At 32.1% G+C, this 40,494-nt stretch carries 45 protein-coding genes and 1 tRNA gene (1 of these 46 cut by a window edge); 22 read left to right on the forward strand and 24 right to left on the reverse strand.

Features of this window, described 5'->3' with window-relative positions:
• Positions 1-47: the beginning of a cyclase family protein gene (locus C5F47_RS09390; protein WP_179361841.1), read on the reverse strand. It extends 595 nt beyond the left edge of the window; 47 of the gene's 642 nt are visible here — the first part of the coding sequence; the start codon lies at positions 45-47; the stop codon falls past the left edge of the window.
• Positions 48-123: 76 nt separating this feature from the next.
• Between C5F47_RS09390 and C5F47_RS09395 the strand changes: the two genes are divergently transcribed.
• Positions 124-381, forward strand: a complete 258-nt coding sequence (locus tag C5F47_RS09395) for an Lrp/AsnC ligand binding domain-containing protein (RefSeq protein ID WP_179360805.1) — start codon at positions 124-126, stop codon at positions 379-381.
• Here the strand turns inward: C5F47_RS09395 and C5F47_RS09400 are convergent.
• Positions 376-1,527: an aminotransferase class V-fold PLP-dependent enzyme gene (locus C5F47_RS09400; protein ID WP_179360806.1), complete on the reverse strand. Its 1,152-nt coding sequence runs from the start codon at positions 1,525-1,527 to the stop codon at positions 376-378. The genes C5F47_RS09395 and C5F47_RS09400 overlap by 6 nt on opposite strands.
• Before the next feature lie 26 nt (positions 1,528-1,553).
• Between C5F47_RS09400 and C5F47_RS09405 the strand changes: the two genes are divergently transcribed.
• Entirely contained in the window at positions 1,554-2,147 is a 594-nt protein-coding gene (locus tag C5F47_RS09405) for a hypothetical protein (protein ID WP_179360807.1), read from the forward strand.
• A 130-nt stretch (positions 2,148-2,277) separates the two neighbouring features.
• Positions 2,278-2,577, forward strand: a complete 300-nt coding sequence (locus C5F47_RS09410; RefSeq protein ID WP_007402606.1) for an ATP-binding protein — start codon at positions 2,278-2,280, stop codon at positions 2,575-2,577.
• Positions 2,578-2,612: 35 nt separating this feature from the next.
• Here the strand turns inward: C5F47_RS09410 and C5F47_RS09415 are convergent, their stop codons facing one another.
• Positions 2,613-3,605 (reverse strand): cupredoxin domain-containing protein, encoded by a 993-nt coding sequence (locus C5F47_RS09415; protein WP_179360808.1) that lies wholly within the window; start codon positions 3,603-3,605, stop codon positions 2,613-2,615.
• Between the two features lie 139 nt (positions 3,606-3,744).
• Here C5F47_RS09415 and C5F47_RS09420 point away from each other — a divergent pair, with 139 nt between their 5' ends.
• A complete protein-coding gene (locus C5F47_RS09420) occupies positions 3,745-5,487 on the forward strand; it encodes a HAMP domain-containing protein (protein ID WP_179360809.1) in 1,743 nt (580 codons plus the stop codon).
• Between the two features lie 44 nt (positions 5,488-5,531).
• Here C5F47_RS09420 and C5F47_RS09425 read toward each other — a convergent pair whose 3' ends face one another.
• Both C5F47_RS09425 and C5F47_RS09430 read right to left on the reverse strand, forming a co-directional pair.
• On the reverse strand, positions 5,532-5,897 hold the full coding sequence (locus C5F47_RS09425; protein ID WP_179361842.1) for a DUF6659 family protein: 366 nt from the start codon (positions 5,895-5,897) through the stop codon (positions 5,532-5,534).
• A complete protein-coding gene (locus C5F47_RS09430) occupies positions 5,894-7,222 on the reverse strand; it encodes an ammonium transporter (protein WP_179360810.1) in 1,329 nt (442 codons plus the stop codon). The genes C5F47_RS09425 and C5F47_RS09430 overlap by 4 nt, the downstream gene beginning before the upstream one ends.
• 115 nt (positions 7,223-7,337) lie before the next feature.
• Between C5F47_RS09430 and C5F47_RS09435 the strand changes: the two genes are divergently transcribed.
• Positions 7,338-7,667, forward strand: a complete 330-nt coding sequence (locus C5F47_RS09435) for a P-II family nitrogen regulator (RefSeq protein WP_179360811.1) — start codon at positions 7,338-7,340, stop codon at positions 7,665-7,667.
• A gap of 227 nt (positions 7,668-7,894) precedes the next feature.
• Here C5F47_RS09435 and C5F47_RS09440 read toward each other — a convergent pair whose 3' ends face one another.
• From C5F47_RS09440 to C5F47_RS09450, 3 genes are all read right to left on the reverse strand, one after another.
• A complete protein-coding gene (locus C5F47_RS09440; RefSeq protein ID WP_179360812.1) occupies positions 7,895-8,476 on the reverse strand; it encodes a P-II family nitrogen regulator in 582 nt (193 codons plus the stop codon).
• 73 nt (positions 8,477-8,549) lie between these two features.
• Positions 8,550-9,701: a J domain-containing protein gene (locus C5F47_RS09445; protein ID WP_179360813.1), complete on the reverse strand. Its 1,152-nt coding sequence runs from the start codon at positions 9,699-9,701 to the stop codon at positions 8,550-8,552.
• 100 nt (positions 9,702-9,801) lie between these two features.
• On the reverse strand, positions 9,802-10,224 hold the full coding sequence (locus C5F47_RS09450; protein WP_179360814.1) for a universal stress protein: 423 nt from the start codon (positions 10,222-10,224) through the stop codon (positions 9,802-9,804).
• 101 nt (positions 10,225-10,325) lie between these two features.
• Here C5F47_RS09450 and C5F47_RS09455 point away from each other — a divergent pair, with 101 nt between their 5' ends.
• Together C5F47_RS09455 and C5F47_RS09460 are read left to right on the forward strand one after the other, a co-directional pair.
• Positions 10,326-11,009: a VIT1/CCC1 transporter family protein gene (locus tag C5F47_RS09455; protein WP_179360815.1), complete on the forward strand. Its 684-nt coding sequence runs from the start codon at positions 10,326-10,328 to the stop codon at positions 11,007-11,009.
• Positions 11,010-11,021: 12 nt separating this feature from the next.
• Positions 11,022-12,317: an APC family permease gene (locus C5F47_RS09460; protein ID WP_179360816.1), complete on the forward strand. Its 1,296-nt coding sequence runs from the start codon at positions 11,022-11,024 to the stop codon at positions 12,315-12,317.
• Here C5F47_RS09460 and C5F47_RS09465 read toward each other — a convergent pair.
• The 3 genes from C5F47_RS09465 to C5F47_RS09475 all read right to left on the reverse strand — a co-directional run bounded on the left by C5F47_RS09465 (position 12,314) and on the right by C5F47_RS09475 (position 15,923).
• Positions 12,314-12,970, reverse strand: a complete 657-nt coding sequence (locus C5F47_RS09465) for a hypothetical protein (RefSeq protein WP_179360817.1) — start codon at positions 12,968-12,970, stop codon at positions 12,314-12,316. The two genes, C5F47_RS09460 and C5F47_RS09465, sit on opposite strands and share 4 nt — an antisense overlap.
• 70 nt (positions 12,971-13,040) lie before the next feature.
• On the reverse strand, positions 13,041-14,486 hold the full coding sequence (gene glnA / locus C5F47_RS09470) for a type I glutamate--ammonia ligase (protein WP_179360818.1): 1,446 nt from the start codon (positions 14,484-14,486) through the stop codon (positions 13,041-13,043).
• Positions 14,487-14,558: 72 nt separating this feature from the next.
• Positions 14,559-15,923: a KamA family radical SAM protein gene (locus C5F47_RS09475; protein WP_179361843.1), complete on the reverse strand. Its 1,365-nt coding sequence runs from the start codon at positions 15,921-15,923 to the stop codon at positions 14,559-14,561.
• 158 nt (positions 15,924-16,081) lie between these two features.
• Here C5F47_RS09475 and C5F47_RS09480 point away from each other — a divergent pair, with 158 nt between their 5' ends.
• The 5 genes from C5F47_RS09480 to C5F47_RS09500 are packed head-to-tail and all read left to right on the forward strand — an operon-like array spanning position 16,082 to position 21,315.
• A complete protein-coding gene (locus C5F47_RS09480) occupies positions 16,082-17,824 on the forward strand; it encodes a mechanosensitive ion channel family protein (protein ID WP_179360819.1) in 1,743 nt (580 codons plus the stop codon).
• Positions 17,825-17,866: 42 nt separating this feature from the next.
• On the forward strand, positions 17,867-18,745 hold the full coding sequence (locus C5F47_RS09485) for a ribose-phosphate diphosphokinase (RefSeq protein ID WP_179360820.1): 879 nt from the start codon (positions 17,867-17,869) through the stop codon (positions 18,743-18,745).
• Positions 18,745-19,692, forward strand: a complete 948-nt coding sequence (locus C5F47_RS09490; RefSeq protein ID WP_179360821.1) for a DNA methyltransferase — start codon at positions 18,745-18,747, stop codon at positions 19,690-19,692. Before C5F47_RS09485 ends, C5F47_RS09490 begins: the two co-directional genes overlap by 1 nt.
• Complete coding sequence (gene rnz / locus C5F47_RS09495; RefSeq protein ID WP_179360822.1) at positions 19,689-20,588, forward strand: ribonuclease Z; 900 nt, start codon at positions 19,689-19,691, stop codon at positions 20,586-20,588. Before C5F47_RS09490 ends, rnz begins: the two co-directional genes overlap by 4 nt.
• 1 nt (position 20,589) lies before the next feature.
• Complete coding sequence (locus tag C5F47_RS09500) at positions 20,590-21,315, forward strand: SIR2 family NAD-dependent protein deacylase (protein WP_179360823.1); 726 nt, start codon at positions 20,590-20,592, stop codon at positions 21,313-21,315.
• On the opposite strand, the gene C5F47_RS09505 is transcribed toward C5F47_RS09500, so the two are convergent.
• The 3 genes from C5F47_RS09505 to C5F47_RS09515 all read right to left on the reverse strand — a co-directional run bounded on the left by C5F47_RS09505 (position 21,310) and on the right by C5F47_RS09515 (position 23,077).
• Entirely contained in the window at positions 21,310-22,047 is a 738-nt protein-coding gene (locus tag C5F47_RS09505; protein ID WP_179360824.1) for a hypothetical protein, read from the reverse strand. The genes C5F47_RS09500 and C5F47_RS09505 overlap by 6 nt on opposite strands.
• Positions 22,048-22,130: 83 nt before the next feature.
• A complete protein-coding gene (locus C5F47_RS09510) occupies positions 22,131-22,529 on the reverse strand; it encodes an RNA-binding domain-containing protein (protein WP_179360825.1) in 399 nt (132 codons plus the stop codon).
• On the reverse strand, positions 22,526-23,077 hold the full coding sequence (locus C5F47_RS09515) for an AAA family ATPase (protein ID WP_179360826.1): 552 nt from the start codon (positions 23,075-23,077) through the stop codon (positions 22,526-22,528). Before C5F47_RS09515 ends, C5F47_RS09510 begins: the two co-directional genes overlap by 4 nt.
• A gap of 69 nt (positions 23,078-23,146) precedes the next feature.
• Between C5F47_RS09515 and thpR the strand changes: the two genes are divergently transcribed.
• The 3 genes from thpR to C5F47_RS09530 are packed head-to-tail and all read left to right on the forward strand — an operon-like array spanning position 23,147 to position 25,753.
• Positions 23,147-23,689 carry an RNA 2',3'-cyclic phosphodiesterase gene (gene thpR, locus C5F47_RS09520; RefSeq protein ID WP_179360827.1) on the forward strand — a complete coding sequence of 181 codons (543 nt, stop codon included), beginning with the start codon at positions 23,147-23,149 and terminating at the stop codon, positions 23,687-23,689.
• Positions 23,686-25,017 (forward strand): CCA tRNA nucleotidyltransferase, encoded by a 1,332-nt coding sequence (gene cca, locus C5F47_RS09525; protein WP_179360828.1) that lies wholly within the window; start codon positions 23,686-23,688, stop codon positions 25,015-25,017. Before thpR ends, cca begins: the two co-directional genes overlap by 4 nt.
• The gene (locus C5F47_RS09530) at positions 24,992-25,753 is read left to right on the forward strand and encodes an RIO1 family regulatory kinase/ATPase domain-containing protein (protein WP_179360829.1); all 762 of its coding nucleotides are present in this window, start codon (positions 24,992-24,994) and stop codon (positions 25,751-25,753) included. The genes cca and C5F47_RS09530 overlap by 26 nt, the downstream gene beginning before the upstream one ends.
• On the opposite strand, the gene C5F47_RS09535 is transcribed toward C5F47_RS09530, so the two are convergent.
• A tRNA-Pro gene (locus C5F47_RS09535) sits at positions 25,754-25,827 on the reverse strand.
• 56 nt (positions 25,828-25,883) lie between these two features.
• On the opposite strand from C5F47_RS09535, the gene C5F47_RS09540 reads away from it, so the two are divergent.
• Complete coding sequence (locus tag C5F47_RS09540; protein ID WP_179360830.1) at positions 25,884-26,093, forward strand: hypothetical protein; 210 nt, start codon at positions 25,884-25,886, stop codon at positions 26,091-26,093.
• A gap of 1 nt (position 26,094) precedes the next feature.
• On the opposite strand, the gene C5F47_RS09545 is transcribed toward C5F47_RS09540, so the two are convergent.
• Both C5F47_RS09545 and C5F47_RS09550 read right to left on the reverse strand, forming a co-directional pair.
• Positions 26,095-27,243, reverse strand: a complete 1,149-nt coding sequence (locus tag C5F47_RS09545) for an NAD(P)/FAD-dependent oxidoreductase (RefSeq protein ID WP_179360831.1) — start codon at positions 27,241-27,243, stop codon at positions 26,095-26,097.
• Between the two features lies 1 nt (position 27,244).
• Positions 27,245-27,985, reverse strand: a complete 741-nt coding sequence (locus C5F47_RS09550; RefSeq protein ID WP_179360832.1) for an SDR family oxidoreductase — start codon at positions 27,983-27,985, stop codon at positions 27,245-27,247.
• Positions 27,986-28,096: 111 nt separating this feature from the next.
• On the opposite strand from C5F47_RS09550, the gene C5F47_RS09555 reads away from it, so the two are divergent.
• Positions 28,097-28,318: an AN1-type zinc finger domain-containing protein gene (locus tag C5F47_RS09555; protein ID WP_179360833.1), complete on the forward strand. Its 222-nt coding sequence runs from the start codon at positions 28,097-28,099 to the stop codon at positions 28,316-28,318.
• A 3-nt stretch (positions 28,319-28,321) separates the two neighbouring features.
• Here C5F47_RS09555 and C5F47_RS09560 read toward each other — a convergent pair whose 3' ends face one another.
• Together C5F47_RS09560 and C5F47_RS09565 are read right to left on the reverse strand one after the other, a co-directional pair.
• Positions 28,322-28,606 (reverse strand): hypothetical protein, encoded by a 285-nt coding sequence (locus C5F47_RS09560; RefSeq protein WP_179360834.1) that lies wholly within the window; start codon positions 28,604-28,606, stop codon positions 28,322-28,324.
• Between the two features lie 31 nt (positions 28,607-28,637).
• Positions 28,638-29,195 (reverse strand): DNA replication complex GINS family protein, encoded by a 558-nt coding sequence (locus C5F47_RS09565; protein ID WP_179360835.1) that lies wholly within the window; start codon positions 29,193-29,195, stop codon positions 28,638-28,640.
• Between the two features lie 53 nt (positions 29,196-29,248).
• Between C5F47_RS09565 and glnA (C5F47_RS09570) the strand changes: the two genes are divergently transcribed.
• Complete coding sequence (glnA, locus tag C5F47_RS09570; protein WP_179360836.1) at positions 29,249-30,709, forward strand: type I glutamate--ammonia ligase; 1,461 nt, start codon at positions 29,249-29,251, stop codon at positions 30,707-30,709.
• On the opposite strand, the gene C5F47_RS09575 is transcribed toward glnA (C5F47_RS09570), so the two are convergent.
• The gene (locus C5F47_RS09575) at positions 30,706-30,984 is read right to left on the reverse strand and encodes a hypothetical protein (RefSeq protein WP_179360837.1); all 279 of its coding nucleotides are present in this window, start codon (positions 30,982-30,984) and stop codon (positions 30,706-30,708) included. The two genes, glnA (C5F47_RS09570) and C5F47_RS09575, sit on opposite strands and share 4 nt — an antisense overlap.
• A gap of 54 nt (positions 30,985-31,038) precedes the next feature.
• On the reverse strand, positions 31,039-32,745 hold the full coding sequence (thsB, locus tag C5F47_RS09580) for a thermosome subunit beta (RefSeq protein WP_179360838.1): 1,707 nt from the start codon (positions 32,743-32,745) through the stop codon (positions 31,039-31,041).
• Positions 32,746-32,848: 103 nt separating this feature from the next.
• Between thsB and C5F47_RS09585 the strand changes: the two genes are divergently transcribed.
• Complete coding sequence (locus tag C5F47_RS09585) at positions 32,849-34,171, forward strand: serine hydroxymethyltransferase (RefSeq protein ID WP_179360839.1); 1,323 nt, start codon at positions 32,849-32,851, stop codon at positions 34,169-34,171.
• 2 nt (positions 34,172-34,173) lie between these two features.
• On the opposite strand, the gene C5F47_RS09590 is transcribed toward C5F47_RS09585, so the two are convergent.
• Positions 34,174-37,551, reverse strand: a complete 3,378-nt coding sequence (locus tag C5F47_RS09590) for a DNA polymerase II large subunit (protein WP_179360840.1) — start codon at positions 37,549-37,551, stop codon at positions 34,174-34,176.
• A gap of 13 nt (positions 37,552-37,564) precedes the next feature.
• Positions 37,565-38,317, reverse strand: a complete 753-nt coding sequence (locus C5F47_RS09595; RefSeq protein ID WP_179360841.1) for a phosphoglycerol geranylgeranyltransferase — start codon at positions 38,315-38,317, stop codon at positions 37,565-37,567.
• A gap of 64 nt (positions 38,318-38,381) precedes the next feature.
• On the opposite strand from C5F47_RS09595, the gene C5F47_RS09600 reads away from it, so the two are divergent.
• From C5F47_RS09600 to C5F47_RS09610, 3 genes are all read left to right on the forward strand, one after another.
• Complete coding sequence (locus C5F47_RS09600) at positions 38,382-38,744, forward strand: hypothetical protein (protein ID WP_179360842.1); 363 nt, start codon at positions 38,382-38,384, stop codon at positions 38,742-38,744.
• A 127-nt stretch (positions 38,745-38,871) separates the two neighbouring features.
• A complete protein-coding gene (locus tag C5F47_RS09605) occupies positions 38,872-39,474 on the forward strand; it encodes a winged helix DNA-binding protein (RefSeq protein WP_179361844.1) in 603 nt (200 codons plus the stop codon).
• Between the two features lie 122 nt (positions 39,475-39,596).
• Positions 39,597-39,758: an AbrB/MazE/SpoVT family DNA-binding domain-containing protein gene (locus C5F47_RS09610; RefSeq protein ID WP_179360843.1), complete on the forward strand. Its 162-nt coding sequence runs from the start codon at positions 39,597-39,599 to the stop codon at positions 39,756-39,758.
• 4 nt (positions 39,759-39,762) lie between these two features.
• On the opposite strand, the gene C5F47_RS09615 is transcribed toward C5F47_RS09610, so the two are convergent.
• Complete coding sequence (locus tag C5F47_RS09615; RefSeq protein WP_179360844.1) at positions 39,763-40,149, reverse strand: hypothetical protein; 387 nt, start codon at positions 40,147-40,149, stop codon at positions 39,763-39,765.
• Between the last annotated feature and the right edge of the window lie 345 nt (positions 40,150-40,494).

Here is a 40,494-nt window from a genome sequence, read left to right on the forward strand (position 1 = left end):
CTTGGTATGGATTCAGATATTGTAAGTGACAAATCTATTGGTTTCACATCAACAGAACGCATTAGTGATTAATCAGTTTTTGAACAATGAAAGGTTAAATACTGTCTGATGAAAAAAACCCTTGTGCCTACAGCATATGTTCTATTGAATTCTGATTTAGGATCAGATGAATCAATTATCAACGAAGTAAAGCAAATTCTTGCTGAAGAAGATATCAAATTTGAGGTTCAAGGTGTATACGGTGTATACGATATTGTCTTGAAATTAACCTCTAATGATGCCGAAAAGCTACGTGCAATCATTACTAACAAAGTTAGAAAAATCAGCAAAGTTCAATCAACACTAACTATGATGGTAATAGAAGAACAAGATAACTTATAGTTTCTTTATTGCATCAATAACTTCAAGCATTTGAGGTTCAGTATTAAAAAAGTGAGGAGATGCTCGTATAATTTTTTTATCCATAATTTCTCTTACAGCCAAAATGATATTTTGTTTTTCTAGTCTGTCTACAGCTTCTTGGGAATCAAATCCTTTAATGTTAAATGAAACAATACTAGTTCTAAGATTTTGATCATCAGGTCCATACAACATAATATTTGGAATTTTTGATAATTCTTCTCTAAACAAAGTAGAAAGATACTGAATTTTTTCACGGATATTATTCATTCCCAAATTTAACATATAGTTTGCAGATGATGCTAGTCCTACTATTCCAACATAATTTCTAAAACCAGTTTGAAATTTATCTGGCAATTCTTTGAATGCAAGTTTAGAGTCATCATAAATAATTGCCGACTCTCCACCAATTGTTTTTGGTTCTAACAGTTCACTTGATTTTCTGTTGCAGTAGAATAATCCTGTACCCATTGGGCCACAAAGCCATTTAGATCCATTAAAGGACATAAAATCACACTTTATTTTTGATACATCAATATCTCCAATACATCCTATTGTTTGTGCACTATCAAGAAAAAATGGAACTTTGCCATCAAGTATTTTTCCTATTTCTTCTACAGGCAAAATTGAGCCTGTATTATACAAAGCATGACTAAGTGCAACTAATTTTGTATTTTGATTTACAAATAATTCCAAGTCATCTAGTTGAAAAAATCCATTTTCATCAATAGGTAAATTTTGTATTGAAATTTTTTCCTTTAGTTTGATCCAAGGATAAAAATTAGAATGATGTTCATGGGTCATTCCACGAATAATTATGTTTGAATTATCATCAAAGGTTAATCCATTTGCTACAAAATTTATTCCATCAGTTGTACTTTGTGTAAGAATTATTTCATCAGGTTGGCAAGAAATTATTTTTGCTATAGTTTTTCGTACACTTTGTAGTTTTTCAGTAACAAAAGGTTCAGAATCTTTAGAATCAGGACCAATTGAATTGTAAGTAATGAGAAATTCTTTCATGGCCTCAATACTTTGAGTAGGCATTAAAGAAACAGATGCGTTATTTAGATAGATTTTATCTGATACTGGAAAATCACCTGAAATATCTTTTGATATTAAATTCATTATTATATCTGTAAAATCCTAAACTGGTGTTGGATAAAAATCCTGAGCAGATTATAGAAAATGATTTAACAGAAATTCAAATTAAATTTGAACAGAATAATCCCAATATCATATTATGTTCAAAACCATTTCACAAAATTGAATTTCTTAATAGATTAATCAATTCAACTGAGGATCCAGTAATTATTGTGGATATGGATTTGTTATTTACTGGATATATTCAATCTGGAATGATTCCAAAAAAAGAAAATGTGACTATCTTTTCTCCTGATAAAAGAAATTGGGAGAAAAAACTATCTGAAATAATTTCCCAAGTCTCAACAGAGAGATGTTTGGTGATAATTGATTCATTTAACGGAGTATACAATGAGTTTGATGATTTAGAATCAGCCATCTTCATAAATTCATGTGTGATGTTGTTATCTTCAATAGGAAATCATACAAAATCATCTATTTTGATAACAGGAATGGCTAGACAAAAAGAAAACAAGGGATGGGTATTATCTCCAGGTGGAAAACACATCATCAAGTCAGAAAAAACAGGTGTTTATTTTCTTAGAAAAAGTGAAAATCACTTGAAAATTAGATCGTTAGATATTACAGAAGGCAACTTGAAATAAATCAAAGAGGATTTTTGCTAGATATTTCAAGCGATCAGAAATTAAACGCCGTTATAAAATATCAAACGCCGTTATAGAGTGATATTTTTAGGCAAATTATATTAAGAACAAATCAAGAATTAATTTCGTTATGCCAGTAGGAATTATTCCAGACATCAGCGAACAAATGTGTATCGGATGCGCACTATGTGTAGAAATCTGTACCACACTTGGACCAGATGTCCTTAGAGTAAAACCAGTTGAAGGCTGGAAGAGAGGTAAAGCATTTGTCTTCTACCCAGAAAGATGTATTTCTGATGGTGCATGCATTGGTGTATGCCCAACAAAAGCAATCTTTTGGATGCGACCAATGGACTTTACTGTTGGACAACCAGTTCCACTCTACAAGAACTCAGTCTTCGTCAAAGGTTGGACTGAATTAATCGATTAGATTAGTTCATCAATTTTTAATTTCTTTTTATTATTTTAGATTTTAACAGCGCCTGGTGTGTCATCTTTAATTTTTGGTTTTTTCTTTAACCAAAACATTGCAATCAAAAACATAACACCTGGGATTAGAATTATGAATAACATTAATTCGTAATAGGTTGTTAGTCTTTGAGCAGGTTTTGTATGATAAGTTTCGTGAGATGATTTTTCAGGATTATCATAAACAGCCGTGGTAAAATCAACAGAACGTTGTTCTTTACTTTCAACTTCTCCAAAAACAGTAACACTTTCCTCAGCAAAAATTGAGGGAGATTGAATTCCTTCAACTCTTACTATAATAGAACCAGATTCGCTAAAAACAAAATTTCTATAATCTCCCCCAATCTGACTTAATCCTTCATCTCTAAGAATTTCTTTGCCATTTTGAAATATTATAAAATTATATTTCATTTCTGCAAGATTAGAGTTTGTTTGTGGATCATAAAATTGATAAACAAATTGGATTTTTTCATGAGTTTTGATTACAGGAGGATCCCATGTTAGATTAACTTCAATTTTTCTATCTGGAGTATACTGTAATAATGGAAACTCTAGTTTTTTCCCTGTTGCATCATGTGGATAATCAGGAATTTGTTCTTCAACAATTAAAATTCCTTCCATCCATGGATGAATAGTACAATAATAAGAGAAAGTTCCAGACTCTTCAAATTTGTATGACCAAGATTCTCCTGGCATAAATCTACCACTATCAAAAACACCGTCAGGTTTTCCAAAGTTATCACTCATCCAACCAAATCTTCCAGAGCCTTCTCCACTTGTAACAGTATGACCTTCTTTATCATCATTATACCAAGTAACTGTATCACCAGCAGTTACAAACAGTTGAGGAGGATCATACCATACTTCAGCTACTGTATTTAGTTCAGGATTGTATGCTCCTATTGGAATATCAATAATGTATTCATCAGAATAGGCAAAAGAGGGTATGGCTACCAATAGAAAAATAATTGAAAATAGTAAAAATTTCATATTTTAGAGGCACAATTTAGTTAATTAAACACTTGATGTCATTTTCAATATTGCAAGTAATTATCAATTCAAAGAATTACTACAGGCATAATATACCTAAGAAGAGTTGATATTCCTATAGAATAAACATAGAACAAAAATGTCAATTTCATTTAATCTTGGTAAAAAACTCATTTTCTTAGTACTCATTGTATCTATTGTTACTTTATCCATTACAGCATTTCTTAGTTTCAATTATGCTGATCAAATCCTAAAAGAAAGGGCAGGAGATCAATTACTGGGAGAATCCATAGTTAGAGGAGACACACTAAGATTACTTTTTGAATCAAGAATTGAACAAAATAATATTCTTGCAAATGATCCTATGATTCAGTTACTAGTTTCTGAAATGAATCAGATTCCAGAAGATGAACTAAAAGAATTCAAAGAAAGTAATCGAAGAGACTTTCTAATTCAAGTTCAAGCATTTCAAGAATTAATTGGATTCTCTATTGGTTTTGAGGATACAAAAATAATTGGCAGTAATGGAAAAGTATTCTTTTCTCTAAGTGGAATTTCTGATGAAAATTTTATTGGAGATAAATTTTTTCAGAGAGGGTTAAAAGAATCGTTTATAGAATTTGAATCAGCTGAAGTAGGTAAAAAAATGATTGTGGTATCACCTATTTTTGCGGATGATAGTAAAATTGGAGATGAACCAATTGGCGTAATCATTTCAAGAATGAGAACAGCTTCAATCGATAATGTTCTAATCAACAGAAGTGGATTAGGGGAATCTGGTGAAGTTTACATTGTAAATAATCAATTTTTAATGTTATCTGAATCTAGATTTTTAGAAAATGTTGTTTTCCAACAAAAAGTTGATACTTTTGCTGTCCAACAATGTTTCAATAACGGGGAAGAATTTTTAGGATTTTATGAAGATTATAGAAATGTTCCAATTTATGGATCATCATATTGTGCAGATGATTTAGGCATAGTATTACTAGTTGAAATTGATAAAGCTGAAGTTGAAAAACCAATTGATATTCTTCAAGATAGAATATTTCAAACTGGAATAGTCATCACCATAGGAATGGGAATTGCTGCTTTTGGAATATCAAAATCACTTTCTAGACCACTTCTCAAACTGAAAAGTGCTGCCAACAAAATTGCTAGTGGAGATTTTGAAGTAAGGACCAACATTACAACGGGTGATGAAATTGGTGAATTATCTCATGCATTTGATTCAATGGCACAAAAATTACAAGAATCATTAATCGAAATTAAAGAAAAAGAAGATGTGATTAAACAGCAGGAAGACATATTGTTGAAATTTTCTCAACATGAACAAAATGATTGTGTAGGCGTTATTGATATGACAGACTCTACTAGAATATCATCAAAATTATCTGATGATGATGTTAGTAAAATGTACGAAATTTTTCTCAACTTCATGGCAAAAATTGTTAGAAAACATAATGGAGAAGTAGTAAAAAATATTGGAGATGCTCTGATGTTTAGATTTGCAAATGTTGATTCAAAAGATACTGCTGCAATGAAAAATATTTTAGAATGTTGTTTGAGTATGATTGAAGCTCATGATGAACTGAAAAAAGAACTTAATGCTGAAAATATTGATGCTTTAGATTACAAAATTAGTGCAACATATGGTGCTGTTAAAGTAGCAGAGAGCACCACTTCAAAAATTTCAGATATTTTTGGTCCAACAGTAAACAGATGTTTTAAAATAAATTCACTTTGTCCTAAAAACAGCATAGTAGTTGGCATCAATCTATATGAAATATTGAAAGACTTTGATGAATACGAATTTACACAGTTTTGTTCCATTGAAATGAAGAAGAAATATGGTTACAGTATTTTTGAAGTTAGAAGAAAATAATATTTTTAATTTGAAAACGGATTTTTTGAGGCTAGATTTAGCTATTATTCAGAATTTTTTAGCGTAGCATGAATAAAATCAATTATTTTCAAATAGTCTGCTCTGGGTTCAGTACTTATCATAAATATTTCACTTGAGTTAATTGGAATACTAATCATTGTAACTTTTTCATATTCTGTAATTGATGATTTTTCAGAACCAATTTTGTATGCCAAGTTAGTGTAAAGATCTCTTTTTTGTAAAGCATAATGAATTGACATGTTTACCTCATCGCCAACCAACATCTTTTCAACATTTTCTTTATGTCCACCTGCAATCATCTCACCCTTACTATTTGCGACACCTGCAAATCGTATTTGAGAATCTAGATCAAGTACCTGTTTTGATAAATCATCAAAGTTTACTGTCAGTTTTTATCACTCTTAGATTTCTTTTTGAATAGTATTTCATCCTTTTCTTGTAACTCATCTGTATAATCATCCATATCTAACAAGAATTCTTCCTCATCAGAATACGCAGATTCAGCATGTTCACTAATGTCTAGACCAATATCTTCAACTTCAGCTGAAACTCTAATGCCTATAGTACGTTTCAACACTTGAAGAATCACCCAAGTTCCACCAAATCCCATTACAGCTGCTACAGCAACACCAACGGCTTGAATCCAAAGTTGATCTGGATTTCCAAAGAGTAATCCATCCACTCCTCCAGGATTAATTGCAGTACTTGCAAAAATTCCTATAGCTAACGCACCAACAATACCTGCAACACCGTGAACAGAGCTGACATCTAGTGCATCATCAATGTGTAACTTTTCTTTGAAAAGTACTACACCAGAGTATGAGATTACACCTATTGCAATTCCTATAATGAAAGCATGTTCGGCACTAACAAATCCTGATGCAGGAGTAATTCCAGCCAAACCTGCAATTGCACCGTTAATTGTAGCTACAACTGATGGTTTTCCAGTTCTAATCCATGAAAGTCCTGCCCAAATTAATGCAGATACCGATGATGCCATGTGAGTAACAATTACTGTATTACCAGCAACTCCACCTGATGCAGAAAGTGCACTACCTGCGTTAAAACCAAACCATCCTAACCACAATAATGAAGAACCTAGAACAGCAAGTGGAATACTATGAGGAATCATGATTGCAGGACCATAGTTTCTTCTTTTACCAAGTACTAGTGCGGCAGCAAGAGCTGCCATACCAACACTTGTGTGAATTACAATACCACCAGCAAAGTCAACTACACCAAGATCTGCTAACCATCCACCACCCCAAACCCAATGGACTAGAGGATAATAGATTAGCATAGACCATGCAGCAATGAATATAATAAATGAACTAAACTTCATTCTTTCAGCAATAGTTCCTGTAAGTAACAGTGGAGTAATTGCTGCAAACATTAATTGGAATTTAACAAACAATACTCCAGGAATTGTTGGTGCATATTGTTCCAATGGGGCATCAGATGGAACTCCTTTAAGAAATACCCAATCAAAATTTCCAATTAATCCTTCAGTTGAATCACCAAAGGAAATACTAAATCCAAAAATAAACCACATGACACTCAAAAGTGCTAAACCAAAAAAGATCTGCATGAAAATTGATGCTGCATTCTTCTTTCTCAAAAGTCCAGATTCAAAGAGACCTAATGCGGGGATCATTAAAAGCACAAGACTGCCTGCGACAAGCATCCATGCTGTATCTCCAGAATCCAGAACCATGATAAAAATCCGAATTTTAAATTAATAACAATGACTAAATTTGATTATCATTTGATTATCATTTGATTATCAAAATCAGAAATTATATTTGTGTAAATTACAGTACAATAACTAAATGCTCAAAATAGAAGTCATACTTGGAGAAAACGATGTCATGGCAATTAGTGAAGGATTAAAAAAAATCGGCATTGGTGGCCTTACAGTATCTAAAGTAAGAGGAAGAGGAAAGAAACCAGGACCTGAGATTCACGCCTCAAAAGGAAGTGAAATTTTTGTACCTCAATTTAGTGAAAAATACAGATTAGAAGCCATAATTTCAGATGCAGAAGAAGATGAAGTGATTAGCATTATCAAAAAACATGGCAGAGTAGGTAAAATCTTTGTTTCTCAAATTTTACGTGCAGTGGATATTGCTACAGAGGAAGAAGGAGAAAGCACAATCTAAAGATATGAACATTAATTCGATTCGTAAAAGCAAATTATTTCACAGAGAAGAGTTGAAACCTTTAGAATCAAAAGATATCCTGAAAGTTATTGCAATTGCAGGAATTATTGTTATACCACTACTTGTTGGTTTAGTTATATGAGACCGTCCAAAATTTTTATTGCTAAATTAGTACTTGCAGCAGTTGGAATGACGTTAGTTGGATTAGCTTTGTTTAACGGTTATTATTAAAAATCACCAAAATTATTTTCATAAATAATTGTAGGGTTTTTTAGTTGTTTTTCTATTGTTGGTAATGATTTCATTATACAATAATTTACAAAATCACTAAAGGATTTAATTCTATAATCATCTCGAAGTGTTTCTTTATTTTCTTCATAAGTCATTTGTAGTTTGTTTAAAGTGAATTTTTGCAGTGGAACAAATCTACTTCGTTTAGGTAATTGTTTTGTTTCAATTTTTTCTTGTGAAGGAATTTCAAGATCTTGTTGTCCATCAAGTGTTTCCATATCAACTACTTCTTCCATTTCAGAGACGAAAATTTTTCCTCCATGATTAGATGATAGCCCAGAATTTTTTGAAATCATTTCAACTACTTTTCTTGCATCTTTGTCAGAAACTACCATTTCGATTTTTGCTAATGGAACAGATTTTAATCCAGTAGAGCCAGCACGAGAACCCAATGATTCATCGTAGATATTACTATCATCTAAATTTCGTTTATCAATAATGTATGTCCCTACAGCAGCTAAATTGGTTTTAATTGTAGGAAAATTTTTTCTTTTAATTACAGCCTCTATCTTTTTCACAAATAATTTTCAAAATTGGGTATATTTATCAGGAATGGTCATTATCACGCCTAAAAATTGATTTTGAACCTAATTATTTTTTAGAAAAACCAAATTTTGATGCCCAACTCTTTTTTTGTTTTTTGGCAGGTTTGAGTGAAAGATTATCCAACATTGCATATGTGATGGTAAATCCATGTCCTACCATAGTAGCATCTTTGTTGTAATTCTCTTTGTTTGATACAAATTCATCAGCCAAATCTTTAATTTTCTTGGTTTTCAGATCAAACAATCTAATCTTTTTACCGTTTTCTAATTTGATTATTGCATCACCACTCAAACCTTGAATAGAAAAATTCTCAAAAAATCGTATCATTCCTCCTTCTTTTAGAATAATTTCAGAATCATATGTTAATTTTCCACCATAAAATAAAATTTCTCTTGCAGATATTATAACATCATCTTCTACATTCAAAACAATAACAGAGTCTGCTTCAAGAGATACTGTATTTGCAAGATTTTCAGCAATTATTTTTCCATTGGGAGCTGATAAATGAGTTCTGTGTTCTTGAATTTGGAAAACACCTACACGAACAGGATCTTCAACTTTAAATTTTCTTCCATAAACATTTCCAACTACTATATTTCCATTATCAACAGTAATTTTTGCACCATTGTCAATTTTATATTTATTATCTAATGGATTAATGAATTTAAAATCTCCTTTAGTAAGATGAATATTTGTTTGAAATTCTTGTGTCCATGATGGACTAGTAATACTTCCTTGCATAATTATTGGACCATCATATGAAAATGTTCCAGCCATAAAATTTCCCTTTATTGACAAAGCACCATTAGCTTTTCGTTCTAATTCTATTTCTCCAAGAGTTTTTGAACCAAACAATCTAGATGCAGTAGTGTTTGAATTATTCAATGCAAAAGCCCATTCTTCAGCAGTTTTCATTTCTTTGAATAGTTCTTGACCTAAAATCTGATTTTTTCTTCTCACATCAGCTTCAGAATCACCTGAATAAACTTTGGAATTTTTTAATTTTTCATAATCTGTTTCTGGAAATTTTTTACCAATTTTTAGATCATCATATGCTTGTTTAATTTTTATAAATTGTTCATTTTCACCTCCACGATCTGAGTGATATTGAAGAGCTAATCGTCTAAATGCATCACGAATTTCTTTTTCTGTTGAACCCTCAATAATTCCTAAAATATCATAATTACTTTCTACCAAAATCTACACCAAAGTTATTTTTTCAAAATCCTATACTTGTAGGTTATTACGTATAGAATATCAAGTATATGGAAAAAATGGAAAAAAAGTTCAGATTGAACTATTTGACTACTAATACTGGGACATTAGTTTTATGCATTACATAATTTGATGTGCTTCCAAGAAATGCCTCTTTTGCGCCACCTAATCCTCTTGCACCAATTACAATCATGTCAAATTTTCCGTTTTTAGCAAACTTGACAATTTCAGAACCAGTATTTCCACCACCAGTTTTGTATTTGAAAGTGGCACCAGCTTTTTGAGTTTTATTCATAGCGGGACCAATAGCTTTAACAGCTTTCTTTTGTGCCTCATCTTTCATTTTCTTTGTATATTTTATTCCAGCAGCTATAGGTAAATGAAATACATAAAATCCTGTAATTTCTGCATCTCCACCTTTTGCAATTTCAATTGCTCTATCTAATCCTCTCATAGAATTTGATGAACCATCAAGGGGAACTAGAATTTTTTTGAACTTTGCCATAAGTTACAACAAAATTTATTCAATATAAGAAACATTGATGATTTTCAATATTGGAATTGTTCATATTTATTAATCAAATATCAAAGTTGAGCTAATTTTAAATGAAAATACATTTTGATGATTTTATTTATGGTTCTATAGACGGAGCAGTTACAACTTTTGCAATAGTTGCAGGAGTTATGGGTGCCTCATTACCCTCTGCAATAATATTAATTCTAGGATTTGCAAATTTGTTTGCTGATGGAGTCGCTATGGCTGCAGCAAATTATCAAGCATCAAAAGCAAGGAATGAATTCATACAAATGAAAAGAAAACAAGAAGAATGGGAAATTGATAATCTAGGAGAACAAGAAAGAGAAGAAATCAGAAATATTTACAGAGAAAAAGGTTTCAAAGATGAATTGTTAGAAGATGTTGTAAGAATAATTACATCAAAGAGAAAGGTGTGGATAGATACTATGATGAAAGAAGAATTAGGATTAATTGAAGATGAAAAAGATCCTATGCATAGTTCCGTAAGCACTTTTGTTGGTTTCAATCTTGTTGGATTAATTCCATTGATTCCGTTTATGGTTTTCATGATAATAGGAATAGAATTGAATGGAGAAGCTTTTGTATATTCTATTGCAGGTGTTTGTGCTGCATTCTTTCTTGTTGGAATGATAAAAGGAATAATTGTAAAAAAATCAATTATTCGTTCAGGAATTTACACATTGATTATAGGTAGTGTTGCAGCTATTGTTGCGTATATTGTTGGATATGGATTAAATTCGTTAATTCATTAGGATTGAAGATACATGTCTGAATTAACACGCCATATGGGATTATTTCATCTTACCATGTACGGTGTTGGATTAATTCTTGGAGCTGGCATCTATGTCTTAATAGGTGAAGCAGCAGGTTTTGCTGGAAATTCCATGTGGATTTCTTTTTTGTTGGGTGCAGTTGTAGCAATTTTTGCTGGATTAAGCTATGCTGAACTTTCAGCTTTATTTCCAAAAGCTGCTGCAGAATACACTTTTGTAAAAAATGCATTCAAGAATCATTTCTTTGGTTTCATAATTGGCTGGTTAACAGCAATAACATCAATCATAGTTGCTGCAACTGTAGCTTTAGGATTTGGGGGATATCTAACTCAGTTTATTGATTTACCGATTACAATTGGTGCCATTCTCTTGATTGGAGTTTTGTCAATTGTGAATTTTATTGGAATTAAAGAATCTGCATGGGCCAATACCATATTTGCATTAATTACTGCAGCTGGACTAGTATTGATAATATTTCTGGGATTTACCATTGAGCCTGTAGAATCTATAGATTATTTTGAGGCACCAAATGGAATTACAGGCATTATTCTTGCATTTGTGTTGATTTTCTTTGCCTTTATTGGATTTGAAGATATGGCAAATGTTGCAGAGGAGGTCAAGAGACCTAAGAAAACAATTCCAAGAGCTATCATTTTATCAGTGGTGATTACTGGAATAATCTACATTCTAGTTTCATTATCAGCTATTCGAATTTTAAATTGGGAAGAATTAGCTGCGTCCTCTGCCCCACTGGCAGATGTAGCTCATAGTGCTTTAGGTATCAATGGAAGTGTCACTCTATCATTAATTGCACTTTTTGCCACTGCTAGTACTGTTTTGATAACATTGGTAGCTGGTGCACGAATTTTGTATGGAATGGCAAAAAGTAATTCATTGCCACAATTTTTTGCAAGAATTCACCCTAAAACAAAGACTCCATGGATTGCAGTAATTGGAATTTTGGTAACTTCTATAGGATTTGCATTTGTTGGAGATATTGTAATTATAGCAAACATTGTTGTTTTTGCTGTAGTTATTACATTTGCAGCAATAAATTTGGCTGTGATAGTTCTCAGATATACAGAACCAGTTTTAGAAAGACCATTTAGAGTTCCAATTAATGTTGGAAAGTTTCCTATCTTGCCACTGTTTGGATTTGGAACTACAATTTACATGGCATTGCAATTCGAAATTGAAGTTGTACTAGTCGGGATAGCCATTATTGGAATTGGTGCAGTTTTGTATGTAATATTAAGAAAACGAAATAACTTTACAAATTCAATCTAATTCTTTTTTGATTTTATTATTGCAACTATTGCTATAGCAATTCCAATAAAACCAACACCTATTCCAATATATCCAATATTGTTTGATTTGGATTCTTCAAGAGTTGACACTGAATCTTTTAGTTCACTAAGATCTTCAATTAATGCAGTATGGCCATCGATCATTTGTTGTACTGTAATATCTGCAGGTTCAGGAAATTCAATGTAAGCACGTTCATCAACTTTGGGCGGATGCATTGATAGACTGATTGGAGTTTCTATTATTGTTCCTAGAATATTTGCTTGGTAAAATCCTGATACTGTTGGATTCACAAATGCATAATATTTTCCTGGAATGTTATGATCTGGTGATAGAGGAAGTGTAATGCTTTCATCTTTGTAAATTAATTTCATTTTAATGGTTTTTCTCAAATCTGAAATCCCATTTTGAAATTCTTGAGATTCAGCACATTTTAATGGTTCAGGGATATCCGAACATGGGATTAGTGGACTAACATAGAATTCAATTGCATTTGTTTCTCCAGATACAACAGGTTCATTCATCCAACCAATTTCAACACGATATTCACCTACAGCATCAACAGTATGACCATATGCAATACCAGATAGACCAGGTATGATTAACAAAAATAGCATAAATAATTTTAATTGCATACTAAAAAAACTGAATCTGATTTTAAAAACGTTCTACTATTTTTCGTTAAATAATTGATATTTGTACCAATTAAGCATCAGCATACATCGAAACTTCCCAAGCTGTAGGAGTTTGTGCAAATGCAGTATATTCTTTGTATTTTAGTTCAGAATATGCATCAAGGAAATCTTTTGTGAAAACTTTTTCCAAGAAATCTGAATCACTAGATAAAGAATCCAATGCACCTTTCAAAGATACAGGTAAAGTTCCAATATTGTATTCCCGTTTCTTTTCTGTAGAGAGTTTATAGACATTTTCTTTAACTGGATCACCAGGATCTATTTTGTTTTTGATTCCATCTAGTCCTGCAAGTAATAATGCAGCTTCTAAAAGATAGATATTTGCAGTAGGATCAGGTACACGATATTCAATTCTCTTACTTTTTTCTTGATTTCGATTATACATTGGAACTCTAATTGCAGTAGAACGATTTGCTAATCCCCAACATACATTGACTGGTGCTTCAAATCCAGGAACAAGACGTTTGTAGGAATTAGTTGTAGGATTTGATATTGCACATAATGCTGAAGCATGACTTAGAATTCCTCCAACATAATATCTACCAGTTTGACTCATTTGTGCTACATCATCATCTTGATCATACATTGCATTGGAATTTTTATTCCATAAACTCTGATGTGTATGCATGGCAGATGCATTATCGCCAAAAATTGGTTTTGGCATAAAGGTTGCAACTTTATTTTTTCTTTTAGCTTTAACTTTTACCAAATTTTTAACTGCGATTACATTATCTGCCATAGTAATCATTTCATCATAAACTAAATTGATTTCACACTGACCAGAAGTTGCAACTTCATGATGTTCAGCCTCAATTTTTATTCCAAAATAATTGTATAAATCTTCACAAACATCTTTTCTAAAACCATTAAGAGTATCTTTTGGTTGTGATGGATAGTATCCTTCTTTGATATCTATTGCAGTACTTACATTTCCTTTTGCCCAAGGGGATTCTTTAGATTCTATTGAATATCCAGAACCACCACCAGAATGAGTTGCTGCATAAGGTGATGGGTATACATTGATAGCATCAAAAATGAAAAATTCTATTTCAGGACCCCAATTAGTATGAGTTAATCCAAATTCTTGTAGTTTCTCTGATGCTTTGAAAGCTATACCTCTAGAATCTCTAGTGTATCTTGATTCTTTATCTGTACTGCCATCATAAAGATCACAAAATATTCTTGCATTTTTTCTATTTCCAGGATCATAATCATTTGGAAGAATTTTAAATGAATTAGGATCCGGCATTAAAATCATATCAGAGTTGTTTACAGATTTGAATCCAACAATAGAACTTGCATCTAATTTTTCAAGTCCGTTTACAAAACTATTTTCATCAATTGCATAACTTGGCATTCCAACATTGTGAAGTTCACCAAAAATATCTACAAACCAAAAATCGATGAAAGATATGTTTTCATCTTTAATCGTTTGTAGGATCTGACTTGCGTTCAATTGATATTTTTTGTAAATTAATTTACTAATGTGGTCTTGTAAGTTAGAATTGTCAAGTTGGTCAGGTTAATTCTAAGATTCAGGATAATCTTCAGTTGGATGTGTTGCTTTGAAATTTTTCATTTCTTCATCAAAAAAGAATTTGTCAGTAAGAGCAGGTTTCAAATCGTCTAACCAGATTGCATTTTCATCATATTTTGCAAAGAATGGTACTTGCACCCAATCAGGATTTCTACCCTGTAAAAATCTCAAAACAATTACTTTTTGATCATTAAGTTGAGCAGTTCCAATGACGTGTACTTTTCCTGGGGTTGCGGACATACTTGGTCCACGAACGGTTCTAGCTAATCCACTAACTGAAGAATATGCTTTTCGGAAAATATCATAAGCCTTGACTAGAGGAATTCCAAAATAATGTTGAGCACCAGTATCTCGTACTACAAACATATAGTATGGAATACATCCAAGTTGAACTTGTTTAGTCCACATTTTTGCCCACATTTCTGAATCATCATTGATATGTGCCAATATTGGGGATTGAGTTCTAATTTGTGCACCCGTTTTTCTAACTTCTTTAATTGCATTTTTTACTGCATCTGTAGATAATTCATTCAAATGATTAAAGTGAGCCATAAATGCTAGATGTAATCCACTATCAGTAATTTTTTTGAAAACATCTAACATTTCTTGAGAATCTGAATCGGTTAAAAATTTGTAAGGCCAATATGCTAGAGCCTTTGTTCCAATTCTAATTGTTTTAAGATTTGGTAGTTTAGCATCAATTAAAGTATCAACATATTTTGAGAAAATTTTTGCTTTCATAATCATTGGATCACCACCAGTGAAAAGCACATCAGAAATTTCTGGATGTTCTGAAACATATTGAACTAATTGTTCTCCTTCTTGCATTGCAAATTTCATTTCATCCATGCCAACAAATTGTGGCCATCTAAAACAAAAACTACAATATGCATGACATGTTTGACTTTGACTAGGAAAGAAAAGACATGTTTCTTTGTATTTATGTTGCATCCCATAAAGTTTGGTTCCATCTTTTAATGTTGGAACATTCAATTCCATTTGACCTGCAGGATGAGGATTTAATTGTAAACGAATTTCATTTGCAATTTTTGTAATCTCTTTTTTATCTAAATTATTTTTTAAAGCAGTTTCCATTTTTTGATAATGTTCTGGTTTTAGCATTCCTTTTTGAGGAAATGTTAACACAAAGATTGGATCATTTGGGACATTATTCCAATCAATTAATTGTTCAACAACATAATTATTTGCTTTAAATGGCAAAACATTTCCTACAACTTCCATCTCAAATTGGATTTCCTCACCAAGATTTTGAATTTGTGGCAAAGTACGAAAATTTGATAATGTGTAAGATTTTAGAGATGGTGAATCATCCCATGTTGATTCCTGATAGGTCATTTTGTAAATAGTACTTTTACCCTTGATAAAAGTTACATAGTGTGTAGGCATGAAAATTTTTAACTAGAAATAAATCATTCAGCGTTTGAAAAAATAATGATAATATGGGTTAACCTTTGTATTCTAGGACATGGATTTGATTAGAATGGTGATTATTCATGGCTGAGGAAGACTTGACACAAATTTCTGCAGGAGAGTTCGAAACAGTTGGACATCTTTTGGCATCATCTGAATCACTTCAAATTGCATTTTTTATCATGATTGCAGGTATGATTGGAATTGTTCTTGGATATAGAAAATTTTCGTCATGGGTAGGTTCACAGAAATTTTATTATCAAAAACCACATTTTGCAAGATTTCTTAGAAGAGCAGTTCTGCCAGTTTTTGCAATTATATTTATCACGATAATTAACATTCACATTCAAACCGGTTTTTTGTTAGGAGAAGATTTAGCTATAATTGAGGATAATGAGTTAGCACCAGAAGAAATTTTTGCAAAGATTCTCAATACATTTAATATTTTAGTAATTGGATATACTATTTCTCATCTTATTCCAATATCCCTTATCAAACGTGATAAAACAATATTAGAAAAAGAAGATTTTGATGCTTGGTTTGAAATGAGGGGATTTATTGATGATGGGGAGGATCTGTTCCATAAATTCTACAAATGGGTTCCACCAAACATTACTCCAGAAGAGATAGAAGAAAAAGAATTCAAAGAAAAACTAAAAACAAAAGAAGGCATGTTGGAACTCGAGCAATTTCGAACAACAAGAGGAAATCCAATTGGAGGATACGAAAAATTAATTGATAATCCATTTGAAGAATGGAAAAAGTCAGAACGTGCAAAATATGAAAAATATTATAAAAACTGTATTACGGGTAATAATCAATCTGGAAGAAAATTAAAACCAGGTGCAAAACCTGATGAAATATTTCCAATCGATGTATGGAGAGAAGAAAAACGAGTAAATCATTATGAACCAATTATTCCAAGTTCCCGTCCTCCAGGTTATGCTAAGAAGAAAAATGAAAATATTCCTAAATCTGCAAAACAGATTCTTCCAGTTGGAATTTTTGTTGCAACAGTTTTAGGAGTTATTGCTTGGTGGGGTGTTGATTTGATTGTACTAGCTACAGCTACAGGTGGTTTGGCAATTGGAATGGGATTAGCATTACAAGAGACTATGCAAAATTATTTTGCATATATTCTCATTAGAAAAGACAAAATATTTGTTGAAGGTGAGCGTGTAAAACTTGATTCAGGGTATAATGGCTATGTTCATAAAATCACTCCTAGAGTTACATATGTTAAAGATGCATTAAATGAATCAATTGCAATAATTCCAACAAGACAATTAGTCAATGCTCAAATAATTAACTACACACAAGGCAACAAGATGGTACCTGCAATTGTAGATGTAGGTGTTTCTTATCTTAATGATCCCAAACAAGTTTCAGCAATACTTGTGAAAGTTGGAAAACGTGCAATGAATGAAGTTGTTGATATTAAGGGTAAACATCTCATTAGACAAATTCGATGTCCCTACTTGAAAAATAACCAACCCAGTTGCGGTTGTGATAAAGACATTCACGTGGATATTAATCAACCAGTTGTAAGATTCAATCAATTTAATGATTCTTCATTGGATTTCTCAGTATGGGTTTATGTCAGAGATTATGGTGCTCAATTTAAAACCAAAACAGACATGAGAATGATAATGTATGAAGAATTTAAAAAGTACGATATCAGAATACCATGGCCAATTAGAACTGTATACCAAGGAGATGAAAAACGTGAACAAGAAGAGATCAATAGTCTTAATGATCAAAGAAATGAAGTGATTGACAAATATGGTCTAGGAGACCTTGGTCGTGGTGGTGGCGGAGAAGAATAATCTTCTCAAAACTTAAGAATCCCATTAATTCACATTTTCTTGTTGAGTAAGTTATCAGTAATTGCTGGAAAATCATCTGAAGAAGTATCAAGAAAACTATCTAGAAAAATAAAGGCAAATTTTGTAAAATCACAAGTTAGAGTTTTTGCCGATGGTGAAAGTAAGATTACTCTAAGTGGAAAAATATCTAAAAGAAAATCTATTGTTGTACAGTCAATTTATCCTCCAGTAGATACAAATCTAATTCAAGCATTGTCACTTATTTCAAAAGCTAAAGAAACATCAGCAGAAGTTATTGCTATAATTCCATATATGGGATATGCAAGACAAGATAGAGAATTTTTACCAGGAGAAATTGTAACTATGAAAGTTCTTGGCAAGCTGTTCAAAGGAGCTGGTGCATCAAAAATTATTGCTGTTGATATTCACAGTATGTTGGGATTCAAACATTTTTCTATCAAAACAAAAAATGTGTCTGCAATTCCAGACCTGGTACAATATGTTAAGAAATTGAGCCTGAAAAACCCACTTGTTGTATCTCCAGATCAAGGAGGAAAAGAGAGGGCAAAAGAATTTGCAAAGGAATTAGGCTCAGAGTTTATTGCATTAGAGAAAAAAAGAGATAGAAAAACGGGAAAAGTTAAGATAAAAACAAAGAATCTAGATGAGGTTGAAAATAGAGATTTGATTTTAGTCGATGATATGATTAGCACTGGAGGAAGTATTGTAAAAGCTACTCAGTTTTTGAAAAAACAAAAATGTAAAAAAGTGTATGTTGCATGTACACATGCTCTATTAATGAATGATGCAGAAAAAAGAATTAAAAAAGCAGGAGTTACTAAAATCATCAGTGCAAATACAATTCCTGGTAAAACATCAATTGTAGATATTTCTAATACCATTGCAAAGGCAATTAAATAATGCCAGAAAGTTTTTTTGTTCTATCTAAAGATTATCTAGAACTTGCCACAGATGAAATAACTGCACTTGCAAAAATGTATGATAGATTTTCTAAAATTAAAGTAATTTCAAATTTAGTTATAGTTCAATCCAAAACTAATTGGAATGAAATAGCTAAAAGAGCTACATTTGTAAAAGTTTCAGGGCAAATATTACGTAAAATGTCAGGGTTATTTTTGGATGAAGAAAACTTGGGTGTTTTAAAAAATGCAAAAACATTTGTCTGTAGAATTGTAAATTTATCATCAAATCAATTCAACATACCTGAATTAGAAAACTCAATGGGGGATATGATATCAAAATTCTCTCATGCAAAAGTAAATTTAGAAAATCCTGACATTACAGTATACTTAATTTTTACAAATAATGAAAACTTTTTTGGATTTTCAAAACGAGTAAAAGGTCAGACTAGACCAAAAAAGATCAAAAAACACCCTCATGAATTAGATTGGAAGCTAACAAGATTAATGATTAATCTGATAGGAATGAAAAAAGGAGAAACTGTATGTGATCCATTTTGTGGAACAGGCACAACTCTGCTTGAGGCAGAGTCAATGGGAATTCATGGAATTGGCTTAGATTTTGATGAAAAAATGTGTAAAATTGCTAAAGAGAATCTCAAGGTAAACAAATATCATTCAGAAGTGATCAAATCGGAATTTCAAGGATTATCAAAAATATCTGATAAATTTGATGGAATTGTGACTGATTTACCATATGGAACTGCCTCAAAGGCATCAGAAAAGCCACAAGAAATCCTAAAGAAATTTTTTGCCAGTCTTCCTAAGAAAAAAAGAGTGGCAATCATGTACAAAAAAGAATTGGATTTTAATTCAAAATTAAGTGGGCTAAAAAAATATCATATCTATAGGCATAAAAGCTTGACAAGAACAATCCTGATAAAATGAAACTGGTATTTTTAGGAACATCAGCAGCTCAACCTACAGAAAATAGAGGATTATCATGTATTTGCTTAGAAAGAGATGGTGAGATTTTGATGTTTGATGCTGGCGAAGCTGCTCAAATATCATTTATGAAATCAGGTTTGGGTTGGAATAAAAAAATGAAATTATTTGTTACACATATGCATGGTGATCATTGTGTAGGAATTTTAGGATTATTACAAACAATGTCAATGCAAAATAGAACTGAGGCATTAGAAATTTTTGGACCAAGTGGAATTGAAGAATTTATTGGTGCTAACATAAAGATATTAAATTTTGGATTATCATTTCCAGTTTTAATTACTACAATAAAAGAAGGAAAAGTGTTTGAGGATGAAAAATTTTCAATATATGTTTGTAAAGCAAATCATTCTGTTACAGCATTTTCATATTTATTTGAAGAAAAAGATAAACCTGGAAGATTTAATCTAGAAAAAGCAAAAGAACTAGGAATACCAGAAGGAAAATTATGGAGTGATTTACAAAAGGGATGTGAAATAACTATTGATGAAAAAACAATAAAACCTGAACAAGTATTAGGAGAAAAACGTCCAGGAAAAAAAATTGGAATTTCTGGTGACACAATGCCTACACCAAAATTAGAAAAATTTTTTGAAAATTGTGATTATCTTGTATTTGATTCTACCTTTTTGGAAGATGAAAAACTAAGAGCACAAGAAACATGTCATTCGACTGCAAAACAAGCTGCAACAGTAGGTAAAAATGCTGGAGTTAAGAATTTAATTTTAACACATTTTTCTGCGAGATATAAAGATGAGACTGATCATTTGAAAGAGGCACAAGAAATTCACAGCTCAGTAATTACAGCAAGAGATCTTTTAGAAGTAGAAATAAAGTAACATGTTTGAATTAATAGAAGATCAAATTACGAAATTTAAAAAAATAGTTTTTGTGACAGGAGCTGGAATTTCACAAGAAAGTGGAATTCCTACTTTTAGAGGAAACGACGGATTATGGAGAAATTATGATGCAATGAAATTAGCCACAATTGATGCGTTTTATGATAATCCAAAATTGGTTTGGGAGTGGTATAATGAAAGACGGAGGAATATCTTTCAGGCAAAACCAAATTCAGGGCATATAGCAATTGCTGAACTTGAAAAATATGCCGAAGTTGTAGTATTAACACAAAATATTGATGGATTGCATCAAAAATCAGGTAGTTCAAAGGTATTGGAACTTCATGGAAGTATTGTAAAGATCAAATGTTCAGTTTGTGATTACAGGGAGGAAATATTGACGGAGATCACTAATCTGCCCCCACTATGCAAATGTGGTAATATTCTTAGACCTGATGTTGTGTGGTTTGGAGAATCATTACCTCAAGATGTATGGCAAAATGCTATGAATTTTGCAAGTAAGTGTGATTTGATGATTATTGCAGGTACGTCACTTGTAGTATCTCCAGCAAATACGTTACCTATCTATGCAAAACAAAACAATGCTACATTAATAGAAATTAATCCAGAAAATACAACAATGTCAGGAGAAATGAATTTGGAAATTAGAAAGACTAGTGCAGAATCATTACCAAAATTAGTTTCATTATTTAAAAATAAATTATGATTGAGAAAAAATACCGTTTATTTTAGTATCAGAAGAATCTCCAGGATTGTAAACTGATGATGTTACTGTTCCGTAATCTTCATGATCAACTATCATATCTACATAATATGGTATTCCAGTTGCATCATTTACATTTGTATCAAACATTGATGTAAAAAATGTGCCAGAAAAGATTTCTTTATCTGCAGTTCTAATTACAACATTAACACTTTTTGTTTTACCACTTGTATCAACATATTGAAGAAGAATATTATCATCAGATTGTTGATTGGTTGATAAGGATAGAGTATCAGGAGGTATTGGAATAGTATTTTGAGTAGAAACATTATTTGTTGATTGTTGGGTAGTTGATGGCGAGTTAGTTGATTTTGAATTTGAACCACCTGTAAAGATACTTTGTATTGATTCTATTGGATTAAAATTTGAAATTTCTTCATTAATTGTTTTTTGAGAAGATTCTTTGACTTCAGAAATTTCATTTGTTACTTTATCTCCAACTTCACTGATTTCTTCAGATATTGATTCAGTTGTCTTATCTACGATTTTATCAATTGATGAATCAATTCTTTGTTCTACAGAATCGGAAGCTTTAGAGCCAAAGTTTGATGCATCCTGCTTTAAAGAATCAAAAACTGAGGCAGATGTTGATGGAAATAATGTATCAATTTCATTTGAAAATACCATTCCTCCTAAAATTATAATTCCAGCAATTATGCCTAGTTTAATGAACATATTGTTAATCCAAAAAAATGGATTTTAGATTCAAACTAAAAAAAATAGTCAAAAATGAGTTAATTTTGTTAGCTAATTCTCCATTATTTTGCAAAAGCTAACCAATCAATAATTCCATCAATATTAGATGAGGTAAGAGTGACCTTGATTGGTCCTAACGGAGATTCTTCTGCTTGATCACAAATTGCGATCTGTTCAACAAAAGCAGCTTGTTTGTTTAAGAAAAACCAAGTTCTATCATCTTCTAAATTATTTTCCAAATTTCGTGTATAGCTTTTTTGAGATTGTGTTGTAGTGATTGATTCATAAATTTTTTCTAAAGATCTTAATTCATTAGATTGTGCTTTGATTGAAAAATTTTCATTCGTAATATCAGAAAACGGAAATATGTTTGAAATAGATTGTTTGACTTTTTCAGGATGTTCAGATAAATTTATTGGACAAGTCATTTCAATTTTACAATTGATGTTTGGAATTTTCATTCTACCCAACTTTGAATAATTTTAAAAGTTTGTTCAATTAATTCATCTTTTGTTAAACCTACATTTGAAATTGCATAATCAGATAGAGCAATAGAATTACTTATACCAACTCCTAATTCACGATTATCTCTTTCTTCAAAGTGTTCTTTTGTTTGTGGATCATCTGATCTTCCTCTTTTTTGCAAAAAATCAAATCTAGTATCAGTTGATGCATGAACTGCCAATAATTTTACAGTACCAAATTTCTTTAATACTTGAATTTCATCATTTGATCTTACTCCATCAATTAAAATTACATTTGATGTTGAAGATTCAATTTGTGGTTTAACTAATTCTGCAATTGCTCCAGAGCCATTTTTTTCTCTAAGCTCAAGCATTAATTTTCCAAGATTTTCTCTTGTTGATTCTAAATTTCTTTTCTTTGCCTCTTCTCTTACTGCATTACCCATATTGATAATTTCGTATCCCTTAAGTTTCAGGCCATCAGCAATTGTGGATTTACCTGCACCAGGCATTCCTGTTAAACATACGATTAGTTTAGCCAACATATAACAGAAAAAAGGCTCGTCTATGAAGTTACCGGAAATAATTATAAACATAATTCAAAAAATCTCATGATGAGAGTTTTTGTGGCAATTGAAATCACAGATGAAATCGTGATTAATTCAATTAGAAAATTCCAAGATGAATTAAAAATTGAGGCAAAACCAGTTGAACCACAAAATTTTCATTTTACATTACAATTTTTAGGAGAAATTTCGCAAGATATCTTACTAAAAATAACAAAAGCTTTAGAAAAAATTGAATTTTCAAGTTTTGACATAGTTCTAAAAGGAACTGGAGTTTTTCCGAAACCTAGTTTTCCTAGAGTAATTTGGGTAGGATCAGATGAAAAAGGGGGAGATTTACTGATTCAACTATCTAAAAAAGTGGTAAAAGCACTAGAACCATTAGGATTCTTACAAGATAAGCCATTCAAACCTCATATCACAGTATTTAGAATTAAAAAGAAGATTGGAGATATATCAAAAGAATTGGAAAATAAGAAAATGACAGATTTTGGAATGCAAAAGATCTCAAACATAAAATTGAAAAAAAGTGAACTTACTTCAAGTGGATCAATCTATTCAGATTTGATGGAGGTAAAGGCAAAAAATTGAAGAAGATAATTTCTAAAGTTTCTAAAACAGTAGTTCCTTCAAAAACAATTGAAAAAACAAAAAATAACATTGCAGAAATTGCTTTTCAATTAGTTAAAAAAGAAATTGAAAAACATTCAGAAGTAATTGGATTAGAATTTGGAGGATCTTTTGCTAAGGGTACTTGGTTAAGTAAGGATGCAGACGTTGATATTTTTATAAAATTCAAAAAAAATGTATCAGAAGAAAAATTTGAAAAAATATCTAAAAAAATTGGATTTGACTCATTAAAAAAATATTCCCCATATGTTAGATATTCTCAACACCCATATGTTGAGGCTAAAATTAAGAATACTAAGATCAATGTTGTACCATGCTATGATGTAAAAGCTGGAGAATGGAAAAGTGCTGCAGATAGATCCCCATTCCACACTAAATTTATGAAAAAATCATTAACACCAAAAATGAGAAATGAAGTACGAGTTCTAAAGACTTTTCTGAAATCAAATGGAATTTATGGTGCAGAAATTGCAAAACAAGGATTTAGTGGATATATTTCTGAAGTTTTAATTTTAGAGTTTGGTAATTTTGAAAATCTTATTAAATCTATTTCAAAAATTGAAGAAAATCAAATTATTGGAAAAACAAGTAAAAAATTTGATACATCAATTGTTGTAATTGATCCAATTGATAGTAATAGAAATTTAGCTGCTGCTATTTCTGATCAAAATATTGGCAAATTTATTATCATTTCAAGAGCCTTTAAAGAAAAACCTGGAATTGGATTTTTTAAGATTAGAAAACCAAGAATATCAAATAAATTTTGGAATAATGTGTTGGTTGTTAAATTTGATTTCAAAGCTAGAAGTCCTGATATTATCTGGGGACAAATCAAAAGAGCGACTTCAACATTGTCCACTCAGTTAGAACTGGGAGGATTTACTGTATTGAGGAGTAAACCTCATACAGATCAGCAAAATGAAGCCTATCTTTTGTTCTTTTTAGAATCTACAAAAATTAGTGAGATTTATGCAAAAAAAGGACCTGAATTCTTTAGAGAAGATAGTACTCATAGTTTTATTTCTAAAAATCTCAAAAATGCAGAATTGGTATGGGTTGGAAATAACAGGAAAATAATTTCCTTAGAAAAAAGAAATCATTGTGATGTTGTGAGTTTTATGAAAGAATTTTTGAAGAAAAATCTTCAAGTAGGCATACCAAAAGGTCTTCAAAGTGATTTTAAACGAGGATTCAAAGTATCCATAGGAAACAAAAATCTAAGCAAATCAATTAAAGAGGAAGCAGCTGAATTGATTTCAGTAGATGGCACACTCCTTCATTTCAATTAAGAAGTTTTCAGAAAAGCCATACTCAAATATTTTAGGATATCCAAATGCAACTAATCGTCAAATAAAATCAAGAATTAATGAATTAGAAAAATTAAAAATTAAATCTATTTCCTTAACAGGCCCTACTACACTTGGAAATTTAGAAATTTTAGGAAAAGGTTACGTGGGTGTTGTAGTAATTGCCAAAAAAGGTAGTAAAGAAATTGCTCTAAAAATTAGAAGGACAGATTCTCAAAGGAAAAATATGAAAAATGAAGCAGTATTGTTAAAATTAGTTAATTCAGTTAAAGTTGGTCCAAAAATGATTGATGTTAGTAAGAATTTTTTAGTTATGGAATATCTCGAAGGTGAAAAATTTAGTAATTGGATTGAATTATTGAAAGGAGTTGGAAGTGCAAAAAAATTAAAATCTACAATTAAAAGTGTGTTAGAAGATTGTTATCGATTAGATCAAATTGGATTTGATCATGGTGAATTGAGTAATATTTCGAAGCATGTTATTGTAGGTAAAACAAAAGCTTCACTAATTGATTTTGAAAGTTCTAGTACAAAGAGAAAACCATCTAATGTTACATCAATTACTCAAGCATTTTTTATTGGATCTGGAATTTCAAAAACAGCTCAAAAAATTTACAAAAATTCATCCAAAGAAAAAATTATTGAGGCATTAAAATCGTACAAACAAGAGAAATCAAGAGAAAATTTTGAAAAATTACTCAAAATTTTGAAATTATAATGGGAACGGCAGGAATTGAACCTGCGACCACTAGTCCCCCAGACTAGTATCATACCAAGCTAGACTACGTTCCCTGGATTCAGAGGCACAAAATGAAATTATTAAATCGTCCTATTGATAAACAGAATTGATGAAACTTTGTAATATTTGTCACAAGATTTCAGCAACAGATCAAGATCATCTTGATTGTGTTCAAAAAAGAAGTATAGAAGCTGAAGCTGAAGATTTTAAAAATAGCATTCCAGAAAAACTCAATCTTTCAAAAGATTCTCAAGAATTAGATGTGGGAGTCAAAGCAATTTTAGAACATCTTTCAAAAAGTAAAGATTTGGATGAATAAATCATAGCCATTTTGATAGTCTTTCTTTTTCAAATTCAATTTTTTTAGAAAGGTTATCAGATGTTGATTCTGTAAGGTTTGTAGAGGGTTTCTCATTTGTAAACATATCAACTTCAATTACAGATGCAGTATCTCTTCCAGATTCAATAAAACATCCACCTTTTCCATCAAACAATGCATCTTCTTCCTTTGATTGAATTTTTGAGATAATATTTTTAGCAACAGTAATTCCTTCTCCTTCTGCAAAAATTCCTGCTTTTGGAACAGCCATATTTTCTCCAACAGATAAACTAGTTACATCTCCAACTGCAAAGATATTTTCTAATGGTGTTTTACAATCTCGATCTATTGGAATAAAACCAGGTTCTTTAGCTAATCCAGAATCATAGATTACTTTTGGAGCAATATGAGGTGGAATTGCTAAAAGTAAATCAAAATCAGCTTCACTATTTTCAAAAATTAATTTTTTGTCTTGTACAGATTTTATTTTAGATGAATTATGAAAAATAATTTTTTCAGAATTAACTAGTTCAAGAATTTGTTTGCTGACTTCAGGTCCTGCAGCAGGCAAAGTAATTGGAGCAGGACTGTAAAAATCAATTTGAACAGAATCACGAATTCTGCGTTTTCTAAGCATAGAATCTATAAGTAAACTAGCCTCAAATGGTGCTGGTGGACATTTGTAAGGCATGCCCATAATAGAAATAGCTATTTTTCCAGATTTGATGTTTTGAAGTTTTTCACGAATTTCTGAGAGTTGGTTGTGATCATAAAGATTGTATCCATTTTCTTCTAACCCTGGAATTTTTTGTGGAGCTAAAATTGCCCCCATTGAAATTATTAGAAAATCAAATGAAATTGTTTGGGATTTTGTTTCAACATTTTTGTTTTCAAAATTAATTGATATAATTTCATCTTTTATGAAATCAATTTCTTTTTTTTGTAATTCATTTAATGACCCAACAGAATTTTCAAAAGTACGAGTTCCATTAATGATCCATAATTTAGCAAAACCTACCATGAACCAATCTTTTTTATCAATTACAGTGATTTTTACATTAGATGATGATATTGTATTTCTTATTTCATTTGCAGCTGATAATCCTCCAAATCCTCCACCCAAAATTACAACGTGAGGAATATCTGACAACTTAACGTTCTTGCGTTGTAGGACGAATTAAAATTTCATTTACGTTAACGTATGATGGTGAATCAACTGCATACAAAATAGCATTTGCAATATCTTCAGCATGTAATGCTTCCATCTTTTTTGCATTTTCAATGAATCCTTGAAGAGATTCATCAGTTATTGTGTCATTTAGTTCTGTGTCAACAACTCCTGGTTCAATACTAGTTACTCTAATGTTAGAACGAACACTAAATTCTTGTCTTAATCCCTCACTAAATGCAGCAACTGCATGTTTTGTTGCACAATAAACACTACCAGCAGGAAAAACTATTCTTCCAGCTACAGATGAGAGATTAACTATATGACCAGATTTTTTTTCTTTCATGTGAGAAATTACTGCGGCTGTAGAATACAAGACACCTTTGATATTCACATCTACCATTCTATCCCATTCATCAACTTTGAGGCTTTTGAAGAAACTCAATGGCATTAATCCAGCGTTATTAACAAGAATATCAATAGAACCCCATTTTTCTAAAACAGCATTAGCGAAATTATCACATTCAGTTTTTTGTGTTACATCTAATTTTTGATAAAAGACTTCTCCACCATCAGCAGATATTTTTTTTGCAAGTTCTTCTAAACGGTCAACTCTTCTTGCACCAATTGCTACTTTTGCACCTGCTTTTGATAAGGCCAAAGCAGTAGCAAATCCAATTCCACTACTAGCTCCAGTAATTATTGCAACTTTATCTTTAATCATTTTATCTCTAAATTAATAAAATTTGAACATCGTAAAAATGTTTAGTCATTTAATAATTTCAAGAAAAAAATTACTAGCACCTTTATTAAAAGAAAAATAGTTATTGAAAATATGGAATCAGAAAAATGTGCATATTGTGGTGATTTAACGGATATGCCATTTCAATGCAATTATTGTAAAGATCCTTTTTGTGCAGAACACAGACTTCCTGAAGAACACAGATGTGTCAAACTAAGTCAAATCCGAGCAAAAAGATTTGGTGAGAAGAAAGTTATTCGTGACGGCGGACGTAACAGACCAAATATTTTGAAACGGATTTTTGGAAGATTTTAGAAATCAATAAGGGCTTTTTTCAGGAGAAATTTTAGCTCTTCTTCCTTGATAAATTAGTGCAATAGCTAACGCAAACATCACCATAGCTGTTAACGGAAAGTTTTGTGGTGCTGGAAGAATAAACCAATAGTAAACTCCAAAACCAATTGATACTATAGCTTGAGTCCATAATTTTATCCATTTTGGTGCTTTTACTAATCTGCTAATAATTTCAACTAGAAAAATTCCTATTACAGGATAAATTGTATAAAATAGAAAATCAATTACATCAACGCCTGTATGAGACATACAATATCATGGTAATAGGTATAATTTCTACCTAATCTTCTAAATGAACCTTAGTTGCAACATTTTTTGCAATTAAGGCTTGAGCATTCTCATATGGAATTGTAGCTATATCTTCAGTTTTAAAAGGACCATACTTTTCAAGATCGGCACCTACTAGTTCATCTACTTCATGAAGAAATCGAATAACAATTTTTTTAGTTTTATGACTTTGTGCTAATGATTCTAAGAATTTTGATTTTCCATTAATTGTTGCAGAAAGAATCATTTCAATTCTTTCTTTTTGATCTTCTTGTGAATCTAGAATAAATTTTTCTTCATCCAAAAGATAACTTATTTCTAAATCTGAAGTTTTTGAAATTTTATCAATTCTAATTTTAATTAGTAATGATGTTAATTCAGTAACCATATCTATCAAAGTGTCCTTGATTTTATTTTCTACTCCATCGAATTCTTGTTTTCTAAGATTTCCAATAAAATCAGCTAAATTTCTGTAAAAGTTTGGATTAATTTCAAGTATAGAATCATTTTCAGTTTCACGTAAAACTGTCTGATGTAAAGAGTTGATATCGATGTGATTTGATTCTGACATTTCTTACCTAATCCTTAAATGGCTGATGTATTTGTGTTTGATTGAAGAATAAATTGCCATATAAAGTCAGCCACGGTAAAGCAATCCCAATATCATACTCATCTGATGAAGTTTTCTCAAGAATTCAACATGAAGGAATTCAATTCATAGATTTACAATTTACAGGTCTTACAGGTCATTTTCATCATACTACAATTTCAGCAAATACCTTTACTCCAGAACAAATGAGAGATGGATTACCAAAATTAGATGGTTCATCAATTATTGGTTTTACAAGTATTGATGATTCAGATTTACTCTTAAAACCAGATCCAAATACATTTGCAATAATTCCTTGGATGACTGAAAACAAAACTGCCAGACTTCTATGTGATGTCTATTGGGGTGAAGATAGAGGTCGATTATCAAGAGATCCAAGAGGGATTTCTCAAAAAGCTGAAGAATATATCAAAACCCAAGGATATGATTATAGTACATGGGGTCCAGAAGTTGAATTCTTTGTATTTGATAAAGTTCATTGGGATGTTCTAACACCATACAAAGGTCAATCATATTCTATTGAATCAAAAGAAGCTCCATGGAATCAATCAGGTGACGGATATCCTATGGGGTTACAAGAAGGATACTATCCAAGTACTCCAGCAGATACTCTTACACCATATAGAAATGAATGTGTAAATATTCTCAATAAAAATTTCGGAATTTTATGTGATAACCACCATCATGAAGTAGCAACAGCAGGACAATGTGAAATTGATATCAAATATGACCACATGACAAATGCTGCAGATGCTGCACAATCATACAAGTATGTAATTAGAAATGTTGCACAAAAATATGGAAAAGTTGCAACAATGATGCCAAAACCAATAGCAATGGATTCAGGTTCTGGTATGCACGTTAATGTTAGTTTGTGGAAAGGAAAGGAAAATGCATTTTATGATCCAGATGACGAAATTGAATTAAGCCAACTTGGAAGATATTTCTGTGGCGGAATTATCAATCACGCAAAAGCATTATCTGCTATTTGTAATCCAACTACCAATTCTTATCACAGATTAGTTCCAGGATATGAGGCTCCAGCATATATCGCATGGAGTTCTGGAAACCGTTCTGCAATAGTTAGAGTCCCAAAACACCTCAAAGGAAAAAATTATGCAAATCTCAAAAGACTTGAATTTAGAGCACCAGATCCTTCATCAAATCCATATCTTGTATTTGCAGCAGTGACTGCAGCAGGAATGGATGGAGTAAAGAAGAAGATGGATCCTGGAGATGAAGTACGTGACGATATTTTCAAGATGACTAAATCTGATAGAAATAAGAGAGGAATTGGAGTTTTGCCAAAAAGTCTAGGTGAAGCATTAGATGAATTAGAAAGTGATAGAAAATTCCTTAATCCAATTTACACAAATGATGTTATTGATAAAGTGATTGAATTAGAAAGAAGAGATCAACGTGAGATAGCAATCAGACCACATCCACACGAATTTTATCTATACTTTGATGTCTAAGCTCTTCCAGTAAATTGAAAGATATAGTATAATGAAATAGCCATTAAAGCAAATCCACTTCCAAGAAATATTCCTCTTTTACTGTCAGATGTAGCAGCTCTGTATAACAAAACCCCACCTGCAAGTCCTACAAATAAAATTAGTACACCACTAATTACTCCATCAAAGCTTGAATTGGTGATAAGTGGATGAAAAAGTCCAGCTAGTAACGCAAAAAATGCAATTAGGTAAATGTACTTGAATCCAGTAAGTGCTTTAGATGTTGTTTGATTCAATGTTGTTCGTAAATTTGATTAGCAATTAAAGTTTTGAAATTTTTTCAAAATAAATTACATCATTCCGCCCATGTCAGGCATGCCACCCATTCCAGGCATTCCTCCCATACCACCCATTCCAGGTGGCATTCCAGGCATTCCTCCTTCTCCACCAGGTGGTCCACCTGCGGATTTTTGAGTAGCAATAACATCATCGATTCTAAGAATCATGCATGCAGCTTCTGCTGCTGCTGAAACAATTTGGAGTTTAACTGCAAGTGGTTCAATGATATCACTTGATTTCATATTTCCAATCTTTGCTTTCATGACATCAATACCAGTCCATTTTTCTCCTTTCTGTTGTTTAGAACGAAGAAGTGTAAGTGTGTCAATTGGATCCATTCCAGCATTATCTGCAAGTGCCATTGGAAGTTCTTCCAATGCGTCAGCAAATTTTTCTGCTGCAAGTTGTTCTCTACCTTCTAAAGATTTAGCCCAACCTCGAATTTTAGTTGCTGCAAATGTTTCAGGAGCTCCTCCACCTGCAACAATTTCAGGTTTTAGTATTACATCTTTTACTACCATTAAAGCATCATGAACAGAACGTTCTACCTCATCTACCACTCTTTGTGAGCCTGCACGAAGAAGTAAAGTTACAGATTTTGGATGTTTACATCCCTCAACAAATACCCATTTGTCTTCTTCAATTTTTCTCTCTTCTACAACTTCAGCAATACCAAGATCTTTTTCAAAAAGATCATCAAGATTTGTAACTATTCTTGCACCAGTTGCTTTTGCTAATTTTGTAAGATCACTTTCTTTAATTCTTCTAACTGCAATAATTCCTGCTTTTGCAAGATAATGTTGAGCCATATCATCTAGTCCTTTTTGACATAATACTACATTTGCACCAGAACCAATGACTTTGTCAACCATTGTTTTTAGCATTCTGTTTTCTTCATCTAGAAATGATTTTAGTTGTTGTGGATTTGAAATGTTGATTTTGGCATCGGTTTCAGTCTTACTAATTTCCAATGCTGTATTGATTAATGCAATTTTAGCATCTGTAATTTTTCTTGGCATGCCACCATGAACAATTTCTTTGTCAAGAACAATACCCTGAATAATCATAGAATCTTTGATTGAGCCTCCTGCTTTCTTTTCAACTTTGATATCATCAATGTCAACATCAAAAGTCTCGCCAGTTTTTTCTGAAACAGCAAGAACAGATTTTACAATGATATCTGCAAGTAAATCAGAATCTTTTCTAACAAGTTTTGTTTGCATTGAAGTTTTAGCAATTTTATTTAGAATATTTTTGTCATTTGCTGTAATTGTATCTGCAATTTCTTCAAGATACTCTTTTGCTTTTCTTGCAGCTTTTCTATAGCCATCTACAATGATTGTTGGATGGACTTCTTGATCAATTAATGATTCAGCTTGTGAAAGTAATGCACCTGCCAAAATAACGGCTGAGGTTGTACCATCGCCAACTTCATTATCTGTAGTTTTAGAAATTTCAACTAGCATTTTTGCTGCTGGATGTTGAACATCAATTTCTTTAAGGATGGTAGCACCATCGTTTGTAATCGTAACGTCACCTAGTGAATCGACTAGCATTTTATCCATGCCTCGTGGACCAAGGCTAGTATGAACAATTTCAGCGACAATTTTTGCTGCTGCAATGTTGTTCTTTTGGGCTTCTTTACCTTTGACTTCAGAACCGCCCTCTTTGAGCAATACAACTGGCATATTTCCCTTTGAAGTTGCTTGCATTCCCATAGATGCCAAAACTCCGGATTCCCCTTTTATACCTTCCAGATCAAGATCGATAATTTTGAAATGATATCGGTGTTTTTAAATTGGGAAAATCAAGATGAAAAATATGGCCAAATCACAGAATCGACAATCTTATGATAAAATTTTTACAAAATTAAAGGATCATCACAAATGGTTTGAAAATTCAATTCCATTGATTGCAAGTGAGAATATTCCTAGTCCTGCAGTAAGAGAAGCAATAATTTCTGATTTTGGAAATAGATATGCAGAAGGTTGGCCTGGTGAAAGAGTTTACGCAGGATGTGTCTACATTGATGATGTAGAGTTTGAATGCATGAAGTTAGCTAAAAAATTATACAAAGCAAAGTTTGCAGATGTAAGACCAATTTCAGGTGTTGTTGCAAACTTGGCAATTTATTCTGCATTTACAAATCCAGGAGACATTATGTTAGCACCTTCAATTCCAGCAGGTGGTCATATTTCACATGGAAAGAAAGAACATTCTGGTACTGCAGGTTTGGTACATGGTTTAGAAATTGAATTTTATCCATTTGATGCTGAAGAAATGACAATTGATGTAGATAAGACAAAACAAAAAGTCAAAGATCTTAAAAAAGCAAACCGTTTGCCAAAAATGGCAATGTTTGGTGGTTCATTGTTCTTGTTTCCTCATCCTGTCAAAGAATTATCAGATTTTCTAAAGAGTTATGGAATGCACATCAATTATGACGCAGCTCATGTTGCAGGATTAATTGCAGGAGGAAAATTCCAAGATCCATTACGAGAAGGAGCAGACACTATGACTATGAGTACTCATAAGACGTTATTTGGACCTCAAGGAGGACTTGTTTTGGGTTCTGCAGAACATGAAGAAGTTATCAAGAAAGCTACATTCCCTGGTCTAACTAGTAGTCATCACATTCACCATATGGCTGGAAAAGCGGTAGCTTTTGCTGAAGCCTTAGAATATGGAAAAGATTATGCTGTTCAAGTAATCAAGAATGCCAAAATATTTGCTGAAGCCTTGAGTGATAACGGCTTCAAAGTTTTAGGTGAAAGTAGAGGATTTACACAATCACATCAGATAGCTGTTAACGTTCTAGATTATTCAGATGGAGGAAAAGTTGAAGCTGATTTGGAAAAAGCAAACATCATTGTAAATAGACAACTCATTCCAGGTGATATTAAAGCTGGAAGAAATTATTTCCATCCGGGTGGAATCAGATTAGGAGTTTCTGAAATTACACGACTTGGAATGAAAAAGAATGAGATGCAAGAGATTGCATCCCTGATTAAACAAGTTGTAATTGACAAAAAAGATCCAAAGAAATTGCTCTCAAAAGTAAAATCATTCAGAAAAGATTATCAAAAAGTAAAATTCTGTTTTGATAACAAATTGGGTGCTTACGAATACGTCAAACTAAGATAGTTTTATTCATAATCAGTAAGTAAGGATTGATCTCCTTGGCTTTTACCAAATACTAGTTCAATTTCATCAGAAAGTGCAAGAATTCTTCCTCTTTGATATTCACCGACATCATATTTCTCAACTAATCTTTTGGCAAGTTTAAGATATTTTTCTACAGAACCTCTTGTGATTGTAGCAATCAGTTTATGCCCACAAACACATGTTTGGATAAGAGGCATTCTACGAAATGATTTTCCACATGCAGTACACCTAAAGCTTTGTCGAGCATATGCTCTAAGATTTCCCATCAAATCTGGAACTAAATGAGTTGAGATAACATTTGAGACTATCTCAGATGTGTTTACAGCATTAATCATCTCTGCATTTCTAACTTGCATGTCAAATTTGTCAAGCATTGAACCAAGTGTAGAATATGCACTTCTAGATTTTGAAGTTGTTAAAGATGAAGTTGGATGTGTAAAGTGATAGTCATAGAATTGTCTTTCAGTATCAAGACGTGATTTGATAATTTCGATTGAAGATACATCAGATGCTTTAACTTGTTCAAATGTAGATTCAAAAAATTCCAAAGGAATGATTTTGGTCACTTCTAGATTATGTGCTTGAGGTTGGGATTCATGTGGTAATACGTGAGGCTGAACAAGTAACGGGGCATCCATTAATCCACCAATTCTATCAGAAAGAAATTGTCTTGAGAAATTAAGTAGACTATCCATGAGTAGCATAATAGAGTCAGCATCTCCATCAGCATCTCTTCTTTTAGCAGAATGCCAATTGGGAGTTCCAAAACAAACATGAGTTTCAGTATAACCTATGATTCTTCCAACAATACCAACAGATGTGTGGGGAGCTAATCCAATAATTAGATGTCCAATAAGCTCTTCAGAATTTTTTACATTGTAAAATGAAGATTTTCCATAGAATTTTTGTAACAAAACATCAATGTACTTGCATGTGTTAACAAGGTAATTTCCACTCTCATATGGAATTACCACATCTTGCATTCGAAGTTCTATAATTTGATCTGTAGATTCTAGAGGATTACCGTCAATATCCTGAGTATACCCAAGTTGTTTTAGTTTCTCAATAGATGTTCCTATCCATGATGGCTTGAATTGTGTTAATGGAGAATTTGTTGCATCAAATCTTACTGTTCCATCTTTGAATGTAGTTAATCCAAAATTCTGTCTTACTAGTCCTTTTTCTAGTGGTTCAGCAATTTTATCTTGATTGATTAATTCCTTAACTCCTTTGAATGGTTCTTTTGCACGAATTCCCATCTTTTCTTGAGCCAAAAGTAATTTTTTCTTTAATGGGAATTCTTTGTGAGAGTGTGCAGGAGCTTTCCGCTTACATTTTTCACAAAATGGTTCTTCAAGTGAATCACGACAGTTTGAGCATCTAAAAGTGACAACCGTTTTAGTGCCACAAATTGAGCACTTTATGCCAATTGATGGTAGATCACATGTTGTACAATGACGATTGTAAATATTGGCAAAAAAATGCTCAGTTCTTGAAGCCTTGAGAAGATCCCTAGTAGGTCCGCCTTTTTCACCTATTGGAAACAAAACATGTGTAGCAGGTTTCATTTGTCTAGCTGCTGCTTTTTCAGGTCTTCCTATTCTGACTCCAATACTAGTTGAAAATTTATTATTAATTTGAATGCCTGATGATTTTGTTAAAATTTGTGGGACAGACAAATCATCGATGATTGGTTTTTCTCTAAACAAGAGATTAAAGAAAATTTTTGCTTCCTGATGTTCTAGAATTACCAAGTCGTTTTCAACTTTATGTGGAGTACCTAAATTCTCAAGAATTTTTTTGGCTTGATTGGAATATTCTATAGATTCTTCATTGACTTTTCTTGGTTCCAATAGTTTGAGTAGATCTTCAGATGATATTCTATCCCAGAAATACAAGTAATGTGGATGTAATGGAATTTTAAAGTCAAGTGAAATTTTTAGTGCTTCATCTATTGTAGGAATTCTATTCAAAAATTGGTTTAGATATTGATCATCGGGTTCATATTTTTCAATTTTTTGTTTTAATTCCTCAATCCAAAATTCTTCTACATAGCCTGATGGAACTAACTGTGCATTATTTTCTAGAAAATCTCCAAATGAAATTAAAATATCACCAAGATGAAGAATTTTTTCAATATCATTTTTAATTTCTAATCCATGTTTTACATCTCTAATTTTTACAACATTTCCGTTGTTTAGACGAACAGTGGGGGTATCAATGGAATCTACAAAGGCTACAGTAGCTCCTTTTCCAGGAATGTCGATTTTGATTTGAGTTCCTACGGCAACTGTATGATCAAGGATCTCAGCTATTACTGGGTGAATTCCTACGGCTGCAAATCCAGTATTACATGCTCTTCCATATCTAAGCCTAAATCCACCTAATTTGTTAGGCATCGAAAGCACTGATCTGCCGGTAATCACCTCACGCATCCTTTTTGCTGCAGCATCCTCTTGATTATCTCCAGTTTGAACAGCTCCTTTTAGATCATTGAGCCATTCCCAACCATCAAGATTATACAATTCAATTCTTTTGAGCAGTTTTTTTGATCTTCCAATCAATCCATCGTTTAGAACACGTAGAGCTCCACCTCTTACCCTATCAGTTTGGATTCTAGCCATGGATTTGTGATTTACAACTTCATAAGGGTCAGTATCTACACCAGCAAGTTCTACGGGTAGATTCAAAATTACATGTTCAATATCTTCATCTAATATGTGAAATTGGAAGCTACTAGCTTCTCTTTCATAGATTCGAAGTTCCTCAACAAATCTGCCAGTTTCATCATCAAATGAATTTGCTTGAAATTTTGATAAGCCTGCTATTTTTCTTACATGATCTGCAATTAGAAGAGTAACTGCAGATTCTGTTCCACCAGCTGAACGCATTGGCCCAGCAATTGAAACGGAAAGATATTCTGTTCCATCTTTATTTTTCTTAATTTTTACTTCGCTGATTCCTTGTAAAGGAGCAATGGTGACGCCTTCAGTAATAATTGCCAATCCTACACGAACTGCAAGATCCAATTTGTCTTCTAAAGTTGCATCTGGAAGACAGTATTTTCCTGAGGCAATCTCCTTTGCCAGGATTAATGCTGAAAGTTCTTTTCCATTAATTTTTAAAATTTCTCGTAGAGGATCAGCAATATCAATTTCGTGCATTTTTGCAACTCTATCTGCCAAATCAAATGCGATTTTAGGCTCAATAATTCCTGAAGAGTCAGCTAGGCTAGATTTTGCTGCTGCTGCGTGTTCAAATATTGAATATGTCTCAGTGGATAGACTGGCATAGTAATCAAGATAGTGTTTTGGCATTGGAATATCACTAATTCGAGATATTGCATCATTTTCGGACATAATATGTCCTCTATTACTTGCTACTTTGAATTGCTTTTGCTATTTTTTCGAGTTTTGTGAGACTTCCACCCTTTTCAAGGAAGGTTCCAATGACTAGGGCATCAGCTCCTGCTTTAACAAGACTTGCAGCAGTTTTTTCATCTTTGATTCCGCCACCAACAATCAAAAATCCATTAAATGCATGTCGGACTGTCTGTACCATTTCAGGTGTGACATTGGTTTTAGCTCCTGAACCTGCTTCAAGATACACAAATCTCATTCCAAGGAATTGAGCAGCCAATGAATATGCTGCTGCAATTTTTGGTTTTTCAAATGGAATTCCTCTTGCTGAACCAACAAACCAGGCAGATGTACCATCTCCAATCACAAGATATGCTGTAGGTAGTGGTTCTAATCCAAATTTGAGAACACTTGGAGCTCCTAAAGCTTGTGCCTGAGTGATAAAGTATGGGTTTTCAGAATTCATTAATGAACTAAACAAAATGGCATCAGCATCAGGTACAACACCTGTTACGTTACCTGGAAATAGGATTATTGGGATTTTTAGGCCTTTTTTGATCCCTTTGACCACTTGAGCCATCTCAATTTGATCAGTAGCAGATGAGCCTCCAACTAAGATTGCAGATGCTCCAATCTTCTCAACATCTTTAGCAAGCTTGCTTGATGCCTCTAAATTTGATACTTCTGAGTCAATTAATACGAATAGTAATGCATTTTTCTTTTTCAGTTCTGATTTTAGGAATGATTCAACTTTATCTCCAGCCATAAAGGGGGTTTGTGTATGGCTCTTTAAAGTTTAATTGGAATGCTGTATACAGATTTGTATAGCTATGGACCAGTTAGAAGGATCTAATTTTAACAATATTATACGAAAAATTATCAAAAAATCACTGTTTACAGAGCGACAAGTTGAAATTATTTTAAATCAGAAGGATCTTCTAGAATCTGATTTTTCTATAACTAAAGGAGCGTATTACAGGCAAGTTGGACAATCTAGAGACAAATTAATCGGATTATTCTATTCAATCATACTTTTTCGTGGTCTAGGCATACTTTTGCCTGATGATATAGATGTGATATCAAAGCTTTCTGAACAGATTAGTGTGATTAATGAGAGTGATATTTTTCCTGAGAGAGAAGATGAAGTGATTAGTGTGATAGATAGGCTCATTCGCCAGGCATGTAACATGTGATGAATGTGATATGATTATTTAGTTACAAGTTAGAATGTATGTGATTATTTGTGTGAGTTTGTTAATCTAAAGTGTGAATTAATGTTGTTCAATCACGATAAATCACGTTGTAGGCATAGATGTTGTGATGTTAGTAGAAATTCCTGACCCTGAAGTGATTTTAAGTGTGATTTTAGCATTTATTGTAGGAATTGTAGGTTTGTATGCATTCTTCAAGATACGTCCATTTGTAAAAACCAGGAGTGAGGTATTTGATGCATCACAAGCAGAACGATTAGAATATTATGAAAGACAACTAATCGACATGAAAATACGCCTAGATGCCTTAGAAATTCAAGGAATTGAACAAAAAGTAGAGGATCCTAATCTTGAATTAAAGCAATTCTTAGAGAAATTAGCAAAGAATGAAGTTCAAGAAAGACCTGTAGAGGTTATTGACAAACCTGAAGTTGTACCTGAAAAGGTGATTACTACGCCTAATATACCCAATATTGTGCCTACAAATCCAATTGATTATGTGTTGCATCTAATCACAAACAAAGCTATGACATCACGTGACATACAAATCACATTAAAGAAAAGTAGAGAGCATACTTCACGCCTAATGAAAAAGATGTTTGAGGATGGATATGTCCAAAGAAATACTGACTCAAAACCATATACTTACTCTATAACTGAAAAAGGAATGGCAAAAGTAGACAAAACAGAAGTAAATCCAATAGTAGAATAAAAAAATTATATTATTTTTAGAGACAAATTGCATCCATTTTCAATAATTTACTCGTATTTTATAATGAAAATAGAATTAGATAATATATTAAATTATATATATTATTAAATTATAATACCAATATGTCAGTAAATGAGAATGAAGTATTGGTAAAAATCACTTCTGCCGGTACAATTTCCATTCCAAAACAGTTTAGAAAGTACATGGACATTCAAAAAGGAGAATATGTCAAAGTGATTCTTGGAAAAGACCGATTATTGGTTAGAAAAGTTACTATTTCTTAATTGATTATTGTTGTTTTGGGGCTATTTTGATGGTTTGATATGTCCATTCTCTGCCAGTTCTAGTCCTATTTACCCTACCTTTTGTGGAGAATCTTGACAAGTATGTAGAGATCACACTAAGTTTTACAGGTTCATTATATTCATCTTCATATTTTTCAAGAATGTTTGTGGATGTGAATTTTCCCATTGGGAAGAACTTGTCTACAATATTCCATATTTTAGAACCTACAGAATCCATGTTTGTAACTTCTTGTTCTTCTTCAATATTCATTAAGTCCATCATTTCAAATATTTTTAGAACTTTATCTCTAGTAACATTACCCTCTAATTTGATGTCATACCTGGCACCATCAGAGTCTTCCATGTCTATTCTAATCCGTTTTTTAGCCATCTTTGAGATCTAACGGATCGAATGTTAACAGTTGAAATGATCCGCGAATCTTTGTTAACTAAATGGTTTGTTAACATTGACTGCCTAGCCCACGCCTAGCCTGTTTTTTGTTATTAACAAATTATTCATTATTAGCCCCCTAAATTTAGATAATTTCATGCCTGGAATGGAAATGAAGGGGTTAGATTTGATATATTCACAGTGTTAACATCCATCTTAACGCCTGGAATGGAAATGAAGGGGTCAAAATGGGCTTTTCAGGACTTTCCTTAACATAATATTAACAAAAATGTTAACTCCATACCCAATTAGGACTCTACCCACACACCAATATTTCCACTCTAT

This window comes from Nitrosopumilus cobalaminigenes, from assembly GCF_013407145.1.
GTDB lineage: Archaea > Thermoproteota > Nitrososphaeria > Nitrososphaerales > Nitrosopumilaceae > Nitrosopumilus > Nitrosopumilus cobalaminigenes.

What these genes read in the sequence shown, in the direction of transcription:
- C5F47_RS09400 (WP_179360806.1), bottom strand. Translation starts at nt 1,527, where the DNA reads ATGAATTTAATATCAAAAGATATTTCAGGTGATTTTCCAGTATCAGAT.
- C5F47_RS09410 (WP_007402606.1), top strand. Translation starts at nt 2,278, where the DNA reads ATGCCAGTAGGAATTATTCCAGACATCAGCGAACAAATGTGTATCGGA.
- C5F47_RS09415 (WP_179360808.1), bottom strand. Translation starts at nt 3,605, where the DNA reads ATGAAATTTTTACTATTTTCAATTATTTTTCTATTGGTAGCCATACCC.
- C5F47_RS09420 (WP_179360809.1), top strand. Translation starts at nt 3,745, where the DNA reads ATGTCAATTTCATTTAATCTTGGTAAAAAACTCATTTTCTTAGTACTC.
- C5F47_RS09430 (WP_179360810.1), bottom strand. Translation starts at nt 7,222, where the DNA reads ATGGTTCTGGATTCTGGAGATACAGCATGGATGCTTGTCGCAGGCAGT.
- C5F47_RS09435 (WP_179360811.1), top strand. Translation starts at nt 7,338, where the DNA reads ATGCTCAAAATAGAAGTCATACTTGGAGAAAACGATGTCATGGCAATT.
- C5F47_RS09450 (WP_179360814.1), bottom strand. Translation starts at nt 10,224, where the DNA reads ATGGCAAAGTTCAAAAAAATTCTAGTTCCCCTTGATGGTTCATCAAAT.
- C5F47_RS09455 (WP_179360815.1), top strand. Translation starts at nt 10,326, where the DNA reads ATGAAAATACATTTTGATGATTTTATTTATGGTTCTATAGACGGAGCA.
- C5F47_RS09460 (WP_179360816.1), top strand. Translation starts at nt 11,022, where the DNA reads ATGTCTGAATTAACACGCCATATGGGATTATTTCATCTTACCATGTAC.
- C5F47_RS09465 (WP_179360817.1), bottom strand. Translation starts at nt 12,970, where the DNA reads ATGCAATTAAAATTATTTATGCTATTTTTGTTAATCATACCTGGTCTA.
- C5F47_RS09475 (WP_179361843.1), bottom strand. Translation starts at nt 15,923, where the DNA reads ATGACCTATCAGGAATCAACATGGGATGATTCACCATCTCTAAAATCT.
- C5F47_RS09480 (WP_179360819.1), top strand. Translation starts at nt 16,082, where the DNA reads ATGGCTGAGGAAGACTTGACACAAATTTCTGCAGGAGAGTTCGAAACA.
- C5F47_RS09490 (WP_179360821.1), top strand. Translation starts at nt 18,745, where the DNA reads ATGCCAGAAAGTTTTTTTGTTCTATCTAAAGATTATCTAGAACTTGCC.
- rnz (WP_179360822.1), top strand. Translation starts at nt 19,689, where the DNA reads ATGAAACTGGTATTTTTAGGAACATCAGCAGCTCAACCTACAGAAAAT.
- C5F47_RS09500 (WP_179360823.1), top strand. Translation starts at nt 20,590, where the DNA reads ATGTTTGAATTAATAGAAGATCAAATTACGAAATTTAAAAAAATAGTT.
- C5F47_RS09505 (WP_179360824.1), bottom strand. Translation starts at nt 22,047, where the DNA reads ATGTTCATTAAACTAGGCATAATTGCTGGAATTATAATTTTAGGAGGA.
- C5F47_RS09510 (WP_179360825.1), bottom strand. Translation starts at nt 22,529, where the DNA reads ATGAAAATTCCAAACATCAATTGTAAAATTGAAATGACTTGTCCAATA.
- C5F47_RS09515 (WP_179360826.1), bottom strand. Translation starts at nt 23,077, where the DNA reads ATGTTGGCTAAACTAATCGTATGTTTAACAGGAATGCCTGGTGCAGGT.
- thpR (WP_179360827.1), top strand. Translation starts at nt 23,147, where the DNA reads ATGAGAGTTTTTGTGGCAATTGAAATCACAGATGAAATCGTGATTAAT.
- C5F47_RS09530 (WP_179360829.1), top strand. Translation starts at nt 24,992, where the DNA reads ATGGCACACTCCTTCATTTCAATTAAGAAGTTTTCAGAAAAGCCATAC.
- C5F47_RS09540 (WP_179360830.1), top strand. Translation starts at nt 25,884, where the DNA reads ATGAAACTTTGTAATATTTGTCACAAGATTTCAGCAACAGATCAAGAT.
- C5F47_RS09550 (WP_179360832.1), bottom strand. Translation starts at nt 27,985, where the DNA reads ATGATTAAAGATAAAGTTGCAATAATTACTGGAGCTAGTAGTGGAATT.
- C5F47_RS09555 (WP_179360833.1), top strand. Translation starts at nt 28,097, where the DNA reads ATGGAATCAGAAAAATGTGCATATTGTGGTGATTTAACGGATATGCCA.
- C5F47_RS09560 (WP_179360834.1), bottom strand. Translation starts at nt 28,606, where the DNA reads ATGTCTCATACAGGCGTTGATGTAATTGATTTTCTATTTTATACAATT.
- C5F47_RS09565 (WP_179360835.1), bottom strand. Translation starts at nt 29,195, where the DNA reads ATGTCAGAATCAAATCACATCGATATCAACTCTTTACATCAGACAGTT.
- thsB (WP_179360838.1), bottom strand. Translation starts at nt 32,745, where the DNA reads ATGGGAATGCAAGCAACTTCAAAGGGAAATATGCCAGTTGTATTGCTC.
- C5F47_RS09585 (WP_179360839.1), top strand. Translation starts at nt 32,849, where the DNA reads ATGGCCAAATCACAGAATCGACAATCTTATGATAAAATTTTTACAAAA.
- C5F47_RS09590 (WP_179360840.1), bottom strand. Translation starts at nt 37,551, where the DNA reads ATGTCCGAAAATGATGCAATATCTCGAATTAGTGATATTCCAATGCCA.
- C5F47_RS09595 (WP_179360841.1), bottom strand. Translation starts at nt 38,317, where the DNA reads ATGGCTGGAGATAAAGTTGAATCATTCCTAAAATCAGAACTGAAAAAG.
- C5F47_RS09600 (WP_179360842.1), top strand. Translation starts at nt 38,382, where the DNA reads ATGGACCAGTTAGAAGGATCTAATTTTAACAATATTATACGAAAAATT.
- C5F47_RS09605 (WP_179361844.1), top strand. Translation starts at nt 38,872, where the DNA reads ATGTTAGTAGAAATTCCTGACCCTGAAGTGATTTTAAGTGTGATTTTA.
- C5F47_RS09610 (WP_179360843.1), top strand. Translation starts at nt 39,597, where the DNA reads ATGTCAGTAAATGAGAATGAAGTATTGGTAAAAATCACTTCTGCCGGT.
- C5F47_RS09615 (WP_179360844.1), bottom strand. Translation starts at nt 40,149, where the DNA reads ATGGCTAAAAAACGGATTAGAATAGACATGGAAGACTCTGATGGTGCC.